A 54248-nucleotide genomic window follows, 5' to 3' on the forward strand; every position below is an offset into this window, starting at 1 on the left:
CGGGCTCGATCAGCGTCAGGCCCTCGACGCCGTCCTGGTCGACCGCGGCGAAGACCTCGCCGACCCCCGCCACGATCCACCGCTGGAAGAACAGGAACACCACGAGCAGCGGCACGATCGACACCGCCGCCGCGACGAACAGCTCGTGCAGCCGGATCACTTGGGAGGTGGTGAAGGAGGCCAGGGCCACCTGGACCGTCCAGGCGTCCCGGTCCTGGCCGATCACCAGCGGCCACAGGAAGGAGTTCCAGGCGCCGATGAACACGATCGTGCCGACGGCCGCGAACACCGGCCGCGCGTTCGGCACGACCACGCGCCAGTACGTGCGCCAGTAGCCGAGGCCGTCCACCCGCGCCGCGTCCTCCAGCTCCCGCGGGAAGCCCAGGAAGTACTGGCGGAAGACGAAGCAGGCGAACGCCGAGAACAGCGTCGGCACGATCAGGCCGCGCAGGGTGGAGATCCAGCCGAGCGACGACACCAGGACGAAGCTCGGCACGAAGGTGACGGCGGCCGGCACCATCATCGTGGCCAGGATCGCGTAGAACACGTGGTCGGCGTAGCGGTAGGGGATGCGGGCCAGGCCGTAGCCCGCGAGCGAGGCGAGCAGCAGGGTGCCCGCGGTCATCAGGACCGCGATGACCGCCGAGTTGAGCAGCGAGCGGGCCATGGGGACGGTGGAGTCCTGGAACAGCTCGGTGACGTTCGAGAAGTGCAGCGTGGAGGGGAAGAACGTCCAGTCGGGCGAGGTGATGTCCGCCTCGGCGGACAGGCCGTTGCGCACCAGCAGGTAGAAGGGGATCAGGAACAGCAGGGCCAGGGCGATCAGCAGGGCCAGGCGCAGCGCCCGCCCCACGCGCACCCACGCGTCGTGCATGTCTCAGGCTCCCTTCCCGTCGGTCCTGCCGAGCCCGAACCAGCGGGCCTGGCCGATCGTCACCACCGCGATGATCAGTGCGAGCAGCACCGCGCCGGCGCTGCCGAGGCCGAGGTTCTGCCCCTGCCCGAGCGCCGTGTAGTAGAGGTAGACGAGCGGAGGGCGGGCGTACGGCGGGTAGCCGCGGGCGTCGGAGAGCAGGTTGTAGAACTCGTCGAAGGCCTGGAAGGCGTTGATGACGAGGAGCAGCACCACCGCCACGGACGTGGCCCGGAGCTGCGGCAGCGTGATGTGGCGCAGCACCTGCCAGCCGGGCCTGGCCCCGTCGACGGCCGCGGCCTCGTACAGGACGGGCGGGATGCGCTGGAGCCCCGCCAGGAAGAGGACCATGTAGAACCCGGCCTGGAGCCACAGCCGTACGGTGACGACGACCAGCCAGTACCAGGGCGGGTCGGTGGTCGACAGCCACGCCGTCTGGTCGGCGCCGAACCAGCCGAGCACGGTGTTCGCGAGCCCGAACCGCACCCCGTTGAAGATCGACATCTTCCAGATCAGGGCCGCGGCGACGTAGCTGCACGCCGCCGGCAGGAAGAACACCGAGCGGAAGAAGGCCTGCGCGCGGCGCAGCCGGTTCACCATCAGCGCGAGCGACAGGGAGAGCACGAACGTCGTCGGCACGATGAAGACCGTGAAGACGGCGAACGTCCACAGGCTGTCGGTGAACGCCTCGTCCCTCAGCATCGTCGTGTAGTTGTCGAGGCCGACGAACTCGGTGGGCGAGACGGTGTTGTGCGCGTCGAAGAAGCTGAGGTAGACGCTCCAGCCCAGCGGTACGTACGTGAAGACGAGCAGGCCGAGCGCGAAGGGGCCGACGAAGACCCAGAACCAGAGGTTCCGATTCTGCGGGCCCGCGAGCCGGCGCGCGAGCGGGGCCCGCGCGCCGGAGCCGGACCCGCCCCGGCGCCCCTCCGCGCGCCCCGCCCGGCCGGGCCCCTCCACGCGCCCCGCCCGGCCGGGCCCCGCGCCGCGTGCCCTCACGAGGACCTCTTCCGCACGCGCTCCAGCTCCGCCGACACCTTCCGTACGACGGACCGCAGCTCGCGCTCCGGGTTCGCGCCGGACTTGATGACGCGGCTGAGCGCGTCCTGGTACGCGGTGCGGCTGGCGGGCGTCCACAGCAGGGGCTCGGCGTAGCCGTGCTCGGTGGAGTAGCGCACGGCGTCGGCGGCCGGGCCCTCGGTGAGCGCGTCGGCCTTCGCGGCCAGGGAGCGCCGGGCGGGGATGTGGAAGCCGTAGCTCAGGGCGAAGTCCCGCTGGTAGTCGGTCTTGTCGACCCACAGCCACTTCACGTACTCCTTGGCGGCCCGCTCGTGCTTCGTACGGGCGCTCACGGCGGCGCCGTACGCCCCGACCGGCACGGCGGGCCTGCCGCCGGGGCCGTCCGCGGGGAACGGCAGGACGCCGAAGTCGTCGCCGAACGCCTTCCGCACGGCGGGCAGCGCCCACAGCCCCGACCACTGCATGGCCGTCAGTTCCTGGACGAACGCCGAGGGGTCCGACCAGTCGGAGGGCGCGCCGAGCAGCAGCGACTTCGCCGCGTACAGCTCGCGCACCTTGGCGAGCGCCCGGGCGGCCGCCGGGTCGTCGAAGCCCACCTTGCCGTCGTCGGTGACGAGGGAGAGGCCCGCCGCGTGCAGCGGGGTGCCGCCGAGGACGCCCGCGCCGCCGTCGTTGCCGAGGAAGAGGCCCTTGGTCTTCTTCGTCGTCAACTCCTTTGCCGCGTCGACGAGTTCGTCGAGCGTCCGGGGCGGCTTCAGGCCCGCGTCGGCGAGGAGGCTCTTGCGGTAGTACAGCACCTGCGCGTCGACGACCTGCGGGATCGCCCAGACGCGGCCCTCGTGCGTCTTGGGCGCGAGCACGACGGGGTTGAAGTCGTCCTTGACGCCGTCCAGGAGGTCGGTGAGGTCGACGACCTGGCCGCCGCGGATCTGGTCCAGCGTCGGGCCGTTGACCTCGAACACGTCCGGGCCCGACGCGGTGAGCAGGGCCGCGGCGGTCTGCTCGTCGTAGTTGCCCGGGCGCCACTGGACCCGGACGTCCGCCTCGTCGTACGCGGCGGCGTACCGCTTGACCGCCTGCTCGGTCCCGGCCTCGCCGTACTGGTGGTACCAGTGCGAGAGGCGGGGCCCGTCGCCGCCCGAACCCCCGCCGCCGCGGCCGGTGTTCGACCCGCACGCGGTGAGCAGCCCGAGCGCCGCGCCCGTGCCGAGCAGTGTCCTGCGACTGATGGTCATGACGTGTCCCCCTGCGTGGATCGACGGGTACGTGTCGGGCCCAACGATCAACCATGCAGGGGGATTACGACAGCTCTATTGCGGCCAGACGAAAGGTGCCGCTCAGCGGCCAGGAGGCAGCCGGAAGCGCAGGCGGCAGATGACGGCGTCCGTGTCGCGGCGGACGGCGTGGGCGAGCACCGCGCCGCGCTGGTTCTGCAGGAGCCGCTCCCACAGGTGCGCCGGTTCCACCTCGGGGATCAGGACGGTGACCCGGGTCCCGGGGTGGTACCGGTACACCCTCCGCACGTACGCGGCCACCGGCCGCCCCACCGTGCGCGCGGGCGACGGCAGCTCCACCAGGTCCACGCCCGGGTTCCACCGCTCCCAGGCGGAGCGCAGCGCCGCCGCGGCCGCGCGGTCCTCGGGGTCGGGGTGTGTGACGGTCACGGCCCGCACCTCGTCGCCGAGGGACACGGCCGCGTTGAGCGCCTCGTGGGTGAGGCGGGACAGGCCGGAGACCGGGACGACCACCAGGGAGTGGTCGCGGCGCGGCGCCTCGGGCACCCGGCCCAGGCCGAGGCCCTCGCCGATGCGCCCGTACGCGCGGTGCACGGCCTCGAAGACGCACACGATCGCGGGCAGCGCGAGGACGATCAGCCAGGCGCCGGCGGTGAACTTCGTGGCGGTGACGACGACCGCCGCGACCCCCGTCAGCACCGCGCCGAAGCCGTTGAGCAGGGCCTTCGCGGGCCGGCCCGCCGCGCGCCAGTGCCGGACCATGCCCGTCTGGCAGAGCGTGAAGCCGACGAAGACGCCGATGGCGAACAGCGGCACCAGCGTGTTGGTGTCCCCGCCGGAGAAGACCAGCAGGGCCCCGCCCGCCACGGCGAGCGCGAGCACGCCGTGGCGGTGGACCTGGCGGTCGGCCTTCAGGGCGAACACGTGCGGCAGGTAGTTGTCCCGGGCCAGCAGGCTCATCAGGACGGGCAGCCCGCCGAAGGAGGTGTTCGCGGACAGCGCGAGCAGGACCACCGTGGCGCACTGCACCACGTAGAAGGCCCAGGTGTGGCCGAGCGAGGCGTCCGTGAGCTGGGCGAGGACGGTGACGCCCTCGACCGGCTGGAGCCCGAAGCGGGAGATCAGCACGGACAGGCCGATCAGCATCACGCCGAGCAGCGCGCCGAGCGCGACCTCCGCGCGCTGGGCCCGCCGGACGCGCGGCGCGCGGAACGACGGCACGGCGTTGGCGATGGCCTCCACCCCGGTGAGCGCGGAGCAGCCCGCGGCGAACGCCTTCAGGAGCAGCAGCGCGCCCACCGCGGTGGTGTTGTCGGCCAGGACGGAGGCGTGCCCGGCGGCGGCCTCGGTGGAGACGGGTCCGTCCCGGAACAGCCCGACCGCCACCACGGTGAGGATCGCGCCGACGAACACGGCCGTCGGCACGACGAACGCCCGCGCCGAGTCCACGACGCCCCGCAGGTTCACCGCCGTGATCAGCGCGAGGACGCCCAGGCACAGCCACAGCCGGTCCCCGTACAGACCGGGGAAGGCGGAGGTCAGCGCGGCGACCCCGGCGGTCACGGCGACGGCCACGTTCAGCACGTAGTCGAGGACGAGCGAGGCGGCGGCGACCAGGCCGGTGCGGCGGCCCAGGTGCGTCTTCGCGGCGGCGTAGGAGCCGCCGCCGTCCGGGAAGGCGGCGATCACCTGGCGGTAGGAGGCGACCAGGACGGCGAGGAGGGCGGCGATCGCGAGCGTCACCGGCAGCGTGAAACCCAGCCCGTGGCCGCCGGCCGCGGCGAGCACCAGCACGACGGCCTCGGGCCCGTAGGCGACGGAGGCCATCGCGTCCAGGGACAGGGCGGCGAGGCCCTGCACCGCGGTCAGGCGGTGACGCTCGCCGGAGTCCGGCACACCGGGGCCGGTATCGGGGGGCTCCTCGATGGCCGGGGCGCCGGGGCGCTCGGAAACGGTCGTCATGGTGGGTGCCTTGCCTTTCGCGACGGGTCGGCCGGTGATCGGCCGTCCACAGCGTCGGCGCGGGCACCGGGCCCGGCACCACCTCTTGGCGGTTCCCTTGCGGGCACGGGCACCTTCTTGACGAGTTGTTAAGAGGTTCGTCAGCGTCTCGTCAAGGCACACCACGGATGTGTATGCGCTCCGTCAACGCCGCTGACGGGACGGGGGGCCGACCTTACGGTGCGCTCATGGGATGTGACTGGAGAACCCGTGCCGCGGCACGCATCGGCGCGGCCCGCGGGCCGGTGCGCGGGCACCGGCCGCCCGGCCCGGACGACGTGGTGGCCGACCGGCGCTGGGCGGCCGACCTGCGGGCCGCCGTCCTCTGCGCGGTCGCGCTGTTCGCCCTGATCGACCTCGTCGACTACGCCGCGGGCACGCTCAGCGCGGCCCGCGCCGTCCTGTGGGCGGCGCTCTCGGTACTCCTGTACGTCGTCCTGCACCCGGTACGCGTCACCGCGGGCCCCGGCTGGATCGCCGTGCGCGGTCCGCTGCGGCGGCGGCACGTGTGCACGAACCTGCTGACCAGCGTGCACGTCTCGGAGACCGTCGCCACGCGGCTCGTGCTGCGGGACTCGCTGGGGCACCGGGTCGAGTTCGACCCGAGGGTCCTGGCGGACAACCCGCTGCTGCTGCACCGGCTCGACGGGGGAGCGCGGGCGGCTGTGCGGTCGGGGCTGTTGCGTACCGGAGCTTGTGAGCTTGGCCAGCTCGTGGCGCGGGTTGAGCGTGGTAGGGCTCGGGCCGTTTTTGAGGTGTCGGGGATGTAGTGCGCCGCCGTTGGGGCTGGGGGTTGTGTGCTGTCCGCGGGCCGTGCGTGGTTGCTCGCGCAGTTCCCCGCGCCCCTTTCGGGGCGCTCACCCGTCAGGCGGGCTTCGGGGTGTCGTCGTAGCGGACGCCCGTCAGTTGTTCCGACGCCTCCCACAGGCGGGTTGAGACGCGGTCGTCCCGGGTCCAGCTCGCCCGGGGGGACGGGGTGGGGGTGCCGCGCCAGCCGAGGACGCGGGGGCCGGTGAAGGAGTCCGGGCGCACCCCGGGGGCCGTGGCCGCGTACAGGGTGGGCAGGGCGCCCGCCGCGGCCGACTGGCCGACCACGCGGGTGGCGGCGGTCATGACGGTCTCGCGGACCCTGCGGCCCTCCAGCCGGGGCCCGGCCGCCTGGAGGTTCGTCGCGGCGTAGCCGGGGTGCGCGGCGGCGGCGACGAGGTCCGCGCCCGCGGCGGCGGCGCGCCGCGCCAGCTCGTGCGTGAACAGCAGGTTCGCGGACTTGGACCGGCCGTAGGCGAGCCAGCGGCGGTAGTGGCGGTCGCTGTTGAGGTCGGTGACGTCGACGTTGCCGAGCAGGTGCAGCATGCTCGACACGGTGACCACCCGGGCGCCGGGTGTCCGCAGCAGGTGCGGCAGGAGCAGCCCGGTGAGCGCGAAGTGCCCGAGGTGGTTGACGCCGAACTGCGCCTCGAACCCGTCGGCGGTGCGCCGGTGCGGCAGGGCCATCACACCGGCGTTGTTGACCAGCAGGTCGAGGCGGCCGCCGCGCTCGCGGTCGTAGCGCTCCGCGAACTCCCGTACGGAGCCCAGGTCGCCGAGGTCCAGGCGCCACAGCGCGGCATCGGCGGACGGCACGTCGGAGAACAGCCGGGCCAGGGCGGCGGAGCCGCGCTCCTCGCTGCGGCAGGCGAGCACCACGCGGGCGCCGCGCCGGGCCAGTTCGCGTGCGGTGCAGTAGCCGATGCCGCTGTTGGCGCCGGTGACCACCGCCGCACGGTCACTGAGGTCCGGGATGTCGTGCGCGCTCCAGTCCGTCATGCGCCGAGGCTACGCCGCGAGCCGCACCTCGTACACGCCCACCCGGACCTCGTCGTCGTCCAGGCACGCGCCCGTCACCAGGTCGAACCGCTGCTTGAGCAGGGGCGAGGCCACGAACACCCGGCCGCCCGCCGAGCCGAGCAGCCCGCGCGAGAGCACGGCCGCGCCGGAGAACGGGTCGCGGTTGTCGACGGCGTAGACCCGCCCGGCGCGGTCCAGGAACAGCGCGGCCTGCCGCCGCCCGTCCGGCAGCAGCACGGCGACGCCGCGGCCGGGGGTGAGCAGACCGGCCGCGCACATCGTCAGCCAGCGTCCGTCCAGGCGCAGCTGGACGCTCGCGCCGCCGGCCGCCGGGGCCGGGACGGCGGGGGAGGGCGGGGTCACGGTGGAGGTCGTCATGAGGCCGGGGTTCCTTCCAGGTCGGCGGTGCGGCGGGGACCGAGGGTCAGCAGGGGCAGGTCGGGCTTGATCTGCTCGCGCTCGGGGACGAAGGCGACCATCGGGTCGGGGGCGCCGGGCGCGTTCACGAACGACACGAAGCGGGCCAGGCGCTCGGGGTCGTCGAGGGTGGCCGCCCACTCGTCGCGGTAGTGCGTGACGTGCTCGGCCATCAGCGCCTCCAGCTCCGCGCACAGCCCGAGCGAGTCGTCCACGACCACCTCGCGCACGTGGTCGACGCCGCCCTCGATCCGCTCCAGCCACGTCGAGGTGCGCTCCAGGCGGTCCGCCGTACGGATGTAGAACATCAGGAACCGGTCGACGATCCGCACCAGTTGCTCGTCGTCCAGGTCCTGCGCGAGCAGGTCGCCGTGGCGCGGGGTGGCGCCGCCGTTGCCGCCGACGTACAGGTTCCAGCCGCCGGAGGTGGCGATCACGCCGAAGTCCTTCGAGCGGGCCTCCGCGCACTCCCGGGCGCACCCCGACACGGCCGATTTCAGCTTGTGCGGCGCCCGCAGGCCCCGGTAGCGCAGCTCCAGGTCGATGGCCATGCGCACCGAGTCCTGCACGCCGTACCGGCACCAGGTCCAGCCGACGCAGGACTTCACCGTGCGCAGCGCCTTGCCGTACGCGTGCCCGGACTCGAAGCCCGCCGCCACGAGCCGCGCCCAGATCAGCGGCAGCTGCTCGACGCGCGCCCCGAACAGGTCGATGCGCTGACCGCCCGTGATCTTCGTGTAGAGGCCGAAGTCGCGGGCCACCTCGCCGATCACGATGAGCTTCTCCGGGGTGATCTCGCCGCCGGGCACGCGCGGCACGACCGAATAGGAGCCGTTCTTCTGGAGGTTGGCGAGGAAGTGGTCGTTGGTGTCCTGGAGCGCGGCCTGTTCGCCGTCCAGGACGTAGCCGTCGGCGCCGATGGCCGGGGCGAGCGAGGCGATGATCGACCCGACGGTGGGCTTGCACGTCTCGCAGCCCTCGCCGCCGCGCGCCTTTTCCCGGCCGTGCGTGTCGAGCAGCTCCGCGAACGACGTGACGCGGCGCACCCGGACGATCTCGTACAGTTCGGCGCGGGTGTGCGGGAAGCAGCCGCACAGCCCCGCGTCGCCGGACGCGGGCAGGAGCTGCCCGACCAGCTTGACGCAACTGCCGCAGCCCGTCCCGGCCTTGGTGCACTTCTTCACCTCCGGCAGCGACGCGCAGGCCTGGATCGCGGCCTTCGTCACGTTGTGGCAGGTGCAGACCACCGCGTCGCCGGGCAGCGCCTCGGGGCCGAGCGCCTTCGCGTCGCCCGCGCCCGACGGGAGCACGAGCTGCTCGGCGGGGACCGGCGGCACCTGCCCGGTCAGCGCCCGCAGCGTGCCGTACGCCTCGGCGTCGCCGACCAGGACCCCGCCGAGCAGTTCACCGCCCGCGCCGACGACGAGCTTCTTGTACGTGCCCGAGCGCGAGTCGGCGTAGACGACGTCCAGGCAGCCCTCGGCCGCCCCGTGCGCGTCGCCGAACGAGGCGACGTCCACGCCGAGCAGCTTCAGCTTGGTCGACATGTCGGCCCCGGTGAACGCCCGCCCCGTACCGGAGGCGATGGCCTCGGCGGCCGTGCGCGCCATCTCGTAGCCGGGGGCGACCAGGCCGTACACGCGGCCGTCGCAGGCCTGCGCGCACTCGCCGATCGCGTACACCGCCGGGTCGCTCGTGCGGCACAGCTCGTCGACCGTGACGCCGCCGCGCTCGCCCACCGCCAGGCCGCAGTCGCGGGCGAGCTGGTCGCGGGGGCGCACGCCGGCGGAGAACACCACCATGTCGGTGGCGACCTCCGAGCCGTCGGAGAGCCGCATGCCCGTCACGGCCCCCGCGCCGTCCGTGAGCACCTCCTGCGTGCCGACGCCCGTGTGCACGGTCAGGCCCCGCCCGGTGAGGGTGCGCAGGAGTGCCGCGCCGCCGCCCTCGTCCACCTGCGCGGGCATCAGCCGGGGCGCGAACTCCACGATGCGCGTGGCGAGGCCGAGCCCCTGGAGCGCGCCCGCGGCCTCCAGGCCGAGCAGCCCGCCGCCGACCACGGCACCCGCCGTGGCGTGCCGCGTCGCGTACTCCTCGATGGCGAGGACGTCGTCGACGGTGCGGTAGACGAAGCAGCCGGTGGCGTCCCTGCCGGGCACCGGCGGCACGAACGGCGCGGAACCGGTGGCCAGGACCAGCGTGTCGTACGTGACGGTGAACCCGGAGCGGGCGGTGACCGTCCGCGCCGCGCGGTCGACGCGCTCGGCCGGGTCGCCGACCCGCAGCTCGATCCGGTGCCGGGCGAGGAAAGCGGGGTCGGTCATGGAGAGGTCGTCCGGCGTCCGCCCCGAGAAGTACGAGGTCAGCTGGACGCGGTCGTAGGCGGGGCGCGGCTCCTCGCACAGTACGACCACGCGGTGCGTGGCGGTGACCCCGCGCTCGGCCAGCTCCTCCAGGAAGCGCTGGCCGACCATGCCGTGGCCGACGAGGACGAGGGCGGGGAGGCCGGCGGACGCATCCGCGGGCAGGCCGTCGGGCAGACCGTCGGGCAGGCCGTGGGGCGAGTCAGCGGGCATGTCGGTGGGCATGTCAGTGGCCTCCGTCGTGGGTGAGCAGGTGCAGCGGCGGGGCGCCGTCGTCCGGCAGGGGCTCGTCCGCCTCCCAGGCGCGGGCGAGGGCGCCGACCGCCGCGAGGTCGCCGAGCAGCACCCCGCCGACGAGCCGGTCGCCACGCACCACGACCGTGCGGTACGTGCCGCGCGTGGCGTCGGCGAGCCGCAGCACATCGTCGTCCGGGCGGGGCTCGGGCTCGCCGAACGCGGCGATGTCCAGCGGGCGTTCGGCATCCGGCAGCGTCAGCCGGGTCAGCGAGCGGGTGCCCGCGTACGGCCGGGCGGACCCCGGCGCGGTCAGGGCCGCGGCCAGCGCGTCGGCCTGGTCGAGGGCGGGCGCGGCCAGGCAGGGCACCCGGCCCGCGTGCTCGGCGCAGTCGCCGATGGCGTGGACACGGGGGTCGCTGGTGCGCAGGGCGTCGTCCACGACCACGCCCCGGCGGACGTCGAGGCCCGCCGCGCGGGCCAGGCCGGTACGGGGCCGGACACCGCAGGCCAGCACGGTCAGATCGGTCTCAAGGACATAGCCGTCGGCCAGCTCCACCGAGGTGACCCGGCCCCCGCTCCGGCCGACGCCCCGCACCCGGCACTCCGTGTGCACCTCCACGCCGAGCCCCGTCAGATGCCGGCGCACCAGCTCCGACGCGGCCGGGTCGAGCTGCCGCTCCATCAGCCGGTCGCCCTGCTGGGCGAGGACCACGTGTGCGCCCCGGCCGGCGAGCGCGCGGGCCGCGCACACGCCGAGCAGCCCGCCGCCGACGACCACGGCACGGCAGCCGGGCCGGGCGGCGGCCGACAGCGCCAGACAGTCGTCGAGGGTCCGGAACGCGTGCACGCCCCCCGGCAGTTCCCTGTCACCCGGCGCGAACAGGCCGCGCAGCGGCGGCAGCACCGGGTTCGCGCCGGTGGCCAGCACCAGCGTCCCGTACGGCACGCGGGAGCCGTCCTCGCACAGCACCACCCGCTCGGCGCGGTCGATCCGCACCGCCCGCGTCCGGTGGTACCTGGCCGGGGCGGGCAGGGCGATCACCTCGGGGCCGAGCCGTCCCGCGAGCACGTCCGTGAGCAGGACGCGGTTGTACGGGGCGTGCGGTTCCTCCCCGATCAGCAGCGCGTCCGGCCCGAGCCGCGCCGCGAGCCGGGCCCCCGCGAGCCCGGCGCCCAGCACGACGACCGGCCCGGGTGCCCGCGCCTCGGCCTCGGTCTCGGCCTCGGCCTCGGATGAAGTGGTCATGCCCCGCAGCCTGCGGGGGCGGTGTTTCCCTGCGGGGGCCCGCGTGTTTCCCCCGGGGAACGGTGACCTCCGGGCGGGCGGGGGGTGGGTGTGAGGGGGGTTTTAGGGCTGGGGGTGGTGGGGGTTGCTGCCCGGCGTGCTTTCCCACCCGCCCGCCCGTGACGGGTGGTGGCATGGGTGCTGGCCGGGCTTGCTTTCCCACCCGCCCACCCGTGACGGGCGGTGACGTGGGTGCTGGCCGGGCTTGCTTTCCCACCCGCCCACCCGTGACGGGCGGTGACATGGGTGCTGTTGGGGCGGAAGGGGTGCAGGGGGCGGTGGCGATGTAAGGGGTTGCGTGTGTCGGAGTGCCCGGGGCTAGGGTCGCGATCATGCCTGACATACCCCTGGCCGCCGTCGTCGTCCTGTGCCTCGCCGCCCTCGCGGCGGGCTGGATCGACGCCGTGGTGGGCGGCGGCGGCCTGCTGCTCCTGCCCGCGCTGCTGCTCGGCCTCCCCGGCTCGACCCCCGCCGCGACCGCGCTCGGCACCAACAAGGCCGTGGCGATCGTCGGCACGACCGGCGCGGCCGTGACGTACGTCCGCAGGGACCCCGTCGACGTGCCGACGGCCGCCCGGATCGGCCTCGCCGCGCTCGCCGGTTCCATGGGCGGCGCGTTCTTCGCCGCGGGGATGAGCACCGAGGTGCTCAAGCCGGTCATCATGGCCGTGCTCGTCGGCGTGGGCGCGTTCGTGATCTTCCGGCCGGACTTCGGCACAGCCCCGGCGACGGGCCCGCTGCCGCCGCGCCGGATCCTGGCCGCCATCGGTATCGCGGGCGTCGGCATCGGCTTCTACGACGGGCTCATCGGCCCCGGCACCGGCACGTTCCTCGTGCTCGCGCTGACGGCGGTGCTCCGGCTCGACCTGGTCCAGGCCTCGGCCAACGCGAAGATCGTCAACTGCTGCACCAACGCGGGCGCCCTGGCGATGTTCGCCTGGCAGGGCGCCGTCCTGTGGCAACTGGCCCTGCTCCTGGCCGCGTTCAACCTGGCGGGCGGCACGCTGGGCGCCCGCACGGCCCTGAAGCGGGGGAGCGGCTTCGTCCGGGTGGTGCTGTTGGTGACGGTGGTGGGGTTGGTGACGAAGATGGCTTATGAGCAGTGGGTGGCTTAGGGCCTCGGGGGTGAGGTGCGGAGCAACGGGTGGGCGGGCGGGAAACCACTCGCCGCGGAGCGGCGCACGATCCCGACGGGTGAGGCGCCGAGCAACGGGCGGGTGGGTGGGAAAGCACCCCGCCGCGGAGCGGCGCAGCACCCCGGCCGGCCCCGGCCGCGCCTACCGAGCCCCGGTGAGGTGGGCGAAAACCACCACGTTCCCCTGGTACCCGGTCCGTTTCGAGTACGCGCCCCCACAGGTGATCACCCGCAACTCGGCCCGCGCAGCGGCCCCGTACACCTTCCGGTCGGGAAACCGCTTGGCGTCGTACACCTCCACCGCGTCCACCGCGAAGAGCGCGACCCCGCCGTCCCGCCGCTCCACCTCGATGACCTGGTTCCGCCGCAGCGCGCCGAGGCGGTAGAAGACGGCGGGCCCGTCCGCGTTGTCGACGTGCCCGGCCATGACGGCCGTACCGCGTTCGCCGGGCGTGGTGCCCGCCTCGTACCACCCGGCGAGGTTCTTGTGCCGCGGCGGCGGCACGTCGAGGCTGCCCTGCCGGGTCAGGCCGAGCCCCATGAGCGGCGCGTCCACGCCGATGGCGGGGATGCGGACGCGGTCGGGCGGCGAGGGCGGCAGCGGCGCGGCCTCGGGCGCCGCCCCGACCCCGGGCGAGGCGGCCTGCGCGGCCGAGGGCTGCGGCGGCGGGTGCTGCGCCGTGCCGCTGTGCACCAGCCACGCCCCGCCGCACAGGGCGAGGGCGGTGCCGACGGCTATGAGCGCGGTGCCGGTCCTGCCGCGCGGCGCGCGGGGGCGGTGGGCCATGGCGTCCCCTCGGGGTCGAGGTCGAATCGAGGTCGCGTTCGCGGCCAGGGGCGGAGGCACGATCAGGGGCGGAGGCACGATCAGGGGCGGAGGCACGATCAGGGACGAGGGCTGGGTCAGGGACGGGGTCGAGGTCCGGAACGAGACCGGACCGGGGCCGGGGCCGGCGGCTGGTCGGGGCCCCTCCCTCCGCCACGGCCGCGAGGGACGGGGCGGCCGGCGGGGGGAGGGGACGGCGGTACCCGCGGACAGCGGAGGGTGTCCGTCAGAACCTGTCGCCTCTCGCCCGGCGATGCAGGAGCCAGGTACCGCCCGCGGCGGCGACGGCGAGAGCAGCCACGCCCGCCGCGGTCTGCACGGGGTCGGGGCCGAGCGCGCCCCCGACTCCCGTTTTCACATGCCCCCTCGGGTGCACGGGGTCCCGCTCGCGCGCGGCCGCCGTGGAGGTGAGCGTCACCGTCAGGTCACCCGCGACCTGGCGGCCCCCCGACGAGGCGCAGCGCGCCACGATCTCGTACGTCCCGGGCTGCGCCGACGGCGGCACCTGGAACCGCCCGGCCGCCTCCCGCGCGCCCGCGGCGGACGTCAGCGTGAACGTGCCCGCGCCGACCGCGCTGGCGTCGCCCGCCGCCGTGCCGTCCGTGCCGCACGCGGTCGTCCGCACCGTGACGGTGGTGCCGGGCGTCACGGGCGACGGCGTGACGTCGAGGCCGCCCGCGGGGGCGGCGGACGCGGGGGCGGCGAGCAGGACCGCGGAGGCGACGGCGAGCGCGGCGGTTCTCGACAGTCGGCGGGCAGTGCGCATGGTGCTTGCTCCTGTCGGGCCTGGGGGCGGTACGCACTGTCGAGGTAACGTGCCCTCCGCCCCGCACGCCTGCTGATGCACCATCAGAAAACCCGGCGCGTCCCGCTTTCTGACGCTCCGACGGATACGTTCCAGCAGGTCACCGGCGTGTCGGGGGAGAGAATCCGAAGGTGCGGCGCGGCACCTGTGAACGGGTGACCCCACCCCGGACCCGCCCCGGCGACCACCCGCCCCGGCGATCACCCCGGCCCCGCCCCGGCGACCGCCCCCGGACCCGCCCCGGCCCCCGTCGCGGATCTCGCCTCAGATCTCGTCCCAGGGCACCCCCTCGTACACCTCGGACACGGTCGCCATCAGCTCCTCGTCGAGAGGGAAGTCGTGGTCGTCGACGCGGCGGACGGGTGACACGCCCCAGGAGTTCGTGACGAACGCGGCCCGGTAGGCCCCCAGGTCCCGCAGGAGGACCGGGCCCCGCCGCGTGGGCAGACCGGCGTCGGCGAGGCGGGGCTCCAGCAGGCCCATGGTGACGCCGCGCAGGTGCGGCGCGTCCGGCCAGACGACCTCGCGGCCGTCGAAGAAGGCGACGTTCGTCACCGCGCCCTCGCTGACCGCCCCGTCCGGCCCGGTGAGCAGCGCCTCGTCGAAGCCCGCGCGCCCCACCCGGCGCCGGTGGTACGCCTGCCCGAAACCGCCCAGGTGCTTGATGTGCGCGACGGGCCGGACGTACGGCACGGACTTCAGGGACTGGGCGCGCCCGGCCATGGTCGCGGGCAGCTCGACGGGCGGGCGGACGGTGACCATCAGGGACGGCACGCCCTCGGGCGCGTGGACGTAGACGCGTACGGCGGCGTCCAGGAGGAGGCCGCCCTCGGGGGTGCCGTCCCCGGCGAGCGCGTGCCGGATCGCCGCGCGCACCCGGTCCTCGTCGAGCCCCTGGTCGAACAGCTCCCGGGTCGCCGCGTCGAGGCGGGCCAGGTGCAGCGCCATGCCGCGCGCCCGGCCGCCCCTGACCTGCATCGCCGTGAAGTGCCCGTAGCCGTCGAGGGCCCGCTGCCGCAGTTGGGCGGGGGTGGCCGGGGCGCCGTCGATCTCCAGCCGCCGTACGTCGGCGGGGTTCGGTGTCGTCATGACGGCAACCGTACGGACCCGCCCGCCGCGGGCCCCCGCCAGTCAGTCCTCAAGCAGCCGGCGTGGCCCCGGCCCGTGCGCGGCCAGCTCGTCCCACGGGTTCGACAGGGCGCACTTGGCGAGCGAGAGGCACCCGCAGCCGATGCACTCCGTGAGGTTGTCGCGCAGCCGCTCCAGGGTGCGGATGCGCTTGTCGAGGTCCTCGCGCCAGCACTCGGAGATGCGCGCCCAGTCCTCCCGGGTCGGCGTACGGTCGTCCGGCAGCAGGCCGAGCACCTCGCGGATGGTGGCGAGGGGGATGCCCAGCCGCTGCGAGGTGCGGATGAAGGCGACGCGGCGCAGCGTGTCGCGGCTGTAGCGGCGCTGGTTCCCGGCGGTGCGGCGGCTGCTGATGAGCCCTTCGCGCTCGTAGAAACGCAAGGCGGAGGGCGCCACTCCGCTGCGCTCGGCGAGCTCGCCGACGGTGGCTTCCTTGGCGCCCGGTGCGAGGTGCGAGGTCATGGCGACAGCGTAGCGACGGAAGCCGCTTGACTTAAACCAAGGTTCAACTACGAACCTGGGTGCATGAACACCACCACAGCCGTCCCGGCTTCCGCTGCTCCTGCTTCTTCCGTTGCTCCCGTCACCTCCGGCGCTGCCGCGACCCCCGACACCGCCGTCGCCTCCGCCCTCACTACCTCGGCCGCGACCCCCGTGAAGGTGGCCGTCGTCGTCGGCAGCAACCGCGAGGGGCGCTTCGGCCCGGTCGTGGCCGAGTGGCTGCTGCGGCACGTGCGGGACCACGCGGGGTTCGAGGTGGACGTCGTCGACCTCGCCGACGTCGACCTGCCCACGTCCCTGTCCTACCGCCCGTCCGGCAGCACCCGCGCCGAGCTCGCCAAGGTCACCCCGAAACTCGCCGCCGCCGACGCCTTCATCGTCCTCACCCCCGAGTACAACCACTCCTACCCCGCGCCCCTGAAGAACGTCATCGACTGGCACGGCCCCGAGTGGCACGCCAAACCCGTCGCCTTCGTCTCCTACGGCGGCCTCTCGGGCGGCCTGCGCGCGGTCGAGCACCTGCGCCCGGTCCTCGCCGAGCTGCACGCCGTCACCATCCGCGAGACCGTCTCCTTCCACAACGCGGGCGCCCTCTTCGACGACGACGGCACCCACAAGGACCCGGCCGCCGCCGACGCCGCCGCGAAGACGATGCTGGACCAGCTCGCGTGGTGGGCCTGGGCCCTGCGGGCGGCCAAGCGGGTACGCCCCTACGGGAGCTGACCCGGCCCCGGAGCGGCCCGGGGGTACCGGGGGTGCCGGGCGGACCCGGGCGGGCCGGGGCGCGGCGCGGGTCACGCCTCCGGCAGCCGCACCGTCGCCACCGCGCCCCCGTCCGGCGCGTTGGCCAGCTCCACCCGGGCGCCGATGGCCGCGGCCTGCCCGAACGCGATGGTCAGGCCGAGCCCGGTGCCCTGCCCGCGCTCGCGGGCGCCGGTCCCGAACCGCCGCGGGCCCTCGCGCAGCAGGTGCTCGGGGAAACCGGGCCCGTGGTCGCGCACGGTCACCACGGCGCCGTCGACGCGCAGGTCGACGGGGGCGCCGCCGTGCTTGCGGGCGTTGGTGACCAGGTTCGCCACGATGCGCTCCAGGCGCCGCGCGTCGGTCCGTACGAGCCGCTCCTCGCCGCGGCCGAACCGCAGGCCCTCGCCCGTGCACTGCCCCGACAGCACCGCGCGCCGCACCATCGCCTCGACGAGCGTGCCCAGCGGGTGCACGTCCAGGTCGGGCCGTTCGGCGTCCGCGTCGAGCCGCGCCACCTCCAGGAGGTCCTCGGTGAGCGCCCGCAGCGCGGCCACCCGGTCGCGCACCAGCTCCGTGGGGCGGCCCGGCGGCAGCAGCTCGGCCGCGGTGTGCAGGCCGGTCAGGGGGGTGCGCAGCTCGTGCGCCACGTCCGCCGTGAACCGCTGCTCGGCCTCCAGGCGCCGCTGGAGCGAGGCGGCCATGGTGTCCACGGCCGTCGCCAGGTCGGCGACCTCGTTCCGGCCGGGCCGGTGGCCGGGCGGCAGCGGATGGCCGATCCGGGCGTCGAGTTCGCCCTGGCTGATGCGCCGGGCGGTGGCGGCCGCGGTGCGCAGGTCCCGGCTGAGGCGGCTGGCCAGCGCGGCCCCGCCGAGCGCGGCCAGCGCGACGACCACGGCTCCCGACACGAGCAGCCGCCGGTCGAACGCGGCCATCTCACCGGCCTGGTCGCGCAGGGACAGGCGTACCGACAGCACGTGACCGCCGTCGCCGCCGAGCCGCCGCGCCGCCCACACCGCCGGGTCGTCGGAGTCCAGGTCGAGATACGTGCCCCGGTGCCCGGAGAGCGCCGCCGCGCGCAGCGGCCCCGGCAGGCCGGGCGCGTCGACGGCGGCGTCCGTGCCGTCGCGGCCACCGCCGTGGTCGACCCGGCCCGTCAGCTCGTAGAGCTGCCGTACCCGCAGCAACTGCGCGGTCGCCCCGGTCCGCGCGCTCGCGCTCACCTGGTCGAGCCGCGCGTGGTGCACCAGAAGCCCGATGGCGACGGCCACGACCGCGCAGCCCGCGGCGAGCAGGGCGGCGATCTTCCAGCGCAGCCCGAGCGAGTTGAGCGCGGCGCGTGCGCGCCGGGGCGCGCACGCGAGGCGCCGGAGCACCTGCCGCGCGCGGGCCCGTGCGGGGGTACGGGCCCGCGCGCGGGTGTCGTGGGCGCGCGGCGTCGGAGGGGTACGGCCGTCCATGTGAGGGATCTGTCCGGACGTCACGAGCGGGTTCCCCGCGTCCGGCCCGGCTCCCCGCCGCTCTCGTGGTCCCCGCCGCTCTCGTGCTTCTCACCGCTGTCGTGCTTCTTACCGCTGTCGTGCTTCTCGCGCTCCTTGCGCTTCTCGTAGCGCTTCGTGTCGCTGACCGCGGACATCCGCGTGCCGTCCCAGTGGTAGCGCACGGCCTGTTCACCGCCCTCCGCGCAGGAACCGCGTACCAGGAGATCCGTACCGAGCAGGTCGACGGAGAGCCGCCTGCCCACGGTGAAGAGCACCGGGTGGACCCGGCCGCCGCGTGCGGCGTACACGGTGAGCGCCGTGCGCCCGCCCTCCAGGTCGATCGCCACGAGCCGCTCCGGCCTGCCGTCGCCGGTCAGGTCGGCGGACGCCGGCGGCCGGATGCCCGGGCGCCCAGGCGCCGCGGCCGACGGGCGACCGGCCAGCGGCCGCAGCCGCGGATCCGCGCGCAGCAGCTCGCGCACGTCCACCTTCGCGAGCCCGCCGGGCCCGACCCGGACCCCGTCGAGCGGCTCGGGTGGCGGCGCCTTCGACCCGGTGTCCGTGCCCGGCGCCTGGGACGCGGCACCCGACCAGTCGGGCCACAGCGGCTCCGGGCTCGGCTGCGCCGCGACCGGCGCCACCGGTTCCCCGGCGACCAGCCCGTCCGAGGCCCCGCAGGCGCAGAGCGCGGCGGCGGCCGGAACGGCGAGAAGCGGACCCAGGAGAAGGCGGAGACGCGGAATCATGGCGGAACCCATGGGGCGAGACGGCGGCTGGACGGCGGCCGGCCGGTCCGTGCTTCGGCGAGGACCGGCCACCTGCGACCGACGCTAAGGAGGGCGCATCACGGAAACCGGGAGATTGTGTAACAGCCAGGGACGAATGCGGACGGAACCCGGCGTCAGGACCTTCGGCCTGGCCGGTAGCCTCACCGGCGCACGGCGCACGGCGCACCACGCACCGAGCACCCTCGGCCCAGAGCCCAGAGCCCCCGGGCCTCGCCCCCGCACCCCGACCCGACGCCCGCCCCCCGAAAGGACCCCCGGCCGTGACCCACCCGACCACCACCCCCGCCGTCCTCCTCGTCCTGACCACCACGGACGCCGCCGACAAGGCCGACACCCTGGCGCGCGGCGCGGTCGAGGCCCGCCTCGCGGCCTGCGCGCAGATCAGCGGCCCCGTCACCTCCGTCTACCGCTGGGAGGGCGCCGTCGAGACGGCCGCCGAGTGGCAGGTGTTCCTGAAGACGACGGACGAGCGGTACGAGGCCCTGGAGTCCTGGCTCCGCGAGGCCCACGACTACGACACCCCCGAGATCATCGCCACCCCCGTGACCCGCGGCAGCGCGGCCTACCTCGCCTGGGTCGCGACGGAGACGACCGCGTGACCGAGGCCCCGCTGCCGTTCTTCGTGTACGGGACGCTGCGCCCCGGCGGGCGCCACCACGCCGCCTTCGTACGCGGACGCGTCGGCGCGGCCACCCCCGCCCGCCTCCCGGACACCGCCCTCTACGCGGGCCCCGGCTACCCGTACGCCGTGGAGGCCCCCGGCGCGGGCCCCGTCCACGGCGACCTGCTGACCGCGCGGCCCGAGTCCTACCCCGCGCTGCTCGCGGACCTCGACCGCCTGGAGGAGTACACGCCCGGCGATCCCCGGAGCCTGTACGTCCGCGCGGCCCGTGACGTCCTGGGCGCGGACGGCACGACGGCCCGGGCCTGGGTCTACGTGGCGGCCCCCCGCCTCGCGGCCCGCCTGCGCGCGACGGCGACACCGCTGCGCGCCCACGCCTGGCCGGGCTACTGAGCCCTCTCCAGCCGCACCGCGCACACCTTGAACTCCGGCATCCGGGACACGGGGTCCAGCGCGGGGTGCGTCAGCGTGTTGGCCCGCCCCTCCCCGGGCCAGTGGAAGGGCATGAACACGGTGTCGGGCCGGATGCCGGACGTGACCCGCGCCGGGGCCACCGCCCGGCCCCGCCGCGACACCACGGCCACCCGCTCCCCGTCGGCGACCCCGAGCCGCGCCGCGAGCCGGGGGTGGAGCTCGACGAAGGGGCCGGGCGCGGCGGCGTTCAGCTCGGCCACGCGCCGGGTCTGCGCCCCGGACTGGTACTGGGCGAGCACCCGCCCGGTGGTGAGCAGCACGGGGTACTCCGCGTCGGGCTCCTCGGCGGCCTCCCGGTGCGTCACCGGCACGAACCGGGCCCGCCCGTCCTCGGTCGCGAACCGCTCCAGGAAGAGCCGCGGCGTCCCCGGATGCACACCGCCCGCCACCCCGGCCTCGTGCGGGGCACCGCCCGCCACCCCTGCCTCGTGCGGGGCACCGCCTGCCGCCCCGGCCCCGTGCGGGGCACCGTCCGCCACCCCCGCCTCCCGCGGCGCGTCCCCGGCCCCGGCCGGGCACGGCCAGAACACGCCCTCGCCGACGCCCTCGGCGAGCCGCCCGTACGTGATGCCCGAGTAGTCCGCGGCCCCGCCCGCGCTGGCCCGGCGCAGCTCCTCGAAGACCTCCTCCGGGTCGGTCGGGAACCCCTTGCCGTGCCCGAGCCGCTCCGCGAGCCCGTGCAGCACCGCGAGGTCGGTGCGCACCCCGGCCGGCGGGTCCACCGCCTTGCGCCGCAGCAGCACCCGCCCCTCCAGGTTCGTCACCGTCCCCGTCTCCTCGGCCCACTGCGTCACCGGCAGCACGACGTCCGCGAGCGCGGCGGTCTCCGACAGCACCACGTCCGCCACGGCGAGGAAGTCCAGGGACCGGATCCGCTCCTCCACGTGCGCGGCCCGCGGCGCCGACACCACCGGGTTGGAGCCCATGAGCAGCAGCGCCCGCACGTCACCCCCGAGCGCGTCCAGCAGCTCGTACGCCGACCGCCCGGGCCCCGGCAGCGTCTCGGGGTCGACGCCCCACACGCCCGCCACATGGGCCCGCGCGGCCGGGTCGGTCAGCTTGCGGTAGCCCGGGAGCTGGTCGGCCTTCTGGCCGTGCTCCCGGCCGCCCTGCCCGTTGCCCTGGCCGGTGAGGCAGCCGTACCCGGACAGCGGGCGGCCCGGACGGCCCGTCGCCAGAGACAGGTTGATCCACGCGGCCACCGTGTCCGTGCCCTTCGCCTGCTGCTCGGGCCCGCGCGCGGTCAGCACCATGGCGTGCTCCGCCGCGCAGAACCGCCGTACCGCCTCCCGGAGTTGCGGCACCGGCACGCCGGTGATCCGCTCCACGTACTCCGGCCAGTGCGCCATCGCCGCCGCCCGCGCCTGCTCCCAGCCGGTGGTGCGCTCCGCGACGTACGCCTCGTCCACCCGGCCCTCGGCCACCACCAGGTGCAGCAGGCCGAGCGCGAGCGCCAGGTCCGTGCCGGGGCGCGGCGCCAGGTGCAGGTCGGCGTGGACGGCGGTGCGGGTGCGGCGCGGGTCGACGACGATCAGCGTGCCGCCACCCGCCTTCATCTCGGTCAGGTGGCGCAGCGCGGGCGGCATGGTCTCCGCCAGGTTGGAGCCGACGAGGAGCACGCACCCGGTGCGGGATACGTCCGCCAGCGGGAACGGCAGACCCCGGTCGAGGCCGAACGCCCGCTGGCCCGCCGCCGCGGCGGACGACATGCAGAACCGCCCGTTGTAGTCGATCTGCGAGGTCCCCAGCACGACCCGCGCGAACTTCCCCAGCGCGTACGCCTTCTCGTTCGTGAGCCCCCCGCCGCCGAACACCCCGCACGCGTCCGCGCCGTGCGCCGCGCGCGTGCGGGCGAGCCCGTCGGCGACGCGGTCGAGGGCCTCCTCCCAGGTGGCCGGTACGAGCCCGCCCGTGGCGTGGGAGCGGACCAGGGGCTCGGTCAGGCGCACCCGGGAGGAGAGCACCTCGGGCGCCGTACGGCCCTTGCCGCACAGCGCGCCGGCGTTGACGGGGAACTCGGGCCGCTCCACCACCTCCACACCACCGGCGCCGCGCGCCAGGCCCATGCCGCACTGGAGCGCGCAGTACGGACAGTGGGTGGGCGTGGCGGCCGGAACGGCGGGGGAGGGCTGCATGCCCCCACCCTCCGACGACCGTGTTTCGCCGCCCGGCCCGCGCCGTTACACCCGCGGTACGCACACCTCCGCGAGCCGTCGGGGCCGGTGTGAGGACCGGTCGGCGAGGCGCGGCCCGTGCGGACCCGCCCGAGGGGCCCTCGGGGGACCCTCCCCGGAGAGCCGCCTGTGAGGATGACCGAAAAGAGCCGTCACGGCGCCGCAACGGCCAGGCAACGTGCCGAGGCCAGGCTCCCTCCATGACACCGCCGACCCCGCGCCCCGACAGGACCCCGAGCCCTCCCGGCAAGCCCCCGCACCCCGACGGCACGGCCCGGCTCGCGACCCGTGTCCCGGGCGAACTCCGCACCCGGCTCGGCCTCGTGCGCCCGTGCGACCCCCGCCGCCAGGCACCGCGCCCCGCGCTCGTCGCGGTCGCCCACGGCAGCCGCGACCCCCGCGCCCTCGCCACCGCGACCGCGCTCCTCGACGCCGTCCGCGCCCACCGCCCCGGCCTCGACGTCCGCCTCGGCCACATCGAGCTGAACGAGCCGCTGCTCACCGACACCCTCGACACCCTCGGCCGGGAGACCACACCCCCGGCCGGGCAGGACACCACGGGCGGCACGGACACCGCGGACACCACGGGCCGCGCGGACCTCGCGGGCGGCGCCGTCCTCGTCCCCCTCCTCCTCAGCCACGGCCTCCACGCCACGCGCGACATCCCCGCCACGGCCGCCGCCGCCCGCGCCGCCCACCCCCGCCTGACCACCCGCCTCGCCGCCCCGCTCGGCCCGCACCCGCTGCTCGCCGAGGCGCTGCACGCCCGCCTCACCGAGGCGGGCTGGCCCGCCGCGCCCCCGGCCCCCGGCAGCCACGGCGTCGTCCTCGCCGCCGCCGGCTCCCGCGACCCCGCGTACGCCGCCGGAGTCCGCCGCGCCGCCGCCCTGCTCGGCCGCCGCCTCGGCGTCCCCGTCGTCCCCGGGTACGCCGCGCCGACCCCGGCCACGCCCGCCACCGTCCCCGCCGCCGTCGCCGCCCTCGAAGCCGCGGGCGTCCGGCGGATCGCCGTCGCCTCGTACTTCACCGCGCCCGGCCGCTTCGCCACCGAGGCCGCGGGCGCCGCGCCGTGGCTCGCCGCCGCGCCCCTGGGCACGCACCCCGCCCTCGTCCGGCTCCTGTTGCACCGCTACGACCAGGCCTGTTCGGCCGTGCCCGCCCCGGCGCGGCGGCGCCCGCCGACGGCCGCCTGAGGGGGGCGCGGCGCATCCCGCAGCGCCCTGCGTCTACTGTCGGTGCATGGCAGGCACCGCACCGCACGCGCACCCCGAGCCGCAGCCCGAGCGCCCGGAGTACCCCACCGCCTTCTCCGCCTCCGCGGTCCTCTCGGGGGACCCCGCCTACGACTCCGCCGCCGCCGAGCGCTGGGCCGCCGAGCCCGACAAACGCCCGGGCCGCACCGCCTTCCAGCGGGACCGCGCCCGCGTCCTGCACTCCGCCGCGCTGCGCCGCCTCGCCGGCAAGACCCAGGTCGTCACCCCCGGCACCAAGAGCCAGGCCTGGGACGCCAGCGCCCGTACGCGCCTGACGCACTCCCTGGAGTGCGCCCAGGTCGGCCGCGAGCTGGGCGCCGCCCTCGGCTGCGACCCGGACCTGGTGGAGACGGCCTGCCTCTCCCACGACCTCGGCCACCCGCCCTTCGGCCACAACGGCGAGCAGGCCCTGAACGAGGTCGCCCAGGACTGCGGCGGCTTCGAGGGCAACGCCCAGTCCCTGCGCCTGCTCACCCGCATCGAGCCCAAGCGCTTCGTCCGGGACCCGGACACCGGCGACCTCGTCAGCGTCGGCCTGAACCTCACCCGCGCCGCCCTGGACGCCGCCACCAAGTACCCCTGGCCGCGCGGCGCCCACCCCGCCGACCCGGGCTCGGTGAAGTTCGGGGTGTACGACGACGACCGGCCCGTCTTCGACTGGGTCCGCGAGGGCGCCCCCGGCCACCGCACCTGCTTCGAGGCGCAGGTCATGGACTGGGCCGACGACGTCGCGTACTCGGTGCACGACGTCGAGGACGGCCTGCACGCGGGCCACATCGACCCCAACCTGCTCGGCGCCGAGCCCGAGCGCCGGGAGGTGTGCGCGGTCGCCGTCGGCCGCTACGTCCCCGCCGACACCGACCCCGAGGAACTCGCCGCCGCCCTCGACCGCCTCCAGGAGCAGGAGTGGTGGCCGCACGGGTACGACGGATCGGCCGTCGCCCAGGCCCGGTTGAAGGACGCCACCAGCCAGCTCATCGGCCGCTTCTGCCTCGCCGCGGAGACCGCGACCCGCGCCCGGTACGGGACAGGACCGCTCACCCGGTACGCGGCCGAGCTCGTCGTCCCGCGCGAGGCCCGCCTGGAGTGCGCGGTCCTGAAGGCCGTCGCCGACCGGTACGTGATGCAGCGCGCCGAGCAGACCCGGCTCCGTGCCGACCAGCGCGTCTGCGTCGCCGAACTCGCCGACGCGCTCGCCGCGCGCGCCCCGGAGGGGCTCGACCCGCAGTTCCGCGCGCTGTACGACGCGGCGCCCGACGACCGCGCCGCGAAGCGCGTGGTCGTCGACCAGATCGCGTCCCTCACGGACGCCGCCGCCCGCTCCCTGCACCGGCGGCTCACCGCCCCGCACCGGACGGCACGCACCGGTGAGTGACCAGGGACGATGAACACAGGATGTGACGGAAAGTGGCCGGATCGGAGTAGACCCCCTTCCGTCATCACGCTGCGTGCGGGACTCTCCCAGTGGGCACACAGGTTTCGAGGAGGCATCAAGTGGTCGACGCGGATCAGACGTTCGTCATCGTCGGAGGAGGTCTGGCGGGTGCGAAGGCAGCCGAGACGCTGCGCGCCGAGGGCTTCACCGGCCGGGTGATCCTCATCGGGGACGAGCGCGACCACCCGTACGAACGCCCGCCGCTGTCCAAGGGCTACCTCCTGGGCAAGGAGGACCGCGACAGCGTCTACGTCCACGAGCCCTCGTGGTACGCGCAGGCGGACGTCGAGCTGCACCTGGGCCAGACCGTCGTCGCCATAGACCGCGCCGCGCACACCGTCCGGCTCGGCGACGGCACGGTCGTCCGCTACGACAAGCTGCTCCTCGCCACCGGCGCCGAACCCCGCCGCCTGGACGTGCCCGGCACCGGCCTCGCGGGCGTGCACCACCTGCGCCGCCTGGCCCACGCCGACCGGCTGCGCCACGTCCTGGCCGCGCTCGGCCGCGACAACGGCCACCTGGTGATCGCGGGCGCCGGCTGGATCGGGCTCGAAGTCGCCGCGGCGGCGCGGGAGTACGGCGCGGAGGTCACCGTCGTCGAGCCCGAGCCGACGCCGCTGCACGCCGTGCTCGGCCCCGAGGTCGGCCAGATGTTCACCGAGCTGCACGCCGAGCACGGCGTCCGCTTCCACTTCGGGGCCCGCCTGACCGAGATCACCGGCCAGGACGGCATGGTCCTCGCCGCCCGCACGGACGACGGCGAGGAGCACCCGGCGCACGACGTCCTCGCCGCGATCGGCGCCGCCCCGCGCACGGCGCTCGCCGAGTCCGCGGGCCTCGCGCTCGTCGACCGCGCCGAGGGCGGCGGCGTCGCCGTGGACGCCTCCCTGCGCACCTCCGACCCGGACGTCTTCGCCGCGGGCGACGTCGCCGCCGTCCGGCACCCGCTGTTCGGCACCCGGCTGCGCGTGGAGCACTGGGCCAACGCCCTGAACGGCGGCCCGGCCGCCGCCCGCGCCATGCTCGGCCAGGACGTCACCTACGACCGCGTGCCGTACTTCTTCTCCGACCAGTACGACGTCGGCCTGGAGTACTCGGGCTGGGCGCCCCCGGGCACGTACGACCAGGTGGTGGTGCGGGGGGACGCGGGCAAGCGGGAGTTCATCGCGTTCTGGCTGCGGGAGGGGCAGGTGCTCGCCGGGATGAACGTGAATGTGTGGGACGTCACAGAGGCCATCCAGACCCTCATCCGCACCGAGGCCCGCCCCGACCCCGAGGCCCTCTCCGACCCGACCCACCCCCTGGAGTCCCTCCTCGGCTGACCCCCGGCCGTCCCTCGCGGGAGCGCCCCACTGCATCCATTAGCGCGCTCCGCGCGCGGGCACCCCTTTCCCGTAACCAGGGGGCTCCGCCCCCTGGACCCCCGAAATCGCGCTGGCGCCCTCGTCCTCAAACGCCGGACGGGCTGAAAACGTCGCCGCGCGGGCAGTTCCAGCCCGTCCGGCGTTTGAGGACGAGGCCGAAGGCCGATCAAGCGGGGTGCCAGGGGCGGCAGCCCCTGGTTTCGGGAAGGGGCGGGTCTGGGGCGCCCCGCGAGGGACGAGGTGTCGGCGCCGGGCCATAGAATCTGTGCGTGGCTGGGCGGATCAATGACGAGGATGTGAAGGCGGTTCGGGACGCGGTCCCGATCGACGCCGTGGTGTCCGAGTACCTCCAGCTCCGCAACGCGGGCGGCGGCAACCTCAAGGGCCTGTGCCCCTTCCACGACGAGAAGTCCCCGTCGTTCCAGGTCAGCCCCGCCAAGGGCCTCTTCCACTGCTTCGGCTGCCAGGAGGGCGGCGACACCATCACGTTCGTGATGAAGGTCGACCACCTCACCTTCTCCGAGGCGGTGGAGCGCCTCGCGGGCAAGGCGGGCATCACCCTGCGCTACGAGGAGGGCGGGTACAACCCCTCCCACCAGCGCGGCGAACGCATCCGCCTGATCGAGGCGCACAAGGCCGCCGCCGAGTTCTACGCGGCCCAGCTCGAGTCCCCCGAGGCGGAGATCGGCCGCGCCTTCCTCGCCGAGCGCGGCTTCGACCAGGCCGCCGCCGCGCACTTCGGCGTCGGCTACAGCCCCGCGGGCTGGGACCACCTCACCCGCTTCCTGCGCGGCAAGGGCTTCAGCGACAAGGAGCTGGTCCTCTCCGGCCTCTCCCAGGACGGCCGCCGCGGCCCCATCGACCGCTTCCGGGGCCGCCTGATGTGGCCGATCCGCGACATCGGCGGCGAGGTCGTCGGCTTCGGCGCCCGCAGGCTCCGCGACGACGACAACGGCCCGAAGTACCTGAACACCCCCGAGACCCCGATCTATAAGAAGTCCCAGGTCCTGTACGGCATCGACCTGGCCAAGAAGGAGATCGCCAAGTCCAGCAGGGCCGTCGTCGTCGAGGGCTACACCGACGTCATGGCCTGCCACCTCGCCGGGGTGCCCACGGCCATCGCCACCTGCGGCACCGCCTTCGGCGGCGAGCACATCAAGATCCTCCGCCGGCTCCTGATGGACAACGGCTCCGCCCGCATCATCTTCACCTTCGACGGCGACGCGGCCGGCCAGAAGGCGGCGCTGCGCGCCTTCGAGGACGACCAGAAGTTCGCCGCCGAGACGTACATCGCCATCGCGCCGGACGGCATGGACCCCTGCGACCTGCGCCTGGCCAAGGGCGACGCGGCGGTCGCCGACCTGGTGGAGCCCCGCACGCCCCTGTTCGAGTTCGCGCTGCGCCAGATCGTCGCCCGCTACGACCTGGAGACCCCCGCGGGCCGCGCCGCCGCCCTCGACGAGGCCGGGCCCGTGGTCGCCCGGATCAAGAACAGCGGCGCCCAGCACGAGGTCGCCGTGCAGCTCGCGGGCATGCTCGGCATCCTCGACACGCAGTTCGTCGTCAAGCGCGTCGCCCAGCTCGCCCGCTGGGCCCGCGACCGCGGCGGCAAGGGCCCGGCCCCGCAGCGCGGCCCCCAGCCGGTGCCCGCGCGCGCCCCCGCCGGCCCCTCCGGCCCGGCGCTCAACCTGCGCAACCCCGTCTACGCCACCGAGCGCGAGCTGCTCAAGCTGGCCCTCCAGCGGCCGGACCTGGTCTCCCCGGCCTTCGACGCGTACGGGGTCGACGAGTTCACGGCCGCGCCCTACGCCGCCGTACGGCAGGCGATCATGGACGCGGGCGGCGCCGAGTACGGCACCCAGGACCCGCAGGAGTACCTGGTCCGCGTCCGCGAGGCCGCCCCCGACGACACGGTCCGCGCCATGGTCACGGAGCTGGCCGTGGAGGCGATCATGCGGCGCACGGTCGACGAGGCGTACGCGGGCGACCAGCTCGTCACCGTCCGGCTGCGCGCGGTGGACCGCCGCATCCGCGACGTCCAGGGCACCTTCACCCGCCTCAGCGGCGGCCACGGCGACCCCGGGCAACTGGCCGCGGTGCAGAACGAGTTGTGGGTCCTGCAGCAGTACGGCCGGGCCCTCCGCGAACGCGGCGCCGCCGCCCTCTGACCCGGCGCGTCGACGCTCCGCCCCGGCCGGGAGTTCCAGCCCCGTCCGGCGTTCGAGGGCGAGGCGCGGAGCGGCCGAACGAGCGGGGTCCAGGGGCGGCAGCCGCCGGTTCCGGCGAACGGGCGGGCCTGGGGCGCCCCGCGCGGGGTAACCGACCGGTTACGGACCGGACTCAAAAAGTCACCGCACGCCCCTCGTGGCGGCCGTGTGTCGTACTCCACACTGGGACCGGTGCCTGAGTCCTCGGAGCGCGGCCGGACCGCAGCCAGCGGATGCGAGTCCGACACCACCGCGGTCCCACATCGCGTTCGGGACGGACAGCGGCGAGGCCGTCGACGCCGGTCCCGTCGTACCGCTGCCACACGCCTCAGCAGCGATCATCCTGGAGGTCGCCCCCGTGCAGACCCGGACCCTCACCCAGACCCGGCACCCGGCGCCGCCGCCGGACGAGCGCGTCACCGAGCCGCCGTCCCCGGCGGCCACCGGCGCGCCCGCGGCGCCCGAGACCCTGGACGCGGAGCCGGCGGAGCACCCGGAGCCCGCCGCGGTCCCCGGCCCCACCGACACCACGGACCCCGCTGATCCCGCCGACCCTGCCGACACCGCCCGCACCGCCGACACCGCCGGGACCCTCGTCGAGACGATCGAGTCGCCGGGCCCCCGCGGCCGCGCCGAGACCGGCGGCCCGTCCTCCGACCTGTTCCGCCAGTACCTCCGCGAGATCGGCCGCATCCCGCTGCTCACCGCCGCCGAGGAGGTCGAGCTCGCGCGCGCCGTCGAGGCCGGGCTCTTCGCCGAGGAGAAGCTGGCCGGCACCCCCGACCTGGACTCCCAGCTCGCCCTCGACCTGGACCGTCTCGTCGTCATGGGGCGCATGGCCAAGCGCCGCCTCATCGAGGCGAACCTCCGCCTGGTGGTCTCCGTCGCCAAGCGGTACGTGGGGCGCGGCCTGACCATGCTCGACCTCGTCCAGGAGGGGAACCTGGGCCTCATCCGGGCCGTCGAGAAGTTCGACTACGCCCGCGGCTACAAGTTCTCCACGTACGCGACCTGGTGGATCCGCCAGGCCATGTCCCGCGCCCTCGCCGACCAGGCCCGCACGATCCGCGTACCGGTGCACGTCGTGGAGCTGATCAACCGCGTCGTACGCGTCCAGCGCCGCATGCTCCAGGAGCGCGGCTACGAACCCACGCCCGAGGAGGTCGCCGCGCACCTGGACCTGCCGCACGAGCGCGTCAGCGAGGTGCTGCGCCTGGCGCAGGAGCCCGTGTCGCTGCACGCGCCCGTGGGGGAGGAGGACGACGTCGCGCTCGGCGACCTCATCGAGGACGGCGACGCCGCGAGCCCCGTGGAGTCGGCGGCGTTCCTGCTGCTGCGCGAGCACCTGGAGGCGGTGCTCTCCACGCTCGGCGAGCGCGAGCGCAAGGTCGTCCAGCTCCGCTACGGCCTCGCGGACGGCAGGCCCCGCACCCTGGAGGAGATCGGCCGGATCTTCGGCGTGACCCGCGAACGCATCCGCCAGATAGAGTCCAAGACCCTCAACAAGCTCCGCGACCACGCCTTCGCGGACCAGCTCAGGGGTTACTTGGACTAGCCAGGGGCCAGGCGGGCCGGGCGGTGGGCAAGCACCCCGAAGGGGCGCGGGGAACCGCGCGACCGGCCACGCACATCCGGCACACGCGGAACACCACCCCCCCGGCGGCGCTCAGTCCACCTCCACCACGGCCTCCGCGAACTGCGCCTTGTACAGCCGGGCGTAGGCACCGCCCGCGGCAAGCAGCACCTCGTGCGTCCCCTGCTCCACGATCGCCCCGTCCTCCATCACCAGGATGGTGTCCGCGTCCCGGATCGTGGAGAGCCGGTGCGCGATCACGAACGACGTCCGCCCGTGCGCGAGCCGCGCCATCGCCTTCTGGATCAGCACCTCGGTCCGGGTGTCCACCGAGCTGGTCGCCTCGTCCAGGACCAGGATCACCGGGTCGGACAGGAACGCCCGCGCGATGGTGACGAGCTGCTTCTCGCCCGCGCTCACCCCCGTGCCCTCGTCGTCGATGACGGTGTCGTACCCGTCGGGCAGGGTGCGGATGAACCGGTCCGCGTGCGCGGCCCGCGCCGCCTCCTCGACCTGCTCCCGCGTGACCTCCTTGGCGGCCCCGTACGCGATGTTCTCCGCGATCGTGCCGCCGAACAGCCAGGTGTCCTGGAGCACCATGCCGACGGCGCCGCGCAGTTCGTCCCGGGTCATCGCCGCGACGTCGACCCCGTCGAGCGTGATGCGCCCGCCGGTGACCTCGTAGAACCGCATCAGCAGGTTCACCAGCGTGGTCTTGCCCGCGCCGGTCGGCCCGACGATGGCGACGGTGTGGCCCGGCTCCACGACCAGCGACAGGTCCTCGATCAGCGGCTTGTCCGGCTCGTAGCGGAAGGAGACGTGCTCCATGGCCACGCGCCCGCGCAGCGCGGCGGGGCGCTCGCCGGGGACGGGGTCGGGCCCCTGCTCCTCGGCGTCGAGCAGCTCGAAGACGCGCTCGGCGGAGGCGACGCCGGACTGCACCAGGTTCGCCATCGAGGCGACCTGCGTCAGCGGCATCGAGAACTGCCGCGAGTACTGGATGAAGGCCTGCACGTCACCGATGGACAGCGCCCCGGAGGCGACCCTGAGGCCGCCGACCACGGCCACCAGGACGTAGTTCAGGTTCGACATGAAGAACATCAGCGGCTGCATCACGCCGCTGTTGAACTGCGCCTTGTACGACGCCTCGTAGAGCGCGTCGTTGTGCGCGGCGAACGCCTTCGCGGACTCCTCCTGGCGGCCGAAGACCTTCACCAGGGCGTGCCCGGTGTACATCTCCTCGACGTGCGCGTTCAGCGCGCCCGTGGACTTCCACTGCTGCACGAACTGCGGCTGCGACCGCTTGCCGACCTTCGTCGCCACCACGAACGACAGCGGCACGGTCACCAGCGCCACCAGCGCGAGCAGCGGCGAGATCCAGAACATCATCACCAGCACGCCGACGATCGTCAGCAGCGAGTTGATGAGCTGCCCCATCGTCTGCTGGAGCGTCTGGTTGATGTTGTCGAGGTCGTTCGTGGCCCGGCTGAGCACCTCGCCGCGCTGCCGCTTGTCGAAGTACGACAGCGGCAGCCGGGACAGCTTCGCCTGGACGTCGCCGCGCAGCCGGTACACGGTGCGGTTGATGGCGTGGTTGGACAGCCGCGTGGCCACGGCCATCAGCAGGCCCGCCACCACGAACACGGCCGTGGCCAGCAGCAGCACCTCGCCGACCGCGCCGAAGTCGATGCCGTGGCCGGGGGTGAAGTCGAGCCCGGAGAGCATGTCGGCCGAGCCGCCCTCGCCGCCGTCCCGCAGCCGCTGAAGCGCCTCGCCCTTGGTCTCGCCGTCGGGCATGGTGCGTCCGACGATGCCCGCGAACACCAGGTCGGTGGCGTGGCCCAGGATCTTCGGCCCGAGCACGGACAGGGCGACGCTGCCCACGACCGCCGCGAGCATCCCGTACATCGTGGCGCGCTCCGGCCGGAACTGCGCGAGCAGCCGCTTGCCGGAGCCCTTGAAGTCCATGGACCGGGAGTCGGGCCCCATCATCGGCCCGCCGATACCAGGGGGCATTACGCGGCCTCCGCTTCCGTGAGCTGGGAGAGGACGATCTCCCGGTACGTCTCGTTGTCCGCCATCAGCTCGTGGTGGCGGCCGGTGCCGACCACGCGGCCCTCGTCGAGCACGACGATCCGGTCGGCGTCGCGGATCGTCGACACGCGCTGCGCGACGATCACGACGGTCGCCTCGCGGGTCTCCTCGGTGAGCGCGGCGCGCAGCGCGGCGTCGGTGGCGTAGTCCAGGGCGGAGAACGAGTCGTCGAAGAGGTAGATCTCCGGCCGCTGCACCAGGGTGCGGGCGATGGAGAGGCGCTGCCGCTGCCCGCCGGACACGTTGGTGCCGCCCTGCGCGACGGGCGCGTCGAGCCCCAGCTCCAGGTTCTCCACGAACTCCTTGGCCTGCGCCACCTCCAGGGCGTGCCACAGCTCCTCGTCCGTGGCGTCCGGGTTGCCGTACCGCAGGTTGCTCGCCACGGTGCCCGCGAACAGGTACGGCTTCTGCGGTACGAGCCCCACGGTCCGGGCCAGCAGCGCCGGGTCGAGGGTGTCCACCGCGACGCCGTCGACCCGCACCTCGCCCTCGGTGGCGTCCATCAGACGCGGTACGAGGCTCAGCAGCGTCGTCTTGCCGCTGCCGGTGGAGCCGATCACGGCGGTGACCTCGCCCGGACGCGCGACCAGGTCCACGCCCTTGAGCACCGGCTCCTCGGCGCCCGGGTAGCGGAACCCGGCGCCGCGCAGCTCCAGGTGGCCGTGGCCGCGCAGCTCCGTGACCGGCGCGGCCGGCGGCACGACGCTCGACTCGGTGTCCAGGACCTCCTGGATGCGCTCGGCGCACACCTCCGCGCGCGGGATCATCATGAACATGAACGTGGCCATCATCACGGCCATGACGATCTGCATCAGATACGCGAGGAACGCGGTGAGGGCGCCGATCTCCATGGCGCCGTCGTCGATCCGGTGCGCGCCGAACCAGACGACGGCGATCGACGACAGGTTCACCACGGTCATGACGATCGGGAACATCAGGGCGAGCATCTTGCCGGTGCCGACCGAGACCTCGGTCAGCTCGGCGTTGGCGCCCCGGAAGCGCTCCTTCTCGTACGCGTCGCGCACGAAGGCACGGATGACGCGGTTGCCGGTGATCTGCTCGCGCAGCACCCGGTTCACCGTGTCGAGCCGCTCCTGCATGGTGCGGAACAGCGGCCGCAGCCGGCGCACGATCAGGCTGACGCTGACGCCCAGCACCGGGACGACGGCGAGCAGCACGCCCGACAGCGGCACGTCCTGGCCGAGCGCCATGACGATGCCGCCGACGCACATGATCGGCGCCGACACCATCAGTGTGAACGCCATCAGGACCAGCGTCTGCACCTGCTGCACGTCGTTGGTGGTCCGCGTGATCAGGGTCGGCGCCCCGAACTGGCCCACCTCGCGCGCGGAGAACGACTGCACGCGGTCGAAGACGGCGGCGCGCACGTCGCGGCCGAGCGCGGCAGCGGTCCGCGCGCCGTACAGCACGGCCCCGATGTTGCACACCATCTGGACGACGGTGACGCCCAGCATGAGGGCGCCGAACGTCAGGATGTAGCCCGTGTCCCCCTTCACGACGCCCTCGTCGATGATGTCGGCGTTCAGGGTGGGCAGGTAGAGGGACGCACAGGTCTGGAGGAACTGCAGGAGCACCAGCAGCACGATGGGTCTTCTGTACGGGCCCAGATGGGTCCGCAGGAGTCGTATGAGCACGCTCGTCTCTCGGCAAGGGTCGGGGAGTTGGGCGGCAGGCGGAAGCCGCCCACCATCCTGCGCCACCGACCCCTGCCCCGTGCAAGCGATTAACCCATGACCGGGTCAAAAATTATTCCGGACCAAGATCTGGTCCCACTGAACCGACTGAAGGTACTCCTCCCCTCACGCACCGTGGCGGAAGGTCCTGGTCCGGCGCACGGGAGCCGCGGGGGAGGGCATGGGGGTGCCGCGGGGGCGCGGGCGGCACCGCTCGGGGCACGAACGCTGCCGGACGCCCCCGCCGGGTGGGGCGCCGCTCGGGGCGCTGTCCTCCCGGGCGCCTCGGGGGGTGTGGCACGGCTCGGCGCGCGGCGCTCCCGTACGCACCTGTGGGGTGGGGCGCGGCTCGGGGCGCGGCGCTCCCGGATGTGCTGCGGGGTGTGGCACGGCTCAGGGCGCCGCGCTCCCGGATGCGCTGCCGGGCGGGGCGCCGCTCAGGGCGCGAACGCTCCCGGATGCGCCTGCTCGCGCACCGTCACGTACTGCTGGCGCACCGCCTGCCCCACCGGCAGCTCCTCGCCGGGCTCGAAGACCTGGGCGACCGGCCCCTGCCACTGCGGGAGCTGCCCGGTCAGGGCCCAGGTGGCCTGCCGGGCCGCGCCGATCGCCGCGTAGTCCGCGGGCTGGACGACCACGACCTGGGTGCCGAAGAGCATCGGCGCCACCGCCCGCACCGCCGGCAGGTCCGCGGCCGGCCCGAGCAGGAAGACCCGCCGCACCTCGACGCCCCGCCCGCGCAGCACGTCGAGGGCGTCGCCGAGCCCGCAGAGCATGCCCTCGAAGGCGGCCCGCGCCAGGTGCTCCGGCTTCATCGACTCGCGCCGGAGCCCGGTCAGCGTGCCCGCGGCGTGCGGCAGGCTGGGCGTTTTCTCGCCCTCCAGATAGGGCAGCAGGACGAGCCCGTGGGCGCCGGGGGTGGACTTCAGCGCCAGGTCGGAGAGGGTTTCCAGGTCCGGTACGCCGAGCATCTCGGCGGTGCCGCGCAGCGCCCGTACCGCGTTCGCGGTGTGCACGACGGGCAGGTGCATGCCCGTCGCGTCGGCGAGCGAGGTGATGGTGCCGGACGGGTCGACGAGGGCCTCGTGGTGGACGGCCGTGACGGAGCCGGAGGCGCCGAGGGACACCACCACGTCCCCCTGCATCACGCCGAGCCCGAACGCCGCGGCCATCGTCGCGCCCGTACCCGCCGAGATCACCAGCCCCTCGGGCGTCGTCCCGGCGGACTCGGCGGGCCCGAGGACCTCCGGGAGCATCGCCTGGTGCCCGAGGGCCAGCTCCACCAGGTCGGGCCGGTACGCGCCGGTCGCCGCCGACCAGTAGCCGGTGCCGGAGGCGCCGCCGCGGTCGGTGGTGCGCCGGGTGGGCCGTCCGAGGAGCTGCCACACCAGCCAGTCGTGGGCCTGCATGAGCAGGGTGGTGCGCAGGGCGGCCTCCGGCTCGTGCTTGGCGAGCCAGCGCAGCTTCGCCACCGGCTGGGCGGCCTGCGGGACGCAGCCCACGGCCTGCGCCCACGCCTGCCGGCCGCCGAGCGCGTCGACGAGGTCGGCGGCGGCGACCTGGGCGCGGGGGTTGTTGCCGACGAGCGCGGGCCGCACGGTGGTGCCCTGCGTGTCGAGCGGCACGAGCGCGTGCTCCTGCGCGCACACGCCGATGGCCTGCACGCCTTCGAGGAGCCCGCCGCCGGCGGCCTCGCCGAGGGAGAGCAGCCAGGCCTGCGGATCGACGTCGGCGGGCCGCCCGCCGTCGGGGCCCTCCAGCGGATGCGGGGCGTACCCCTGCCTGAGTACGGCCCCCGTGTCGGTGTCACAGACCACGATGCGTGTGAAATCGGGCGAACTGTCCAACCCCGCGACTATCCCCATGCCTGGATTCTGCCGCATCCGGGGCGGTGCCTCGCACGTGCGTCCGGGGGGGAGGTCCTGCGGGCCGGGCGGGGGTGCGGGCCGGGCGCGGCCTCCGGGAGCGGGCAGGGGGCCGCCGCGCAGGCAGGGGTCCGCCGCGCAGGCACGGTCTGCCCCGCAGGCAGGGGTCCGCCGCGCAGGCAGGGGTCCGCCGCGCAGGCACGGGTCCGCCTTGCAGGCACAGGTCTGCCCGGCGGGCACGGGTCCGCCCCGGGCGCAGGCTCGCGCCCGGGGCGGTGTGCGCCACGGCGGCCGGGGGCCGCGCGCGGCTAGGTGTTGCTGGTTCCCCAGTCGTCCGCGGTGTCTCCCTGCCCGCGCTCGCGCAGCGACCGTACGCGCTCGGCCACGGACTCGGGCACGCGGTCGCCCACCTTCTCCGAGACCGTGTGGAGCGCCTTCCCGGCCACGTCACGGCCCTGCTGGGTGGCGGACTCGACGGTGTTGCGCACGGCGGGGTTCTGGGAGACCTCGCGGAAGGACTTCTTCATCTGCTCGTAGCGCTCGCGCCCGGCGCGCGTACCGAGCACGTACCCCAGAGCGAGTCCTGCCACGAATGTCAGCCGGTAGCGCATGACGGCCACCCTTCCCTTGCCTCGACTGTCCCGACGTCGGTCCCGGGGGATACCGATTGGCGGAGCACCCCCCTGCTTGCGCTAATGTATGTGTCGCAGCGAGCGCACGCCGCCCGGGAATCCCCAGGTAGGTGACATTGTTGCAGTGGCTCTGTCACCAAGAGTCATTCCCCTGTAGCTCAATTGGCAGAGCAGCCGGCTGTTAACCGGCAGGTTACTGGTTCGAGTCCAGTCGGGGGAGCTCGGTCTCCTGTAGCTCAATTGGCAGAGCAGCCGGCTGTTAACCGGCAGGTTACTGGTTCGAGTCCAGTCGGGAGAGCTGTACGACGAGGACCCCTGAGGCACCGCCACGGCGCCCGGGGGTCCTCGCGCGTGCCGGAGCCGCCCCCTCGGCTCCTCGCTCAACCCTCCCTGGCCCGAACTCGTTTCGCCCCTGGTGGAACCATGCGGGCCGCGGCGGGGTCCTCATGGTCGTGCGATGCCGACCAGCCGGAGCAGGAGATCGTATGAGCGGCTATGCTGCGGCAGACGGCGCGCACAAATGTGCGCGACGCGCCGTTAGGGGCGGTAGCTCAGCCGGTTAGAGCAGCGGACTCATAATCCGTCGGCCGTGGGTTCGAGTCCCACCCGCCCCACCAAGCGGCACAGGTGCAGAAACGTTATGACCTGCCCCGCGCCGCACCCGGCCCCTCGCACGCCGAGGGGCTTTCCCCTGCGCAAACACCATGACCGCCCAACCCCCACGCCGAACCTCGGGCGGGGGAACGTCACCCCGTCATACGACATGGGGTGCCGGGCCGAGGTGGCCGAGGGTGAGACGGTGAGGCTCGTCACGGTGGGGGCTGGGGCTCGGCGGGAGACCTTTGAAGCCCGCTGAGCGAGAGGGCCCAGGCCTTCCTTTCACCGCCACCGCCGCCCTGGCAACGCCTCCCGCCCGGCCAGCCCACCATCACGCCGGAGCCGCCCCGCGGCCTTCTCTGCAGGGTTGCCGCTGGTGCCTGGCCCGAGGCCTGGGCTGAGTGCATCGGGCCGCATGCGGGGGACCATGGTCCGCGCGTGAGGGGCGGCGACCTGGCCTCCGGGGACCCCCCGCAGGCGCGGGGACCACTCGGTGCCGGGCAGCAGGGTGAGCTGGAAGCAGGGACCACCCCCGCACGCGCGGGGACCACCCTTGGCCGAGCCGTTGCCAGGGTCGCTGATCGGGACCACCCCCGCACGCGCGGGGACCACAGGCCGTGACCTCGTGTTTTACGTCGCCAGACCCCTGTTTTTACTGACTTTCGCAGAGTCCGGCATATCGCCGCAAGGGTAATTAAGGGTAATAACGACCACCGGACCTCACCGATTGCCGAAGCGTCGTCGTTTCGCCGCCTTGCTCCAGCCCTGCCGTGGCGGCTCGGCAGAAGTGTTGCCGGGCGTGGCCGGGCGGGGTGAGGGGCGGTGCAGGAGGGTGAGGCCTTTGCGGTTGGTGGGGTGCCAGGCGTGTTCGTGGGCGGCGAAGGTGAAGCCTTGCTCGTTGTCGGTCTGGTACGCCAGGAGTGCGCGGCCTTTGCCGCGGTACTGGCGGACTTCCTCCCACAGGGTGTCTCGGACGCGGGCGGAGGGTGCGCCGAGGAACACGCCAGGAGAGATTTCCAGAAGCCAGCGGGTGAGGAAGCCGCGCAACCCGGCGGGGCAGTTGGTCAAGACAATGACGGTCACCAGATCGGCTCCTCCCATGCGCCGGAGGTGGTGGTCCGGTGGCCGTAGTTGCGGCCGCCCTCGACGTGGCGGTCGCCATCGGACTGCAAGCTCACCTGGTCCGTGGCCTCGTTCGACCCCGCCTCGTGCGGACCTGGGCGGCCGTAGGGATCGAGGAGGTGCTTGATGTCGCGTACACAGCGGTCGAGCAGGCCCGATGCGTTGACGCGGTCTCGTAGCGCCCGGCGCGTACGGGTGGCTACGTCGTGAGGGCCCTCGGCTGCGGCGTCGAAGGCCGCCGGGATGCCGACCTCGGTCTTGTAGAGGTCGGCGATGTCGAGGACGAAGGAGCGCTCGTGCCCGGAGTGGATGAAGCCGAGGCCGGGGGAGCAGCCGAGGGCGGCCACGACCGCGTGGGCTATGCCGTACATGCACTGGGCAGCGGCGGTAACGGCTTGGTTCGGGGGATCACCGGCGCTGAAGTCGCCGTGGTGGTACTCGCGTCGGCGCCAGGGCACGCCCGTGCGGGCCGACTCGCGGCGGTAGCACTCCTTGACCCGGCGCCCCTCCATGTTCAGCAGGTCCTGACGTGTCCGGGTCGAGGTGTCGTCCTCCGGGAAGCGCAGGCGGTACATGGCCCGTGCCACCTCGAGGCGTGCACGGCGGTTGGCCCAGGCGGTCGCCTGCGCCTCGACGAGCCGGGACGAGCGGGTCAGCGCGCGGCCGCCGGCGTAGAAGCGCACACCTTGCTCACCGACCCAGGCGACTCCGGCTCCGCACTCGCCGAGTACGGACATGGCCTGGTGGGTCACGCGCGTGCCCGGGCCGAGGAGCAGGGTGCCGATGGTGGCGGAGGGAATGTGCGTCACCCCGTCCGCGTCGCTCGCGGTGATCGCGTTGTCCTCGCGGTGGATGGTGCACCGCTCCAGGTAGACGAAGGAGACGCGGTCGCCGACCCGCGTCAGCTCGCGCGGCGAGGAAGCACCGCGGCCGCTGACGGTGCTCACGACGCCCGTACCGGGGCGAGCGTCATCAAGCCACAGCCATACGCCTTCGCCTTGCCGAGCCCGTGGGTGAGGGTGCGGCGGAAGGCCTCCAGGTCGGTGATGCGCAGCCGTCCGTCGTAGGTGACGCGGGTGAACTGCACCGGCCGGGCTCGGTCGGCACCGCTGCTCCCTCCGACCGGACTCTGCGAGCCCCCTTTGCGGAACTGCATGGGAAAGCGGTCGTGTACGACCACCTCATGTTCGTGCCCGCCTTCGGTCAGCCGGCGTTCGGGAGGCGTCCGCAGTACTTCGAACCCGGCCTGTTCCTGCCGCTGGAGCAACCAGTTGATCTGGTGCGCCGGAGTGACGTGCGCGGTGCGCTTCGTACGGGACCGGGGGGCGTCCTCCGGTTTGCGGATGTTGTGGACCGGGTTCGCGGTGAGGCGGAAGCTCCAGACGTCTCCCACGTCGAGGGCGTTCAGGAACTCCCCGTACGCGAACGTGCTCCACCCCGGCTCTTCCAGATGGGGCCACCCCGCCTGCTCGACGAGGTGCGTCAGGTCCGGCCGGGAGGGGCTGACGATGAACAGATCGGCCCGCCCGCCTGCCGCGGGGTCGATGCGCCACAGGACGCGTGGGCCCTGGCCGTCTCGTGGCGGGACGTCGGGGAAGGACATGTTCACGGCGCCGTGGAGCAGGTGGGGTGACCCGAGGAGCCGACGGGTCTGCGGCCGACCGGTGTTGAAGCGGAAACGGGTCAGGTACATCAGGAAGTCCTTGGAGAGGGCGGTGGGGTCGGTCCGGTGGCATCGACACGGCGGAGGCCGGTGGTCGGATCGTGCGCGGGGGGAGTGTCGACGCGGCTGGTGAGCACGCCACGCAGGGCGTACTGCCGGTGACGCGGGTCGTAGCTCACCGGGGTGTCCCGCAGTGACAGATGCGGGGTCTCGTCCGGCGGGCAGTCCACGAGCAGGTCCAGCGAGTCGGGGGCGGCCGCGATGTCCCCCTGCTCTGCCGCCCGTTCCGTCTGCCGCACGTACCACGGGGACGCCTGCCAGAGAGCACCGCGCAGGGCCTCTTCCAAGGTGACGTTCTCCTGCGGGGGGCCCATGTCGAGCGGGCGGGACGGCGGGCAGGAGCGGCGACCGAGGTAGGGCAGGAACTGCGGAGCCAGCACGGACTCGTACAGGCGATGAAGCAGGCCCGAGTCCCCCTCGACCCCGGCGACAAAGACGGCATCGCTGAGGTAGAACCTCTCGGACAAGGGCATGGCCTTCTCCGAGTCCGCATGGTGTGCGGTATGGAAGTCCCGCAGCCGGGAACCGGGTTGATCGATTCGTACGCCGTACCGCAGCGCTGCCAGGTCGGAGAGGTCCGCATGGCGCGGGCGCCCCTCGGCAGCGGCGAGCAGACCGAGTACGCCGCTCTTGGTGGGCGCGTTCTCGGTGCTGCGGCGGGCGAACCGGGCCGACGCGCCCCAGGACTGCAGCGGGCCGGCGAGCCGCAGCAACAGCACTGTCATGCCCTGGACCCCACCCGCCGCGCGACAGCCGCCGTCACGTCCCGCATCAGGACGTCGAGCGTGACACCTGCGCCGAGCGGAGCCAGCGCCTGTGTCTCCTCGCCCACGCGGAACACCCAGGAGTTCTCGTCCGAGGTGATGCCGTACTGGCGCTCCAGCTCCGGCACATACTGCGCGAGTCGCTCGCAGCTCTCGCGCAGGTAGCCGCCGCCGGGGCCCTGCGGTACCGGCCTTTCGAAGGCGCTGACGAAACTGACCGGGCGGCGGTCGCGCAGCTTGACGATGACGGCGGCGGGCAGTGTGTGGTTGCCGAATGTGTTGATCTTCCCGGTGGGCAGGGAGGTGATGAACGCCTCCAGAAACGCACCGACGGCCTTTTCCACAGGGGCACTCGGCGACTCGCCCTCTCGCAACCCGTCCCCCAGATTGCGCTGCAACTCGTCCACGTCCACAGCGGCGTAGCGGTACAGCGTCGCGGAGTTGAAGTCGACGGTCCCGATCATCCCGGCGCCCGACTCGTCGTCCAGGCTGAGGTCGTCCACCGCCGTGTAGTAGTCGGACTCGATCTCTGACTTATGTACGCCGATGGCGTGCGCCACCTGGACCGCCGCCTCCACGTTGAGATCCGCCGAGTCCGCGACCATCCGCCCGAACAGCGCGATGTCCACCGAGTGCCGTGAGTCCACGGCTCGCTTGGCATCTGCCTTGTTCTTCTTGAGGTGGTCCGTGAGTGCCTTCGCATCCCCGTCGGGACCGCTGGCCGTCACCGCGAGCTCGGCGAGGGCGTCCAATTGCGTGTTGCTCAGGAACATCAGGTATGCGGACTCAGGCGCGGCAGTGGGGTCCTCACCGTTTTTCGGCTTGCGCCTGGGCGCATCGATCTTCGAGCCCGTCGCTGTCTCGAGAACTGCGGTGGCCAGTTGTACCGCCGTCTCAGCCAGCGCAGGCTCCTTATGGGCGATGCGCCTGGCCAGTGCTTCAGCCACCTTCTTCGTCCTGACGCCTAGTGCGGAGGCGGGTAGGAGGTCTTCGAACGCCTGACGCGTAGCGCGCTTCCACGCCTGGCTGGAGACGCGGGCCCGTCGTACTCCGCCATAGATGGCCGTCTTGGGCGTTCCGGTGTCGTCGCGGTTGAGGTTGCTCGGCGGGACAGTCTGCAAGATGTGGATGTCGAGGATGGTCCGAGTCACGGAAGTTCCGTTCTCCTTGGGCAGGTGGTTTGTCGCCCGTACGTAGGCGGGTGGTTGTGGAGAAGGGTGCGGGCGCCGCGCCCGGGGGCTAATCGCCCGTGTCCGCACTCCTCGTGTCCAGGTCGTCGGGCGGGGAGCCGGACGGTGTCTCCCCATCGCGCTCGTTCGACGCGGAGGACGCGTATGCGCGGTGGAAACCCCGCCCCCACTCCCGCCTTACGTCGGCCTGGAACGCCAGCTGCTGCCAGCGGTCGAGCTGATCGGCAAGGCTGCCGTAGTCCAGGGGGATGCGGGCGGCACGCAGCAGCAGCACCATTTCGCGGAGCCGGACGCCCAGCGTCTCGAAGTCGGCCGAGCTTCCGATGCGTACGAAGCGCTTGCGGACGCCAGGGTTGAGGTCAGTGTCCGGTACTGCCTTAGGGGACGCGGTCCCTTCCGAAGCGTCGGCCTGACCGGAATCCCCGTCGGTGGCCCGGTCTTGCGGGCCTGTCCTGCCCTCGGCCAGACGTCGCACGGCACGGCCCAGCGTCCAACGATCGACGTGCATCGCTTCCTCACGGATCGACTGCTGGTGCAATGCCCAGAGGGTGACAGCCAGGTGGACCGCGCGATCCTCGCGTTCCTCCTGCTGCTCATGCCGAAGCACGTCCCGGTACGACAACGCCTCCGACATGTCGCCCTCTTGATGTTGAGTCGCGCGAGCACGGAGCCTCGTCAGTGCCTCCAAGTCGTCGAGACCCCAGGCCGTGGGAGTGCTGTGTGGATCGCGGCCGGCCTCGCGACGCAGTCTGGCCACGGAGGCGACAGCGGAGGCGACGTTGCTGCGGTATCCCGCCTGAAGCCGCCCGATGATCTCCGTCGTCGCCTGGGCGACGAGAGAACGCGTCGTACCGGTGCTGGCCGAGGTCATGATGACGCCTCCGTGCGCATATCAGTGGTGACCCGAGAAGCCGGGGAACGCGAGTCCTTCGCGGCGGGCGGCCCGAGAATCTTGTCGAGCCGGGCACGGAACCAGCTCTCCGCACGGCTTGTGTCCAGCAGCCGTGGACCGCGCCCTGGGATGTCCACCAGGCGCCCTTCGTCGGCGGCGGGTCCGGCGGAGTTGAGAAGTTGCCTGCCGAGCCGCACGACATGCCTGCGCACCGTGGTCCGCCACTCCTGGCGAGCCACGAGCAGGTCCGGGAAGGCGTACAAGTCCTTCAACCACGCGCGGTACGGGCCGTCGAGCGCGCCGAAACCGAGGTCGCGCGCCGTCGCGGTGGGGGAGGCGGGGTCGGTGCCCGCGGCACGGGCGAGGTTCGTGGCGAGCTGTCCGAGCGCGATCACGGACTGCTCGGCGTCGCTGACGGCATCCACGGCCGCCGCACCGTACACCGGGTCCTCCTCGTGCAGAGTGATGACCGGCAGGACGACGGAGTCGTCGACGATCTCGTCGATGACCGACTGCTGAGTTCCGTAGACCGCACCGACGAGGCGCAGCCGCACCAGCTTGCCGGGGGCGACCTCCCCGTTGGTGATGACTTGGGTGACCCAGCGGGTGACGCCGGAGCGCCGGGTGCTCGGAGCCTCACCGCGCCGTGCGATGTCCGTCGCCTGCTGTCGCGCGGGAAGCAGGGAGGCGAGCCCGCGCCAGGCCGCCTTGCTGGGATCGTGCCGCTGAGGCATGTACACCAGCGGGCGCTTCTGCTTCTTCTCCTGCGTCGGACTGCGCCGCCAACTGGTCATCGGCTCCAGCGTCCACGGAGACGACCACCTGAGCGGGTCGCCGTAGCCGAGCACGACTCCGGTCACCACACCGTCCTGCGCGTGCAACCGAACCCTGCGGGACTGCCAGGTGTACAGGTCGCGCAGACCGTGGGGACCGGCCGCCGTATCGGTCCGCTCCGCGGCTCCTGCTGGTGGGCGCCGCCACACGGGCTTGTCGTCCTCCGCCTCTTCCGCGCGGTCGTACGCCTCCTCAACAGCGATGAGGTTGAGCAGCAAGGTTTCCCGCAGTGTGTCCCCTTCGGCGAAGACTCCGCCGAGGTCCCCCAGAGATCCCACACCGAGCGGATAGACCTTTCCGGCCTTCCCCCGCGGGTCGTCGCGCATGGCCGACTTGATCCCGGACGTGTCGTAGGCGTGGGCGTGGACGAGCCAGCGCGCCGCCTCCGCGTACGACAGGTGATCGACTCCGGGATGCCGCATGGCGAAGAAGGGGTCGCCCACCGGAACGTCCGCGACGATACGGCTGAGGGGAGCCAGCTCGTCCTTGATGGTGCGCAGGTGCGCGACCTGGAAGAACGGATGCTCAGGGTGGAAGAGGTCGAAGCGGCCCCGGTGCTGCTCCAAGTATCCCGGGACTGCGGAGAGCGCATCCTGTGAGTTCCAGAGCTCCTCCCAGTCCTCCAACTCGGCAGGCCCGTCGAGCGCGTCGTAGAGGATGGCGAGCAACAGCCGCAGGAGTGCCAACTCCTGGGTGGGCACGTCCCCGACCAGCCGCCGGAGGTGATGTGCCTCCTCGAAGAGGCGGAGCAAGGAGACCTCTTCCACCGTCCCGTCGCTACGCTGGACCGGGAGCCAGGGCGCGGACACCAGGTCGAAGGACGGCGGCTCGGCAGTCTTGGCGGCCACGGCCGCCTCCGTGCGCTGACCGTGGTCAACGCTGGGACGTCGTGTCTGGGCGGGGCCATCCGGCGCTGTGTCGGTAAGTCCGCCAAGGGCTCTGTCACTTGGGCTTCCTTTCTCCTCTGGTCTCCTTGCTTCGTCTCCTGACTCGCCGTGCTGGTTCGTGGACGCGCCGGGAGCCGTCACCCGCAGGCCGTCGGTGCGGCTGTAGGTGAGACGGAAGCCTGACAGACGGGTCTGACAATCGTGGTCCAGGACGAGGATCAGCTCACCCGCCAGCCAGGGGCACTCCTTGACCTGCCAGGCGGGGATCAGAAAGCGCTCCAGCTCGGCGATGCTCCGGTCGATCATCCACGGCGTGCTGAAGCGTCCGGGAAGCGTGAGGGCGCTCGCTGCCACGGCTTCGGCGGCGCGACGTGACGGCGGGAAGTCCACGGGCAGCTCCAACCCTCCGCGCTCGCCTTTGGCGCCGCCGTCCAGCCAGGGGACGGTGGTGAGCCGGCCGTTGGCCTGACGCTGGACGACGAGCACCTCCAGCGTGTCGTCGGAGTCCCGCACCTGAGCGCGCCCCTTGGCGTTGTCGTCCGCGTCTCCGGCATGGGTGTCCAGCCATCCGAACACCGGCCGTCCCGGCCGCCGCACCGGGCCGAGCAGGAAGCCCGCGGCACGCTCTCGCTTCTCGGCGAGCAACGCGTCGTGCGCGATGCGGGCTTCTTCGAGCCGGGCGGCCCACGCGTCCGAGGTGACGGGCTCCTCGGAGTAGACAGCTTGTACGAGTGGACTGATGTCGTCTGGGAGCGCCAAGGTCTCCCCGGCCAGGAACGGCCCGAGGACCGCCAGGGTGCGCAGCAGGGTGTACTCGCTCCGGTACACGGCCAGCGTCCCGGACGCGGGCTTCGGTGGATCTTCCTCCCAGGCCACTCCCGTGATGAGACAGCGTGGCCGCGCCAGGCGCGCCGGCCTCACCCTCGCGTGTCGGTGCAGACGCCCCATGCGCTGGAGCACCAGGTCCACGGGCGCCAAGTCCGTGACCAGCAGGTCGAAGTCCACATCGAGCGACTGCTCCAGGACCTGGCTGGCCACCACTACATGCCGTCGCGGCCGCTCCGCACCGTCCGGCCCGAACAGCCGGAGCATCGCCGCGTCCTTGGCCGCCCTGTCGGCGGCCAGGAACCGCGAGTGCGCCACCGTGACCGTGTCGTCCCCGAGCCGGGCCCGCAGGACATCCGCGGCTTCCAGTACGCGCTCGACCGTGTTGCGGAGAACCAAGGCGCAGCCGCCCTCGGACAGCTCACGTTCCAGGCGGTCGGCCAGGAGGGGGAGATCGTCGTCCAGGCGCTCGATCACGACGTTGGTACGGCGTCCGGAGGCGGCGGGAGGCGTCGCGGTGAGCGTCGGATGTCCCGGTGCGGCCGCGGTGAGCAGCGGGTAGGCGGCGCTGAGAGACCGGTTCTCGTCGTCCTTGCCACCGGAGTATGCGGCTACGAGAGCGTTCCTACGTGTCGCAGGAAGCGTCGCCGAAAGCAGTACGACGGGGACGCGGTACGCCGCCAGCCACTCCAGTACGCGGTCCAAGTACCGGCCCATGTACGCGTCGTACGCGTGCACTTCGTCGATGACGACAACCTTGCCCGCGACTGCGAGGTGGCGCAGTGCGAGGTGGCGACTTCTCAGCCCGGCGAACAGAACCTGGTCGATGGTCGCCACCGCGAAGGAGGCGAGCAACTGCTTCTTCCGCCCCCGTAACCACTGGTGCGCGTGCAGCCCGGAAGGCCGAAGACGTCCGGGCGCCACGGTCTCCTCGCCGTCGAGGTCGACGGCGACGACGGCTCGCCGCCCGTCGGCGAGCAGCCCGGCCCACTCGTCGTTGAGCGCCGCCTTGGCGTGCGCGAGGACAACGGAACGGGCTTCGCCCTCCTCTCCCCGTCCAGGAAGGTGGTCGAGCCACGCCATCAACCGGGAGAACATGGCGTCACTGGTGGCCCGTGTCGGCAGGGCGACGAGCACGCCGCCGGCGCCCGCGCGTGCGGCCAGGACCTCCGCCGCGGCGAGGGCCGCCTCCGTCTTTCCCTCACCCATGGGTGCCTCGATCACCAGCAGCCCCGGTGCGGGCATCTCCCGGACGAGCCGTACGGCCTCCGTCTGCACGGGGCGTATGTCGGCACCCGTCAGAGGGGGAAACCGCTGGGCGAACAGCTCGGCGGGCTCGCCCGGAGGCTCCCCCGGCACCCACGGCTCGGGCAGCGCCAGTCCTTCCCAGGCGGCTCGCAACCTTCGGCGCTCACCGGCAGGGCCCTCCGGCCGCCAGGTGTCCGGGTCGTACGGGAAGAGTTCCGGTGCGCTGGCGATCCAGTCGGCGAGGATGACCACCGCGGTCAGCGCCACCTGTGCGGGCTGCGGAAGGCGTACGTTGCGCCAGGCGGGCAACCGGGCGGCCACGCCGGCCAGTTCGGCACAACCGTCCATGAGCTCGTACTGCACCCGGCGCCATGTTTCCTCACTCGGCCCTGGATGCCGCAACAGATGCGGTCGTAGCTGGAGGTCATGGATCTGCTGATGGTCGGGAGGCACCCCGTGATGACCACCGGCCACCACCGCGAACTGTCCGCTCGCCCGGTTGCCCAGGCCGAAGCGCTCCGCCAACCACTCCTGGAGCAACAGTTGCCCGGCAAGGCCGTGCGGCGCGAGGCGCCTGTCCTGCCCGTACTCCTGGCGGAGCGGCATATCGAGCCCGGCGTCCCGCATGCGCCCGGCCAGGGGCTCCACCTGGCAGGCGAAGGCGGGCGTCGCCTTGCCGACATCGTGGGCAGCCCCCAGGAACCGGACGAGCCGAAGTGCGTCGTCCGCCCCGCCCGGCAGTGCCGTGGACACCAACTCCACGACGCCTTTCGGCACCCAGTACTGCCATAACTGCCCGGCCGCGGCGGCGCTGTCCGCCAGGTGCCGCCACAGGGGCAGTGAGCTGTCCGACGAGCGCTCGTGCTTCGCCCACGCCGTACGAGCGGCTGGGGACAGCTCGGCGAACGGTGCTTGGGCTTCACGGGGTTCGGGGGTCATGGGTGCATGAAACATGCCTGTCCCATCCTGCGTACGGGGCAACGTGAAATCTCGCCGAACGCCTATGGCGACGTGTTACGGACGTGAGGGGATGCTGCGGCGGGAGGGTGCTGTGACGGCGGGGACTCCCGGGCGCCGCCGCAGCGGCACCCGAGACCCACGCGATCTGCGATCAGGTGCGGCGCGGGATGAACACGGCCGGGCGGATCAGCACCACGACCAAAACAACTGACCCCCACACCCAAGGGGCGTAGGGGGAAGGCGTCGACGGGCACGCCGCGATCAACGTCATGAGCAGGACGTGCAGAGCGGGGTGCCCAGGTAAGGGCGGTCCGTGCTTAGGCGCGGACATGCTCGGTCCGGTCATTGAATATCATTCCCTTCGTGTCGTGAGACGCGGCTCTCGCGGCATCCCGCCGGGCCTCCTGGCCACTCGTTGGGATCGAGATCTGGGCTGGGGGGCTCGGCCCTGTGGGCCAACAGCCGCGTCAGATACGGGCGTTGAGCCTACACTTGTTGGCTGCGTCGCGCTCGCGCTTCGTTGAGATGTTTCTCTAGCTATACGTGCTTCCCAGTTAAGCCGAGCGGCTTCGCTGGGGTGCCCTGCTCCCTGTCTCCGGCACTGTGGGGCCCACTGACCTGGTAAGCAGCCACGCAAGGGAGCGTGACGTCGACAAGCGTCTAGAAGGCGGCTCATCGCGCGCTGCGGTGATCGGCTGCCTGTTATTGGGCTTGCGGTCGCATGCGGAGTGATGAGTGGGCCACACACACGCGGTAGACAGACGGGCCCCATCGTGAGGGTCTTCCAAGCCCCGCATTGGCGGGGAGCACGCAGCCATCCGTGCATCCCAGGGGCCACCCCCGCACGCGCGGGGACCGCTGGCCCAGGTATCGCTTCCCTCGCTGGACGATGGGACCACTCCCGCACGCGCGGGGACCACACGCCCGGCAGACTAGCTAGCCGCTTACTGCTGGGACCACCCCCGCACGCGCGGGGACCACTGCGCCATGAGTTGGGGCTGTTGCGCTCCAGAGGGACCACCCCCGCGCGCGGGGACCGCCTGAGCGAGGGCGCGGCGGCCGCCGTCGACCTGGGACCACCCCCGCACGCGCGGGGACCGCACCGAGCACCGCGCGCCCACGCCCGGCGGCCAGGGACCACCCCCGCACGCGCGGGGACCACTTGGAGGCTGCTGACGCGGCTGGTGTGGAGTCGGGACCACCCCCGCACGCGCGGGGACCACAGCATGACGGCCGCCCGCGCGGCCGGCATCACGGGACCACCCCCGCACGCGCGGGGACCACAGGCCATGACCTGCGGCTTTGAGCGGCTGTCAGCCGTTTTTTACTTACTAGCTGGAATACCGGCACTCCGCCTCATACGCCATCAAGTCGGACTATCACTGCAAGGCCTCTCCGTCTCAGGAGTCGTGACGATGTAAGCCTATGCCTGTCACAAATGCGGTGCGGTGGTGAAGGCCTAGGGGCGCCGACTGGCTCTTTGACAGGGGCTGACAGGGCCGGGCGCCAGTAGCAGGCGACCGCTCGGGTGCACGGACGGCGCTGACCGACCTCGCGGACCAGGTCCACCAGGCGCCTTCCGCTTGGGAGAACGCGGTCGGCGCGCGGTGCTGAGAACCACGCGTGCGGTAGGACCGCGTGCCCCAGCCGGGGCGCGTTCGGGGGGTGTAGCCCGCGGTGGCGTTGCTTCTGCAGCTCTCCCCTCTTCGCGGGCCTCGACGCCGAGCCGGTCGAGTCCAGGTGTGTCGCCATGCTGCTGGCCGTCGGGCGGATCCGCGGCATCCTCGAGCGGTGGTGGGAGCGTCGCACGCGTAATTAGCTGGTCAGGCCTCGCAATTTTGGTGTCCGGGAACCCCACCCCCGCCCCGGCCGACTCCTGACTCGCCGGGCCTCACGCCCGGTCTTCGAGTCGGGGCACAGGAGGGGTGCGATGCGTGTGCGTGTGGGGTGGGGTGTGGCAGTGGTCGTGGGTGGGCTGCTCGTTGGTGGGTGTGGGAGTGGTAGGGGTGGGGGAAGCGGTGGGGGCGGGAAGGCCGTTGACGGGTTTCCTGTGCGGGTGAGTGATTGTGCGGGGCGCGAGACCTCGTTCTCCGCGCCGCCGCGGCGGATCGTGACCAGTAACGCCGCCGCTCTGGAACTGCTGCTGCGGCTGGGAGCGGGGGACCAGGTGGCCGGGACCGGTTTCCCGCCCGGGAAGGGTGCCCTGCCGGGGGCCCTCGGGGCGCGGGCCGGTGACGTGAAGGTGCTGAGCCGGGGTGTGATCCCCAAGGAGAAGCTGCTGGGGTCCGGGGCCGATCTCTACATCGACAGTTTCACCTCCATGGGCGGGATGGGGGGTGCCGGGGACGCCCCTGCCGCCGCGGAGTTCGCCGCCGCCGGGATCAAGCACGTGTACCTGAAGTCCACCGCCTGCGCCGCCGCCCGGAAGGAGCCCCTGACCGACCTCTCCGCCGTCGAGCGGGACATCACCTCCCTCGGAGCCGTCACCGGCCACCGCGACACCGCCGAGGAGATCGTCCGGGGGATGCGGACGAAGGTCGCCGCCGTACGGAAGGCCGTCGGCGGCGTGCCTCTGCGGGAGCGGCCCTCGTACTTCTTCTTCGACTACGACGCCGGGACCAAGCAGCCCATGGCGGTGTGCGACCGGCAGGTCGCCCACGCCGTGATCACCCTCGCGGGCGGGCGGAACGTCTTCGGGGACTGCGAGGGCTCGTTCAAGCCCGTGGGCTGGGAGGACGTCGTCGCCAAGGACCCGGACTGGATCCAGCTCGGCGTACGCAACCGGGGCAGCGCCGCCGCCGACGAGAAGGCCTTCGACGAGGCCCGGGCCTGGCTGGAGCGCAACCCCGCCACCAAGGGGCTGCGGGCCGTGAAGGCGGGCCGGTTCCTGCGGATCCGGTCGGAGGCCACCACCATCGCCGGTGTCTCCAACGCCGACACGGTGGTGCGGATCGCCCAGCGGCTGTACCCCGATCGTCTGCGTCCCGATCGTCTGCGTCCTGATCGTCCGCGCCCTGACGGCCCGCGTCCGGATCGTCCGCGTCTGGATCGTACGACTCCGGATCGTACGCCTCCGGATCGTCTGCGCGCGGACCGTCTGCGCGCGGACCGTCCGGGGCCTGATCGTCTGCGCCTGGACCGCCTGCGTCCTGATCGTCCCGATCGTCCCCGCCCCGACCGTTCGCGCGAGGTCCGGCGGCCGTGACGGCGTCCCGTACGGAAGAACGACGCCGTGGTGGGCGGCGGGTGCCCGCCTCTGGGCTCGCCCTCGTGCTCGCCGGCGCGCTGCTCGTGGCGCTCACCTTCGCCGTCTCCCGGGGGTCCACCTCCCTGCCGCCCGGCGAGGTGTGGGCCGTCGTGGCGCGCAGGCTGAACGGGGACGCGCCCCGGCCCGGTACCAGTGACCTCATCGTGTGGCAGCTGCGGGTGCCGCGGGCCCTGCTCGCCGCGCTCGTCGGCGCCGGGCTCGGGCTCGTGGGCACCGCCGTGCAGGCCCTCGTACGCAACCCGCTGGCCGACCCGTACCTCCTCGGGGTGTCCAGCGGCGCCTCCCTGGGGGCCGTCGCGGCGATCGTGCTCGGCCTCGGCGCGGGCAGCGCGCTCGAGCTCTCGGGGGCCGCGTTCGCGGGCGCCCTGGTCACCTTCGGGCTGGTGTGGGCCGCGGCCCGGCGCGGCGGCGGCTTCGCGCCGCTGCGGCTCGTGCTCGCCGGGGTCGCCATCGGGCAGTTCCTGTCCGGCTTCACCAGCTACCTGGTCCTGCGGGCGGGGGACGAACAGCAGACCCAGAGCGTGCTGTTCTGGCTCATGGGCAGCCTCGGCGGCGCCACCTGGGACCTGCTCGCCGTGCCCGCGGTGGCCGTCCCCGCCGCCCTGGTGCTCCTCCAGGCGCGCGCCCGCGGCCTCAACGCGCTGCTGCTGGGCGACGAGACGGCCGCCGGCCTCGGCGTCGACGTCGGGCGGCTGCGCCGGGAGCTGTTCGTCGTGACCAGCCTCCTGACCGGGGCCCTGGTCGCGGTGTCCGGCGCGATCGCCTTCGTCGCCCTGATGGTGCCGCACACCTGCCGCCTCCTCGTCGGGGACGACCACCGCCGCCTCCTTCCGCTGTCCGCGCTCGGCGGCGCGGTCCTGATGGTCGTCGTCGACCTGATCTGCCGTACCGCCATGGACACGCAGGAACTGCCCGTCGGCGTCGTCACCTCGCTGATCGGGGCGCCCACACTGCTGTTTTTGCTCGACCGGCGGCTGGGGAGCGACCGATGAGACCGGTGAGATCTACGAGGCAGATGAGACCCACGAGGCAGAGGAGTGGCCTGTGAGATCCGGGTGTGGCTTGTGAGAGTCGACATCGAGGGGCTGTCCGTCGCCTACGCCGGGCGCACCGTCGTCGCGGGCGCGCACCTCGTCGCCGCCGACGGCGAGATCACCGGACTCGTCGGGCCGAACGGCAGCGGCAAGTCCACACTCCTGCGCACCGTCTACCGGCACCTGCGGCCCACCGCCGGCCGGGTCCTGCTGTCCGGCACCGACCTGCGCGCGCTGCCCCCTGCCCGGTCCGCCCGGCACGTCGCCGCGCTGCCCCAGGAGCGGGGCGCCGACGTCGAGTTGACCGTACGCGAGGTCGTCGGGCTCGGCCGCATGCCCTACCAGCGGGCCTTCGCCAAGGAGGGCACCGCCGACCGGGACGCCGTCACGCGCGCCCTCGCCGAGGTCGGCATGGACGGCGCGGCCGAGCGGCGGTTCACCGCGCTGTCCGGCGGGGAGCGCCAACGCGTGCTGCTCGCCCGGGCGTTCGCGCAGGCGCCCGACGTGCTGGTCCTGGACGAGCCGACCAACCACCTCGACGTCCGCCACCAGGTCGAGCTGCTCGCCCTGCTGCGCGGCAAGGGGCGTACAACGCTCGTGTCCCTGCACGACCTCAACGCCGCCGCCTCGGTCTGCGACCGGCTGCACGTCCTGCACGGCGGCGCCGTCGTCGCCTCGGGACCGCCGCGCGCGGTGCTCACGCCGGAGCTGCTCGCCGAGGTGTTCGGCGTCCGGGCGGCCGTCGTCGACCACCCGCTCACCGGTGATCCGCTGATCGCCTTCGACCACCGGGCGGCCGCGCCGGCCCCGGGCTGAGGGCGCGCGTGCGCCGTCGGCGCCCCGGGGGCCACGGGCTCGCGCGCGCCGTCGGCGCCCCCGCCGCGCGCCGCCCCCGCGCGCCGCGGGGGCACTGCGCGGACATCCCGTGAAGGCCCTGTGGGGTGCGGTGTTCGCGCAGTAGGTTCGGTCTCGCGTGGCGGACAGCGGTGAGCGGCGGCGGGGCCGGACCACGGCCGAGGGGAGCAGGGGTGCGCCGGGGCACGACGGTCGGGGGGCGTTACCGGCTGGTGCGCGGCCCCCTCCGCGGGGGCATGGGCGAGGTGTGGATCGCCCGCGACCAGCGGCTGCCCCGCGAAGTCGTCCTCAAGCGGCTGCGGCCGCAGGGCCGGGGGACGACCCGGCCCGACCGGCAGGAGTCCGACCGACTGGAGGCGGAGGCGCGCGCCCTCGCGCGGTTCAGCAACCCCCACGTGGTCACGTTGCACGACGTCCTCACGCTGCCCGAGGGCGGCTGGGCGTGGCCGCGCCGCAGGACCGCGTCCTGGCTGGTCATGGAGTACGTGGCCGGGGGCAGCCTCGCGGACCGGCCGCCCCTCGCGCCGGAGCGGGCCGCGCGGGTCGGCGCCCAGGTCGCGGCGGCGCTCGCCGCGCTGCACGCCGAGGGCGTCGTGCACGGCGACGTGAAGCCCGGCAACATCGTCGCCACGCCCCAAGGACTCGCCAAACTCGCCGACTTCGGCGGCGCCTACCGGGTGGGCGGCCGGGACACCGCCGCGCCGCCCGGCGCGCTCAGCTACACCCCCGACTACGCCGCGCCCGAAGTGGTGCGGGGCAGGCCCGAACCGGCGTCCGACGTGTTCTCCCTGGCCGCCCTGGTGCACGCCCTGGTCACCGGGCGCCCGCCGCGCCCGCGCACCGGCAGGGGCGTCGCCCCGGCCGTCGCCGAACGGCAGGCCGCGCGGGGCGAGGTCGCCCTGGGGCCGGGGCTCGGGCCACTGCGCGCGCTGCTGCCCGCGATGCTCGACGCCGAGCCGGGGAACCGGCCCGACGCGGCCGAGGCCGGGCGGCTCCTCGCCGGGATCGCGGGTCCGCAGGAGCCGCTGCCCCGGGCGAGCGCCGAGGGCGACGACGAGGGCGACGGCCTCGGGCAGGACAGCGGCCCGGGCCCCGGGCGGCACGCACCGCAGGGCAGGTCACGGCAGTTCGCGATCGCGGTGGGCGTGGCCGCGGTGACGCTGGCCACCGCCGTCTGGATGCCGGGGCTGTGGTCGGACGAGGACGACGACGGCGGACGGCACGGCCGCGACGGCCGCCGCCCGGTACTCGGCGACCACCGCACCGCCGACCCGTGCGCGCTCGCCGACCCGGCCGCCCTGGACCGGTTCGGCGACGCCCGGCTCCGCCGCGGCCTCGGCGGCTTCGACCGCTGCGACGTCCTCGTCGAGACCGGTGAGGGCCGCCGCGTGGACGTCCGCTTCCACTTGGCGAACGGCGGCGGCGCCGGACTGCCCGCGCCCCACCGGACCGTGGGGGAGGTGGCCGTGGTGGAGGCGGGCGACGGCGGCGGACCGGGCGGGCCGGACGGGGCCGAGGAACTGGGCGGGCCCGGCGGACTGGGCGGGCCGGGTGGCCGTGACGGGTCTGACAGTCCCGACAGCTCCGGTGACCTTGAGGGCCCCGACGGCAGCTCCGGTCGCTCCGGTCAACCCGGCGGCGCGGACAACGATGCCGACACCTGCGTACGTACGCTGCTGCCAGCCACCGACCCCGGTACCCACGTATCCGTCGTCGCCGAGGTCCTGGCCGGGCGGGACGAGGGGGACGGCAGGGGTGCCAGGGAACCCAGGGGCGCCAGGGAAGCCAGGAAAGCCAGGGGCCAACGGGACGACCGGGGCGACCGGGGCGACCGGGGCGACGGGGACGAACGCGGTGGCAAGGACGACGGCCCCGCCCGAGGCGACGGCCCCGCCCGAGGCGACGGCCCCGCCCGAGGCGACGGCCCCGCCCGAGGCGACGGCCCCGCCCGAGGCGACG

Annotated in this window: 38 protein-coding genes, 3 tRNA genes, 2 pseudogenes and 1 CRISPR repeat array; of the genes and pseudogenes, 17 read left to right on the forward strand and 26 right to left on the reverse strand. The window is 73.7% G+C overall.

The genetic code is table 11. The features are described from left to right. The 4 genes from QK440_RS25210 to QK440_RS25225 all read right to left on the reverse strand — a co-directional run. Positions 1–874: carbohydrate ABC transporter permease (locus tag QK440_RS25210; RefSeq protein WP_282795487.1), on the reverse strand; the 874-nt coding region annotated here is incomplete at its 3' end. Positions 875–877: 3 nt separating this feature from the next. Beyond that, on the reverse strand, positions 878–1726 hold the full coding sequence (locus QK440_RS25215; protein WP_282795523.1) for a sugar ABC transporter permease: 849 nt from the start codon (positions 1724–1726) through the stop codon (positions 878–880). A gap of 182 nt (positions 1727–1908) precedes the next feature. Next, positions 1909–3168 carry a sugar ABC transporter substrate-binding protein gene (locus QK440_RS25220; RefSeq protein WP_282795488.1) on the reverse strand — a complete coding sequence of 420 codons (1260 nt, stop codon included), beginning with the start codon at positions 3166–3168 and terminating at the stop codon, positions 1909–1911. A 102-nt stretch (positions 3169–3270) separates the two neighbouring features. Continuing rightward, entirely contained in the window at positions 3271–5130 is a 1860-nt protein-coding gene (locus tag QK440_RS25225; protein ID WP_282795489.1) for an APC family permease, read from the reverse strand. Positions 5131–5357: 227 nt separating this feature from the next. Between QK440_RS25225 and QK440_RS25230 the strand changes: the two genes are divergently transcribed. Then, on the forward strand, positions 5358–5939 hold the full coding sequence (locus QK440_RS25230; protein WP_282795490.1) for a hypothetical protein: 582 nt from the start codon (positions 5358–5360) through the stop codon (positions 5937–5939). A 94-nt stretch (positions 5940–6033) separates the two neighbouring features. On the opposite strand, the gene QK440_RS25235 is transcribed toward QK440_RS25230, so the two are convergent. Genes QK440_RS25235 through QK440_RS25250 form a run of 4 tightly spaced genes read right to left on the reverse strand, consistent with a single transcriptional unit; the run spans position 6034 to position 11259 of the window. After that, positions 6034–6975, reverse strand: coding sequence for an oxidoreductase (locus QK440_RS25235; RefSeq protein ID WP_282795491.1), 942 nt, complete (start codon positions 6973–6975; stop codon positions 6034–6036). 9 nt (positions 6976–6984) lie between these two features. Next, entirely contained in the window at positions 6985–7374 is a 390-nt protein-coding gene (nirD, locus tag QK440_RS25240) for a nitrite reductase small subunit NirD (RefSeq protein WP_282795492.1), read from the reverse strand. After that, a complete protein-coding gene (nirB, locus tag QK440_RS25245) occupies positions 7371–10001 on the reverse strand; it encodes a nitrite reductase large subunit NirB (RefSeq protein ID WP_282795493.1) in 2631 nt (876 codons plus the stop codon). Before nirB ends, nirD begins: the two co-directional genes overlap by 4 nt. Position 10002: 1 nt before the next feature. Further along, positions 10003–11259 carry an FAD-dependent oxidoreductase gene (locus QK440_RS25250; RefSeq protein WP_282795494.1) on the reverse strand — a complete coding sequence of 419 codons (1257 nt, stop codon included), beginning with the start codon at positions 11257–11259 and terminating at the stop codon, positions 10003–10005. A gap of 371 nt (positions 11260–11630) precedes the next feature. Here QK440_RS25250 and QK440_RS25255 point away from each other — a divergent pair, with 371 nt between their 5' ends. Next, a complete protein-coding gene (locus QK440_RS25255; RefSeq protein ID WP_282795495.1) occupies positions 11631–12413 on the forward strand; it encodes a TSUP family transporter in 783 nt (260 codons plus the stop codon). Between the two features lie 162 nt (positions 12414–12575). Here the strand turns inward: QK440_RS25255 and QK440_RS25260 are convergent, their stop codons facing one another. From QK440_RS25260 to soxR, 4 genes are all read right to left on the reverse strand, one after another. Then, positions 12576–13220, reverse strand: a complete 645-nt coding sequence (locus QK440_RS25260; RefSeq protein ID WP_282795496.1) for a class F sortase — start codon at positions 13218–13220, stop codon at positions 12576–12578. A gap of 265 nt (positions 13221–13485) precedes the next feature. Next, complete coding sequence (locus tag QK440_RS25265) at positions 13486–14025, reverse strand: hypothetical protein (RefSeq protein ID WP_282795497.1); 540 nt, start codon at positions 14023–14025, stop codon at positions 13486–13488. Positions 14026–14328: 303 nt separating this feature from the next. Continuing rightward, complete coding sequence (locus QK440_RS25270) at positions 14329–15153, reverse strand: aminotransferase class IV (RefSeq protein WP_282795498.1); 825 nt, start codon at positions 15151–15153, stop codon at positions 14329–14331. A gap of 42 nt (positions 15154–15195) precedes the next feature. Next, on the reverse strand, positions 15196–15654 hold the full coding sequence (soxR, locus tag QK440_RS25275) for a redox-sensitive transcriptional activator SoxR (protein ID WP_282795499.1): 459 nt from the start codon (positions 15652–15654) through the stop codon (positions 15196–15198). A gap of 63 nt (positions 15655–15717) precedes the next feature. Between soxR and QK440_RS25280 the strand changes: the two genes are divergently transcribed. Then, complete coding sequence (locus tag QK440_RS25280) at positions 15718–16416, forward strand: NAD(P)H-dependent oxidoreductase (RefSeq protein ID WP_282795500.1); 699 nt, start codon at positions 15718–15720, stop codon at positions 16414–16416. A 71-nt stretch (positions 16417–16487) separates the two neighbouring features. Here the strand turns inward: QK440_RS25280 and QK440_RS25285 are convergent, their stop codons facing one another. Then, the gene (locus QK440_RS25285) at positions 16488–17894 is read right to left on the reverse strand and encodes a HAMP domain-containing sensor histidine kinase (RefSeq protein ID WP_282795501.1); all 1407 of its coding nucleotides are present in this window, start codon (positions 17892–17894) and stop codon (positions 16488–16490) included. 20 nt (positions 17895–17914) lie between these two features. Beyond that, positions 17915–18661: a hypothetical protein gene (locus QK440_RS25290; protein WP_282795502.1), complete on the reverse strand. Its 747-nt coding sequence runs from the start codon at positions 18659–18661 to the stop codon at positions 17915–17917. 302 nt (positions 18662–18963) lie between these two features. Between QK440_RS25290 and cutA the strand changes: the two genes are divergently transcribed. Together cutA and QK440_RS25300 are read left to right on the forward strand one after the other, a co-directional pair. After that, positions 18964–19302 (forward strand): divalent-cation tolerance protein CutA, encoded by a 339-nt coding sequence (gene cutA / locus QK440_RS25295; protein ID WP_282795503.1) that lies wholly within the window; start codon positions 18964–18966, stop codon positions 19300–19302. After that, positions 19299–19718, forward strand: a complete 420-nt coding sequence (locus tag QK440_RS25300) for a gamma-glutamylcyclotransferase family protein (protein ID WP_282795504.1) — start codon at positions 19299–19301, stop codon at positions 19716–19718. Before cutA ends, QK440_RS25300 begins: the two co-directional genes overlap by 4 nt. Here QK440_RS25300 and QK440_RS25305 read toward each other — a convergent pair. Then, entirely contained in the window at positions 19712–21934 is a 2223-nt protein-coding gene (locus QK440_RS25305; protein WP_282795505.1) for a molybdopterin oxidoreductase family protein, read from the reverse strand. The two genes, QK440_RS25300 and QK440_RS25305, sit on opposite strands and share 7 nt — an antisense overlap. A 239-nt stretch (positions 21935–22173) precedes the next feature. Between QK440_RS25305 and QK440_RS25310 the strand changes: the two genes are divergently transcribed. The 5 genes and pseudogenes from QK440_RS25310 (at position 22174) to QK440_RS25330 (ending at position 29787) form a co-directional block, all read left to right on the forward strand. After that, entirely contained in the window at positions 22174–23166 is a 993-nt protein-coding gene (locus QK440_RS25310; RefSeq protein ID WP_282795506.1) for a CbiX/SirB N-terminal domain-containing protein, read from the forward strand. Between the two features lie 46 nt (positions 23167–23212). Beyond that, positions 23213–24601, forward strand: coding sequence for a deoxyguanosinetriphosphate triphosphohydrolase (locus QK440_RS25315; protein WP_282795507.1), 1389 nt, complete (start codon positions 23213–23215; stop codon positions 24599–24601). A gap of 119 nt (positions 24602–24720) precedes the next feature. Continuing rightward, positions 24721–25983: an FAD-dependent oxidoreductase gene (locus QK440_RS25320; protein ID WP_282795508.1), complete on the forward strand. Its 1263-nt coding sequence runs from the start codon at positions 24721–24723 to the stop codon at positions 25981–25983. Positions 25984–26294: 311 nt separating this feature from the next. After that, a complete protein-coding gene (dnaG, locus tag QK440_RS25325; RefSeq protein ID WP_282795509.1) occupies positions 26295–28193 on the forward strand; it encodes a DNA primase in 1899 nt (632 codons plus the stop codon). A gap of 231 nt (positions 28194–28424) precedes the next feature. Beyond that, positions 28425–29787 (forward strand): annotated as a pseudogene (locus QK440_RS25330) (RNA polymerase sigma factor). Positions 29788–29898: 111 nt separating this feature from the next. On the opposite strand, the gene QK440_RS25335 reads toward QK440_RS25330, so the two are convergent. From QK440_RS25335 to QK440_RS25350, 4 genes are all read right to left on the reverse strand, one after another. Further along, a complete protein-coding gene (locus tag QK440_RS25335) occupies positions 29899–31797 on the reverse strand; it encodes an ABC transporter ATP-binding protein (RefSeq protein WP_282795524.1) in 1899 nt (632 codons plus the stop codon). Between the two features lie 23 nt (positions 31798–31820). Beyond that, positions 31821–33554, reverse strand: a complete 1734-nt coding sequence (locus tag QK440_RS25340) for an ABC transporter ATP-binding protein (RefSeq protein ID WP_282795510.1) — start codon at positions 33552–33554, stop codon at positions 31821–31823. Between the two features lie 476 nt (positions 33555–34030). Continuing rightward, positions 34031–35458, reverse strand: a complete 1428-nt coding sequence (locus QK440_RS25345) for an FGGY family carbohydrate kinase (protein WP_282795511.1) — start codon at positions 35456–35458, stop codon at positions 34031–34033. A gap of 308 nt (positions 35459–35766) precedes the next feature. After that, entirely contained in the window at positions 35767–36069 is a 303-nt protein-coding gene (locus tag QK440_RS25350) for a YtxH domain-containing protein (protein ID WP_282795512.1), read from the reverse strand. 168 nt (positions 36070–36237) lie between these two features. Here QK440_RS25350 and QK440_RS25355 point away from each other — a divergent pair. The 3 genes from QK440_RS25355 (at position 36238) to QK440_RS25365 (ending at position 36707) form a co-directional block, all read left to right on the forward strand. Continuing rightward, positions 36238–36310: transfer RNA gene (locus QK440_RS25355), tRNA-Asn, on the forward strand. Between the two features lie 5 nt (positions 36311–36315). Next, positions 36316–36388: transfer RNA gene (locus QK440_RS25360), tRNA-Asn, on the forward strand. Between the two features lie 242 nt (positions 36389–36630). Beyond that, positions 36631–36707 (forward strand) — tRNA-Ile (locus QK440_RS25365). A 700-nt stretch (positions 36708–37407) separates the two neighbouring features. On the opposite strand, the gene cas2e is transcribed toward QK440_RS25365, so the two are convergent. The 7 genes from cas2e to casA form a co-directional block, all read right to left on the reverse strand. Next, positions 37408–37770 (reverse strand): type I-E CRISPR-associated endoribonuclease Cas2e, encoded by a 363-nt coding sequence (gene cas2e, locus QK440_RS25370; RefSeq protein WP_282795513.1) that lies wholly within the window; start codon positions 37768–37770, stop codon positions 37408–37410. Then, entirely contained in the window at positions 37767–38756 is a 990-nt protein-coding gene (cas1e, locus tag QK440_RS25375) for a type I-E CRISPR-associated endonuclease Cas1e (protein WP_282795514.1), read from the reverse strand. Before cas1e ends, cas2e begins: the two co-directional genes overlap by 4 nt. Then, a complete protein-coding gene (gene cas6e, locus QK440_RS25380; RefSeq protein ID WP_282795515.1) occupies positions 38753–39502 on the reverse strand; it encodes a type I-E CRISPR-associated protein Cas6/Cse3/CasE in 750 nt (249 codons plus the stop codon). Before cas6e ends, cas1e begins: the two co-directional genes overlap by 4 nt. Next, a complete protein-coding gene (cas5e, locus tag QK440_RS25385; protein WP_282795516.1) occupies positions 39502–40257 on the reverse strand; it encodes a type I-E CRISPR-associated protein Cas5/CasD in 756 nt (251 codons plus the stop codon). Before cas5e ends, cas6e begins: the two co-directional genes overlap by 1 nt. Further along, a complete protein-coding gene (gene cas7e, locus QK440_RS25390; RefSeq protein WP_282795517.1) occupies positions 40254–41447 on the reverse strand; it encodes a type I-E CRISPR-associated protein Cas7/Cse4/CasC in 1194 nt (397 codons plus the stop codon). Before cas7e ends, cas5e begins: the two co-directional genes overlap by 4 nt. 88 nt (positions 41448–41535) lie before the next feature. After that, positions 41536–42357 carry a type I-E CRISPR-associated protein Cse2/CasB gene (casB, locus tag QK440_RS25395; protein ID WP_282795518.1) on the reverse strand — a complete coding sequence of 274 codons (822 nt, stop codon included), beginning with the start codon at positions 42355–42357 and terminating at the stop codon, positions 41536–41538. Beyond that, positions 42354–47111, reverse strand: coding sequence for a type I-E CRISPR-associated protein Cse1/CasA (gene casA, locus QK440_RS25400; protein ID WP_282795519.1), 4758 nt, complete (start codon positions 47109–47111; stop codon positions 42354–42356). Before casA ends, casB begins: the two co-directional genes overlap by 4 nt. 851 nt (positions 47112–47962) lie before the next feature. After that, a CRISPR array of direct repeats spans positions 47963–48414; the repeat unit is 27 nt; unit sequence GGGACCACCCCCGCACGCGCGGGGACC. Positions 48415–49062: 648 nt separating this feature from the next. On the opposite strand from casA, the pseudogene QK440_RS25405 reads away from it, so the two are divergent. The 4 genes and pseudogenes from QK440_RS25405 to QK440_RS25420 form a co-directional block, all read left to right on the forward strand. Continuing rightward, positions 49063–50115 (forward strand): annotated as a pseudogene (locus QK440_RS25405) (ABC transporter substrate-binding protein); the annotation flags it as partial. A 263-nt stretch (positions 50116–50378) separates the two neighbouring features. Beyond that, entirely contained in the window at positions 50379–51392 is a 1014-nt protein-coding gene (locus QK440_RS25410) for an iron ABC transporter permease (protein WP_282795520.1), read from the forward strand. Between the two features lie 72 nt (positions 51393–51464). After that, positions 51465–52250 carry an ABC transporter ATP-binding protein gene (locus QK440_RS25415; protein ID WP_282795521.1) on the forward strand — a complete coding sequence of 262 codons (786 nt, stop codon included), beginning with the start codon at positions 51465–51467 and terminating at the stop codon, positions 52248–52250. 212 nt (positions 52251–52462) lie between these two features. Next, positions 52463–54248 (forward strand): serine/threonine-protein kinase (locus tag QK440_RS25420; protein ID WP_282795522.1); only part of this gene is annotated, 1786 nt, incomplete at its 3' end.

Source organism: Streptomyces sp. CC224B (assembly GCF_030010595.1).
In the GTDB taxonomy this organism is placed as follows: Bacteria; Actinomycetota; Actinomycetes; order Streptomycetales; family Streptomycetaceae; genus Streptomyces; species Streptomyces longispororuber.

Bases quoted from the DNA above. Each gene is read 5' to 3' on its own strand.
- QK440_RS25220 (WP_282795488.1), bottom strand. From the start codon at position 3,168: ATGACCATCAGTCGCAGGACACTGCTCGGCACGGGCGCGGCGCTCGGG.
- QK440_RS25225 (WP_282795489.1), bottom strand. From the start codon at position 5,130: ATGACGACCGTTTCCGAGCGCCCCGGCGCCCCGGCCATCGAGGAGCCC.
- QK440_RS25230 (WP_282795490.1), top strand. From the start codon at position 5,358: ATGGGATGTGACTGGAGAACCCGTGCCGCGGCACGCATCGGCGCGGCC.
- QK440_RS25235 (WP_282795491.1), bottom strand. From the start codon at position 6,975: ATGACGGACTGGAGCGCGCACGACATCCCGGACCTCAGTGACCGTGCG.
- nirD (WP_282795492.1), bottom strand. From the start codon at position 7,374: ATGACGACCTCCACCGTGACCCCGCCCTCCCCCGCCGTCCCGGCCCCG.
- nirB (WP_282795493.1), bottom strand. From the start codon at position 10,001: ATGCCCACCGACATGCCCGCTGACTCGCCCCACGGCCTGCCCGACGGT.
- QK440_RS25250 (WP_282795494.1), bottom strand. From the start codon at position 11,259: ATGACCACTTCATCCGAGGCCGAGGCCGAGACCGAGGCCGAGGCGCGG.
- QK440_RS25255 (WP_282795495.1), top strand. From the start codon at position 11,631: ATGCCTGACATACCCCTGGCCGCCGTCGTCGTCCTGTGCCTCGCCGCC.
- QK440_RS25260 (WP_282795496.1), bottom strand. From the start codon at position 13,220: ATGGCCCACCGCCCCCGCGCGCCGCGCGGCAGGACCGGCACCGCGCTC.
- QK440_RS25265 (WP_282795497.1), bottom strand. From the start codon at position 14,025: ATGCGCACTGCCCGCCGACTGTCGAGAACCGCCGCGCTCGCCGTCGCC.
- QK440_RS25270 (WP_282795498.1), bottom strand. From the start codon at position 15,153: ATGACGACACCGAACCCCGCCGACGTACGGCGGCTGGAGATCGACGGC.
- soxR (WP_282795499.1), bottom strand. From the start codon at position 15,654: ATGACCTCGCACCTCGCACCGGGCGCCAAGGAAGCCACCGTCGGCGAG.
- QK440_RS25280 (WP_282795500.1), top strand. From the start codon at position 15,718: ATGAACACCACCACAGCCGTCCCGGCTTCCGCTGCTCCTGCTTCTTCC.
- QK440_RS25285 (WP_282795501.1), bottom strand. From the start codon at position 17,894: ATGGACGGCCGTACCCCTCCGACGCCGCGCGCCCACGACACCCGCGCG.
- QK440_RS25290 (WP_282795502.1), bottom strand. From the start codon at position 18,661: ATGATTCCGCGTCTCCGCCTTCTCCTGGGTCCGCTTCTCGCCGTTCCG.
- QK440_RS25305 (WP_282795505.1), bottom strand. From the start codon at position 21,934: ATGCAGCCCTCCCCCGCCGTTCCGGCCGCCACGCCCACCCACTGTCCG.
- QK440_RS25310 (WP_282795506.1), top strand. From the start codon at position 22,174: ATGACACCGCCGACCCCGCGCCCCGACAGGACCCCGAGCCCTCCCGGC.
- QK440_RS25315 (WP_282795507.1), top strand. From the start codon at position 23,213: ATGGCAGGCACCGCACCGCACGCGCACCCCGAGCCGCAGCCCGAGCGC.
- QK440_RS25335 (WP_282795524.1), bottom strand. From the start codon at position 31,797: ATGATGGGGCCCGACTCCCGGTCCATGGACTTCAAGGGCTCCGGCAAG.
- QK440_RS25345 (WP_282795511.1), bottom strand. From the start codon at position 35,458: ATGGGGATAGTCGCGGGGTTGGACAGTTCGCCCGATTTCACACGCATC.
- QK440_RS25350 (WP_282795512.1), bottom strand. From the start codon at position 36,069: ATGCGCTACCGGCTGACATTCGTGGCAGGACTCGCTCTGGGGTACGTG.
- cas6e (WP_282795515.1), bottom strand. From the start codon at position 39,502: ATGTACCTGACCCGTTTCCGCTTCAACACCGGTCGGCCGCAGACCCGT.
- cas5e (WP_282795516.1), bottom strand. From the start codon at position 40,257: ATGACAGTGCTGTTGCTGCGGCTCGCCGGCCCGCTGCAGTCCTGGGGC.
- casB (WP_282795518.1), bottom strand. From the start codon at position 42,357: ATGACCTCGGCCAGCACCGGTACGACGCGTTCTCTCGTCGCCCAGGCG.
- casA (WP_282795519.1), bottom strand. From the start codon at position 47,111: ATGACCCCCGAACCCCGTGAAGCCCAAGCACCGTTCGCCGAGCTGTCC.